Below are 57,671 nucleotides of genomic sequence, written 5' to 3' on the forward strand. Positions count from 1 at the left end.
GAAATTGGTGCATCATATCGTATTTGCATATAATCTGTATTCACTATTTGATTATCTGCAGCCAAATAATGAGTAAGATCTCTATCCGAAAAAGTCTCTAAAAGCTCTGGATCAAATACTGTTGGACCATCACCAATGTTAGCACCTGCCAAAGACATATCATCTATGAATTGATTCGCTGCTGCTGGATTAGCAAATTGATAATTAACTTGACTTGGTATGTAAAATCCTGTAAATGGATTTGGTTCACCTACTATAGTTATAGAATTAAGAATTGCGCTGGATGCACCTCCTGCACCTGTAACATCTGAAGTAATATCCGCGCCTGCGATTTGGGCTGTAGGACTGCCCGCTGGTATCGAATCAAAACAACCATCGTCACTACATTCCGCTGGTGCCGTAAATACATTGGTGTCTTGTAACGTACAAGAATTGTCTGCTGAAAATGTTGCAGTTAAATCCACTGGACCACCATCTGCTGAAAATAATACATCTACAAATGTATGCGGTGATGTTAAACCTACAACAGATACTGATGCGGTTCCATCACCTGTTAAATCTAATGTACCTGTAACTGGAGCTCCAACGAAAGTAACTGTAATATCTGCTGTAAAGGTATCATCTGTTAAATTGGTTGGTGTACTATTATCATCACAAGCATCTACATTTGAGACTGTTATTGCAGAAATATTACAAGCTGCACATCCAGATGTTACAGCTGGATTTGTTACTGTAGAATTAGTTCCTAACCCATAATTAACACCAGCCTCAGTTACTAAGCCATTTGCTGTATTTACTGAAGCTGGATCTGGATCACCAAATTGCCCATCATCACTACCTGCTGCTGCTGCACTAGAATAGGCTTCATTAGCATCGGGACATCCATCTCCATCACTATCTGTATTTTGGAAATCAGGGGAACTGCCACCTGACGGTGTGTTAACTGGTGTTACTGCTTCTGCATCATCATCTGCACCATTAGTATCTGTATCTGTAAAACCAGTATCATTACTATCTACAACACCATCATCATTAGTATCTAAAGCACCATTACCTGCTTCATCAACATCGTAAATACCATCGTTATCAGAGTCTAAATCGAAAATATCATTAACACCATCATCATCTGTATCTAATGGTACACAATAACTCAACTCGTAAAACTGCATAGTGACATTACCATTCCCTCCATCATCTTTTCCAACAGTAATGGAAATCTCGGTTATTGGTCCAACAATATCAACCGCAATACTATTACCTGGAGCATTTCCAGCTGTAGCAGTACTCACGGCACTTTGTCCATTTATAGTGAGATCTGCACCTAAGTTAATATCCGAAATAGTCACAGGAACATTTTGTACCCCATTTAATGCTTCAAAATCTGCTCTGTCTTCAAAATCCAACCCACCAAATTTAAAACTCACATTATATACAGGTTCTGAAAACGTATAGGTATATACTGCAACATCTCCAGCTGGGAAATCCGTATTTCTGGGTTGTGTTCTAACAAATGCTCCAGTAACACCTGTTGCGGTATCATCTTCTACACCTCCATTCCATGTAGCGCTACCTTGTAAATCGAAAGTCGCATCCACGTCCACTCCTCCATAAGCATAAATATTATTGACTATAACAGGATCACTAGAATTATCATTAAATGTTTGACCTAAAGTGACAAAACCTGGTGAACAATCTAATTCATTTATATCTAAAATACCATCATTATCATCGTCTTCATCACAGGCATCTGGATATGCATCTCCATCATTATTATCGTTATCATCTCCATTTGGACAAATATCACTTGCATTAGGCACTCCATCTCCATCGTCGTCAGGTATACTTATAATAAACACTTTTCCATCTCCATGGTCAGTAGTAGCAGCTGTAAGTTGAATACTTGTAATTATGGATCCTACTGGCGCTACATCACTTAACGAAAATAGAGCGATACCAATAGTACCACCATTATCTATAAGTCTATCGCTTAACCAATAGTCGGAGCCCGAACTTGGCGGGTTAACCGTTCCTGGCGTACCAGGATTACTGCCATTAGTTCCTGTACCACCATAACCCCATTGTGTACTATCTTGATTAACAAATGTTTCACCTAAAGATTGCGAAGCACCACCACCTGCTGGAATACCAAAAACTTCTATATGAAAACAATTATTTGCATTTCTCTCTGTTACCGCTATAATAGCATTTGCTGTAGATTTAATTCCTGGTGAATATGATAATGTTTGTCTTTGAGCACCTGTAGTTTGCTCAGCAGTATAATTATCACATATAGCTGCGCCATTTCCATTTGCCTCGAAATAATGATTTAAATTTAAATCTTGAAATGCTGCTAAAGCAGAAGCATCCCATGTTGCACTAGCACTTGTAGTCTCTATAGCACTACCGTTTTGCTGAATATTATTATTCGCATCTGCTCCACCCAACTGGGTTAGCTGATAAGCAGTTGGCACACCTAAGTTGAAATCATTATAAACTGTGCCATTTATAGTAATACTCTGTAATGTCGCTGGATCTGAGTTTACCGCTTGCGTATCACCCCATTGAAATGTAACGCCTGTCTGAATACTGGGTGCATTTGTTTGGGCAACAATACTTAAAAAAGAAAATAAGCCAAACACTAAAGATAAGTAAAGTGTTTTTGCATTTGAGAATCGAGTAGAGATTTTCATATTGTTATATAGTTGATGTATAATTCAATTTGTACTAATAAAATAATATTACAAAATATCGATAAAGTGACAAATATATTCGATAAAGTGTAAAAAACAAACTTGTTTGTAAGATTATTCGATATAAATATAGAATACCTTATAATTAAAATTTAATATGAAGACATCTTAGGTATGTCTAGCGGTCACATTCAAAATTATTATTTTATTCAGTGAAGAGATTAGCTATTAATCAACTTCAAATAGAATTTAGTAGGAAAATTAGTTTTAAAAATTTCTTAATGTAAAATTACAAAAAAGATTAATATGTTTTATGCACTAAAAGATTATAACTAATTTGGGCTCTCTTTTTTCGATTAAATGCATTAATAGAATTTTAAATGCATTAATAGAATTATATTTGCAGCCTTATTTAATAAAATCTCATGAGTTTTTTAAAAGAAATAGATAGGCGACGTACGTTTGGCATTATATCTCACCCTGACGCTGGTAAAACTACACTTACAGAAAAACTATTGTTATTTGGTGGCGCTATACAAGAAGCTGGTGCTGTAAAGAGTAATAAAATAAAGAAAGGTGCTACTAGTGATTTTATGGAAATTGAACGTCAGCGTGGTATTTCTGTTGCCACTTCTGTTTTAGCGTTTGAGTATAATGGAATTAAGATTAATATTTTAGATACTCCTGGTCACAAAGATTTTGCAGAAGATACGTTTAGAACCTTAACTGCGGTTGATAGTGTTATTGTAGTTATAGATGTTGCAAAAGGTGTTGAGGAACAAACTGAAAAACTGGTTGAAGTTTGTAGAATGCGGAATATACCAATGATAGTCTTTATTAATAAATTAGATCGTGAAGGTAAAGATGCTTTTGATCTTTTGGATGAAGTAGAGCAAAAACTTGGTCTTAAAGTTACACCTCTTAGTTTTCCTATAGGTATGGGCTATGATTTTAAGGGTATATACAATTTATGGGAAAAAAATATTAATCTATTTTCTGGTGACAGCAGAAAAGATATTGAGGAGACTATTGAGATTTCAGATTTATCATCACCAGAATTGGACAAACTTATTGGAGAAACTGCAGCCAACACATTGCGCGGCGACATAGAACTAGTAGATGGCATATATCCTAAATTCAATAAAGCTGATTATTTAAATGGTAATCAACAACCAGTATTTTTTGGTTCAGCACTTAATAATTTTGGAGTTAGAGAATTGCTAGACTGTTTTGTGGAAATTGCACCAAAACCAAGACCAAAACAAAGTGAAGAACGTTTAGTTAAACCTGATGAGAAACAATTTAGCGGTTTTGTTTTTAAAATTCATGCCAATATGGATCCTAATCATAGAAACAGATTAGCCTTCGTGAAAATTGTTTCTGGAGAATTTAAACGTAACACACCATATCTTCATGTAAGACATGATAAGAAACTAAAATTTTCTAGTCCAAATGCTTTTTTTGCTGAAAAGAAAGCCATTGTAGATATCTCATATCCTGGAGACATTGTAGGTCTGCAAGATACTGGTAGTTTTAAAATTGGAGATACACTAACAGAAGGTGAAATACTAAACTATAAAGGAGTCCCTAGTTTTTCTCCTGAGCACTTTAGATACATTAATAACGCTGACCCAATGAAAGCTAAGCAATTATATAAAGGTATCGATCAGCTAATGGACGAAGGTGTCGCACAATTATTTACTTTAGACCTGAATGGGAGAAAAGTAATAGGTACTGTTGGTGCTCTTCAGTATGAAGTGATTCAATACCGATTAGAACACGAATATGGCGCTAAGTGTACCTATGAAAACCTGAATGTGCACAAAGCCTGTTGGGTTGAAACCGAAGATGAAAAGAGTGAAGAATTTAAAGAGTTTTTAAGAGTGAAGCAACGATTTCTTGCTAGAGACAAACAAAATCAATTGGTTTTCTTAGCGGATTCTATGTTTTCATTACAAATGACACAGCAAAAATACCCGAGCATAACTTTCCATATGACGTCAGAATTTGAATAATCTTGGTATGCTGTTCATCGAATAAGTGTTAAAATTTATGTATTTCGTCGATGTATTTTGTTTTTTATCGTTATTTTAATTACTCTTGATTAACTATAATATACATTCAAACTAAGATTAACCCCAAACTAATCTACTTATTATGGATAATAACGCAAACGTTTTCAGTAACGAAAAACTTACTGTGACCTACGAACCTCACTGTTGTGCAAATGCAGGCATTTGCGCTAAACAACTTTCAGATGTATTTAGAAATTCTGTAATTCCTTGGATTGATTTAAATGGTGCAAAAACTAAAGCCATTATAAATCAAATTAATAAATGCCCATCTGGAGCATTAAAGTATTATTTGAATCAAAAAGATGTGGCTTGATAATAACTATTAAACCAACTAAAAACCCTTTGAATTTAAATTCAAAGGGTTTTTAGTTTTTAAGCCTGCCCAGTTGGGCCAAAGTTAAGAGGAATAGGTGGCTGCTCGTAATCTTTAATTTCACCATGTGCTTTTTCAAAACGGGTTACATTATCCCCTAATGCTTTTAGTAATCGTTTTGCATGTTGCGGAGTTAAAATAATTCTAGACTTGACTTTACTTTTTGGAGTTCCTGGCATAATACTAACAAAATCAACTACAAATTCTGATACAGAATGGTTAATGATTGCTAAGTTTGAATATATACCTTCTGCAACTTTCTCGTCTAATTCAATATTAATCTGTCCTTTTTTAGGGCTATTTTTTTCGTCTGCCATATTGTATGTTTTATAAATTAATTATAAAAGCCTTCAGGTAGTATAACTTGAAGGCTTTTATTTTATTTAATACGCTAACTATTTTGAGAATTAATTAAAATTCATCTCTTCTTTAGCTTTCATCATTTCATTAAACTCTTCTTTAGAACCTACTATAATGTGTTCGTATTCTCTAACACCTGTACCTGCTGGTATTCTATGGCCAACAATTACATTTTCTTTAAGTCCTTCGAGAGTATCTACTTTGCCATTTACAGCTGCTTCGTTAAGAACTTTTGTTGTCTCTTGGAACGATGCTGCAGATATAAACGACTTGGTTTGTAATGATGCCCTAGTAATACCTTGTAATATCGGAGTTGCAGTCGCAGGACTGGCATCTCTTGCAGTTACAAGATTCTTATCTTCTCTGCGTAAGCTAGAGTTTTCGTCTCTTAGCGTTCTTACCGTTACAATCTGACCTGATTTTAAATTCTCAGAATCACCAGCATCTTCAATCACTTTCATTCCGAAAATTTTATCATTTTCTTCAATAAAATCTGATTTGTGAATCAATTGGTTTTCTAAGAAGATTGTATCACCAGAATCAATGATTCTCACTTTACGCATCATCTGTCTTACAACAACTTCGAAGTGCTTATCATTAATCTTCACACCTTGCAAACGATATACTTCTTGTACCTCATTTACTAAGTATTGTTGCACTGCAGAAGGGCCTTTAATATTAAGAATATCGTTTGGTGTAATAGAACCATCAGATAAAGGCATACCAGCTTTTACGTAATCATTTTCTTGTACAAGAATTTGATTAGATAATTTTACTAAGTATTTCTTAACCTCACCCAATTTAGATTCGATTATAATTTCACGGTTACCACGTTTTATTTTACCGAAAGAAACCACACCATCAATCGCACTTACTACAGCAGGATTAGAAGGGTTACGTGCTTCAAATAGCTCAGTTACACGAGGAAGACCACCTGTAATATCACCAGCTTTAGCAGATTTACGCGGTATCTTAACTAAAATCTTACCTATATCAATTTTCTCACCATCATCAATCATTATATGTGCACCAACTGGTAAGTTGTAAGAACGGATTGTTTCGCCTTTCTTATCTTCAATTAATAAGGTAGGAATTAATTTCTTGTTTCTAGATTCAGAAATTACCTTTTCTTGGAAACCTGTTTGTTCATCAATTTCTACTTGATAAGTAACTCCTTGCTCGATGTTTTCATACTTTACTTTACCAGCAAATTCTGAAATAATTACACCGTTATAAGGATCCCATTGACAAACTACATCACCTTTCTTCAATTTGTCACCTGGTTTTACATATATAAATGAGCCATAAGGAATATTGTTAGTACTTAGAACAATTCCTGTCTTACCATCTACTAATTTTAATTCTGAAGTTCTAGAAATAACAACATCAACATCTTTTCCATCATTATCTTTAGATTTTACAGTCTTAAGATCTTCTATTTCTGCAACACCATCAAACTTTACGGTTAACTTATTCTCTTCAGAAATGTTACTAGCAATACCACCAACGTGGAATGTACGCAATGTTAACTGTGTACCTGGCTCACCAATTGACTGAGCGGCAACTACACCAACAGCTTCACCTCTTTGCACCATTTTACCAGTAGCAAGGTTACGACCGTAACACTTCACACAAATTCCTTTTTTGGCTTCACATGATAAAGGTGAACGCACTTCAATAGATTCGATTGGAGAATCACCAATTCTTTTAGCAATGGCATCATCAATATGACCACCAGCTTCTATCAATAATTCTTCAGTTAATGGATTATATACATCATTAAGAGATGTTCTACCAACAATTCTACCCTCTAAATTCTCAACAATTTCTTCATTCTTTTTAAGTGCAGAAACTTCAATACCTCTTAGAGTACCGCAGTCTTCTTCATAGACAATTACATCTTGTGATACATCTACCAAACGACGTGTAAGGTAACCTGCATCGGCAGTTTTAAGAGCCGTATCGGCAAGACCTTTACGTGCACCGTGAGTAGATATAAAGTATTCTAAAATTGAAAGCCCCTCTTTAAAGTTAGAAAGAATTGGGTTTTCAATAATTTCACCACCTGCAGCAGTAGATTTTTTAGGCTTAGCCATTAATCCACGCATACCTGTCAACTGACGAATCTGCTCTTTAGAACCCCTTGCACCAGAATCTAACATCATAAATACTGAGTTAAATCCTTGTTGATCCTCACGAATACGCTTCATAGACAGTTCAGTCAATTCGGCGTTTGTAGATGTCCATATGTCAATTACCTGATTGTAACGTTCGTTGTTGGTAATAAGTCCCATATTATAGTTACCCATAATACCGTCAACCTGCTTATTAGCAGCATCTATCATTCCTTGTTTTTCTTGTGGAATAATAATATCACCTAAACTAAATGATAAACCACCTTGAAATGCAAACTTATATCCTTGAGTTTTAATTTCATCAAGAAACTCTGCTGTTTCAGGAACGCTTGTCTTTTTAAGAATACCATGTATAATATTTCTTAAAGACTTTTTCGTCAATACCTCATTTATATAACCTGCAGCTGCTGGTACTTTTTCGTTGAAAAGTACACGACCAACAGTTGTTTCAATAATTTGTTGAGTAAGCTCACCTTCTTCATTGAAATCCATGGTTCTTACCTTGATACCTGCATTAAGATCTACTTTTTTCTCATTATAAGCTATAGTTACTTCCTCAGGAGAATAAAAAGTTAAGCCTTCACCTTTAACGGTATAATCAGCATCAGATTTTCTATGTTTAGTCATATAATATAAACCAAGTACCATATCCTGAGATGGAACAGTTACTGGAGCTCCATTAGCTGGATTTAATATATTATGTGATGCTAACATTAGAAGTTGCGCCTCTAAAATCGCTTCAGGTCCTAATGGTAAATGCACTGCCATCTGGTCACCATCGAAATCGGCGTTAAATGCAGTACACACTAATGGGTGTAATTGAATTGCTTTACCTTCGATAAGCTTAGGTTGGAATGCTTGTATACCAAGTCTGTGTAATGTAGGAGCACGATTTAAAAGGACTGGATGTCCTTTTAAAACATTTTCTAAAATATCCCAAACTACAGGCTCTTTTCTATCTATAATTTTCTTAGCAGATTTTACAGTTTTTACAATTCCTCTTTCAATCAGTTTCCTGATGATAAATGGTTTGTAAAGTTCAGCAGCCATATCTTTTGGCAACCCACATTCGAATAATTTTAATTCTGGTCCTACAACAATTACAGAACGTGCAGAATAATCAACACGCTTACCAAGTAAGTTCTGACGGAAACGTCCTTGCTTACCTTTAAGTGAATCTGATAATGACTTTAATGGTCTGTTAGAATCTGTTTTTACTGCAGATGACTTACGTGTGTTATCAAATAATGAATCTACCGATTCTTGTAACATACGCTTCTCATTACGTAAAATCACTTCTGGTGCTTTTATCTCAACTAATCTTTTAAGACGGTTGTTACGGATAATTACACGACGGTATAAATCATTTAAATCTGAAGTCGCAAAACGACCACCATCTAAAGGTACTAAAGGTCTTAGTTCTGGTGGGATTACAGGAACAGCCTTCATAATCATCCACTCTGGTCTGTTCTCTCTATTTAAGTTAGAATCTCTAAATGCCTCAACAACTTGTAAACGTTTTAAAGCTTCAGTTTTTCTTTGCTTCGATGTTTCGTTATTAGCTTTATGTCTTAAATCATAAGATAATTGATCTAAATCAATACGCGCTAATAAATCAATAAGACACTCAGCACCCATCTTAGCGATGAATTTATTAGGATCTGTATCATCTAAATATTGGTTTTCTTGTGGAATAGATTCTAAAATATTTAGATATTCTTCTTCAGTTAAGAAATCCATTTTCTGTACAGGTTCTCCTTCAGCATTCATAGCAATACCTGGTTGGATAACCACATAACGCTCATAATAGATAATCATATCTAATTTCTTAGATGGTAATCCAAGAAGGTAACCTATTTTGTTTGGTAACGAACGGAAGTACCAAATATGAGCTACAGGGACAACTAAATTGATGTGACCTACACGATCTCTACGTACTTTCTTTTCTGTTACTTCTACACCACAACGGTCACAAACGATTCCCTTGTAACGTATTCTTTTATATTTACCACAAGCACATTCAAAATCCTTTACAGGACCAAAAATACGCTCACAGAACAAACCATCACGTTCAGGTTTGTGAGTTCGATAATTAATAGTTTCTGGCTTTAACACTTCACCTCGTGATGCTCCTAAAACAGATTCTGGTGATGCTAAACCAATAGAAATTTTATTAAATTTCTGAATTGTATTCTTATCTTGTCTTCTTGCCATGTTCTTTATTGTCTTTAGTTTATATTAACAGCTCCATTCTAAAATGAAACTGCTAATACGCACCTAAATTTATTCTTCTAATCTAATATCTAATCCTAAACCTTTCAATTCGTGCATAAGTACGTTGAAAGATTCCGGTAGTCCTGGTTCTGGCATTGGCTCACCCTTAACGATTGCCTCGTAAGTTTTTGCTCTACCTATAACGTCATCTGATTTTACAGTTAAGATTTCACGTAAAGTGCTTGATGCACCATAAGCCTCAAGTGCCCATACTTCCATCTCACCAAAACGCTGACCACCAAATTGTGCTTTACCACCCAATGGTTGTTGTGTAATTAATGAGTAAGGTCCTATAGAACGAGCGTGCATCTTATCATCAATCATGTGTCCAAGTTTAATCATATAGATAACACCGACTGTTGCTGGTTGATCAAAACGATCACCTGTTCCACCATCATAAAGATATGTATGGCCAAATCTTGGAATGCCAGCTTCATCTGTATACTCATTAATTTGATCTAAAGTCGCACCATCAAAGATTGGTGTTGCATATGTTCTTCCTAAATCTTTACCGGCCCAACCTAAAACGGTTTCATAAATTTGACCAATATTCATACGAGAAGGTACACCAAGTGGATTTAATACAATATCAACTGGAGTTCCATCTTCTAAGAAAGGCATATCTTCCTGACGAACGATACGGGCAACAATACCTTTGTTACCATGACGACCTGCCATTTTATCACCAACTTTAAGTTTACGTTTCTTAGCGATATAAACTTTAGCCAATTTGATAATACCTGCTGGTAATTCATCACCTACAGATATTGTAAACTTCTCGCGTCTTAAAGACCCTTGAAGATCATTTTCCTTGATTTTATAGTTGTGGATTAAATCTGCAACGAGTTCATTGGTATGATCGTCAGTAGTCCATTTTCCTGAAGTTAAATGCGTGTAATCATCAACAGCGTTTAGCATTTTTAAGGTATACTTTTTACCTTTAGGAATAATTTCTTCACCTAAATCATTGTAAATTCCTTGAGCTGTTTTACCATTAACGATGTTGAATAACTTTTCAACAACAACATTCTTAAGATCATCGAATCTCTTATCATAAACATCTTCTAACTTTTCGATGTCTTCTTTGTCTTGGGCTCTTTTACGTTTATCTTTTACTGCTCTTGCAAACAATTTTTTATCGATAACAACACCATTTAATGATGGAGATGCTTTCAAGGATGCATCTTTAACATCACCTGCTTTATCACCAAAGATTGCACGAAGAAGTTTTTCTTCTGGAGTTGGATCTGATTCTCCTTTTGGCGTAATCTTACCTATTAAGATGTCTCCTGGCTTAATTTCCGCACCAATACGAATCATACCATGCTCATCTAAATCCTTAGTTGCTTCTTCAGATACGTTAGGGATATCATTCGTTAACTCTTCATTACCTAATTTTGTGTCTCTAACTTCTAAAGAGTACTCATCAATATGAATAGATGTAAATACATCTTCTCTAACTACCTTTTCAGAAATCACAATCGCATCCTCAAAGTTATACCCTTTCCAAGGCATGAAGGCTACTTTCATATTTCTACCCAGTGCTAATTCACCATTTTGAGTTGCATAACCTTCACAAAGTACCTGACCTTTAACAACTTTATCACCTTTCTCAACGATTGGTTTTAAGTTAATAGAAGTTCCTTGGTTTGTTTTTCTAAATTTAACTAAAGGATATTCTTTAGTATCACTATCAAAACTCACCATAGCTTCTTCATCGGTACGCTCGTACTTGATGATGATTTTTTCCGCATCAACATATTCTACTTTACCAGCTCCTTCAGCATTAATTAATACTCTAGAGTCTGACGCTACTTGACGTTCTAATCCTGTTCCAACAATTGGAGCTTCTGGGCGCAATAACGGCACAGCCTGACGCATCATGTTAGATCCCATTAATGCACGGTTAGCATCATCATGCTCCAAGAAAGGAATTAATGATGCAGAAATCGATGCAATTTGATTAGGAGCAACATCTGTATAGTTGACGCTTGAAGGCTCTATTACTGGGAAATCACCCTCCTGACGAGAAATAATTTTCTCTGGTAATATTCTACCTTTTTCATCTACTTCGATAGTAGCTTGTGCAATTAACATATCCTCTTCTTCTTCAGCACTAAGATATGTTGGCGCATTTTTAATATCTACAACTCCATTTTCAACCTTTCTGTAAGGAGTTTCGATGAATCCCATAGAATTCACTTTAGCAAATACAGATAAAGAAGAAATTAAACCAATGTTTGGTCCTTCTGGTGTTTCAATAGGACATAAACGTCCGTAATGTGTATAGTGAACATCACGTACTTCGAAACCTGCTCTTTCTCTAGATAAACCACCTGGTCCTAATGCTGAAAGACGACGCTTGTGCGTAATCTCTGCAAGAGGATTCGTTTGGTCCATAAATTGAGAAAGCTGGTTTGTACCAAAAAATGAATTAATAACAGACGATAAAGTCTTAGCATTAATTAAATCTATTGGAGTAAATACTTCGTTATCACGTACATTCATACGCTCACGAATTGTACGTGCCATACGAGCTAAACCAACACCAAACTGAGACGACAATTGCTCACCAACTGTACGTACACGACGGTTTGATAAGTGATCTATATCATCAATTTCAGCTTTAGAGTTAATTAACTCAATTAAATATTTTATAATCGTTATAATATCTTCTTTGGTAAGCACTTGCTTATCCATTCCGATATCTAACTGTAATTTTTTGTTCATTCTGTAACGACCTACTTCACCTAAAGAGTAACGTTGATCAGAGAAGAATAATTTATCAATAATACCTCGTGCTGTTTCCTCATCTGGCGGCTCAGCATTACGAAGTTGACGGTAGATATGTTCAACAGCTTCTTTTTCAGAGTTTGTTGGATCTTTCTGTAATGTATTATGAATAATTGCGTAATCTCCTTGTTGCGCACTTTCTTTATGTAAAAGAATCGTTTTTACTTCCGCTTCAAGAATTTCTTCAATGTTTTCTTTATCTATAATTGTGTCACGATCTAGTACAATTTCGTTACGCTCAATAGATACAACTTCACCTGTATCTTCATCAACGAAATCTTCGTGCCAAGTATTAAGTACACGAGCCGCAAGTTTACGACCGATAACTTTCTTTAATCCAGATTTAGAAACTTTTACTTCTTCTGCAAGATCAAAAATTTCTAAAATATCTTTATCACGTTCAAAACCGATAGCACGGAAAAGCGTAGTAACTGGTAACTTTTTCTTCCTATCAATGTATGCATACATTACACTGTTGATGTCCGTAGCAAATTCTATCCAAGATCCTTTAAAAGGAATTACTCTTGCAGAATATAATTTAGTTCCATTGGCATGGAACGACTGGCTAAAAAAGACACCAGGTGATCTGTGTAATTGCGAAACAACTACACGCTCTGCACCATTAATACAAAAAGTACCACTAGGAGTCATGTAAGGTATTGTTCCTAAATATACATCTTGAACGATTGTTTCGAAATCCTCATGTTCAGGATCTGTACAATATAATTTCAATCTTGCTTTTAAAGGCACACTGTACGTTAATCCTCTTTCGATACATTCTTCAATAGAGTATCTTGGTGGATCTATAAAGTAATCTAAAAATTCTAGTACGAATTGATTACGTGTGTCTGTAATTGGAAAGTTCTCCATGAAGGTATTGTACAACCCTTCATTACCTCTTTCTTCTGACTTTGTTTCTAATTGGAAAAAATCTTGGAAGGATTTTATTTGAATATCCAAAAAGTCTGGGTAATCTGTCCTATTTACAATAGAAGAGAAATTAATTCTTTCAGCCTTTTTTGCTAACATTGATGAACGAGATTTTAATAAATAAAAACTAAATAATGTATATAACGTTTATATACACAAAATGGTTTAGGTCTTATCCCGCAAAAAAATGCGGGATAAAACTAAACCGTATAATTTGAGTTGAGGTATACTTACTTAAGCTCTACCTCAGCTCCAGCTTCTTCTAACTGAGCTTTTAATGCTTCAGCTTCGTCTTTTGCTACACCTTCCTTAATTGGACTTGGCGCATCATCAACTAAACCTTTAGCATCTTTTAAACCTAAACCAGTTAATTCCTTAACTAATTTTACAACTGCTAATTTAGAACCGCCAGCTGCTGTTAAAATTACATCAAATTCTGATTTTTCTTCAGCGGCTTCGCCACCTCCAGCACCACCTGCAGCAACTGCAACAGCAGCAGCAGCCGGCTCAATACCGTACTCATCTTTTAATATAGTTGCTAAGTCATTAACCTCTTTTACGGTTAGGTTGACTAATTGTTCTGCGAAATCTTTTAAATCTGCCATTTTTCTATTGTTTAATAATGTGTGTTATAATTTATTTTTCTAATGTGTTATAATTCTAACCTTCTCTTTCCGATAAGGTTTTAACGATACCAGCAATGGTTCCTCCACTTGACTTAAGTGCTGAGATAACATTCTTAGCAGGAGATTGTAATATTGTAACTATCTCGCCAATAAGTTCTTCTCTAGACTTAATATCTACTAAGGTTTCTAGTAAATCGTCACCAATGTAAATTGACTCCTCAATGAAAGCTCCTTTTAATAAAGGTTTTTCAGATTTCTTACGGAATTCCTTAATTACTTTAGCTGGAGCGTTTCCTGTTTCAGAATACATTACTGATGTATTTCCTTTTAGAGTAGATGGTAACTCACCGAATTCTTTATCCGAAGCTTCCATTGCTTTCTCTAAAAGCGTATTCTTTACAACGGCTAACTTAATGTTAGACTTAAAGCATGCTCTTCTTAAATTTGAAGTTGTTGCTGCATCTAATCCAGAAATATCTGTTAAATAGATATTTGTATTATCTGCTAATTGAGCAGTCAACTCTTCAATTACTTGGGATTTTTCTTCTCTTGTCATAATATTCTAAGTTTAACTACTATCCTATTTTTGTATCAATTGCAATACTCGGACTCATGGTACTAGACATGTAAATACTCTTTACATATGTACCTTTTGATGATGTTGGCTTCAATTTCATTAAAGTAGTTAACAACTCATTAGCGTTACCAACAAGTTTTTCAGCACTAAATGATGCCTTACCTATTGGAGCGTGAACGATTCCTGTTTTATCTACTTTAAAGTCAATCTTACCAGCTTTAACTTCACTAACAGCTTTACCTATATCCATAGTTACTGTACCTGTCTTAGGGTTTGGCATAAGACCTCTTGGTCCTAATACTCTACCTAATGGTCCTAACTTACCCATAACGCTTGGCATAGTAACGATAACGTCAACATCTGTCCAACCGTCTTTAATCTTTTGTAAGTATTCGTCTAACCCTACATAGTCAGCACCAGCTTCTTTAGCCTCTGCCTCCTTATCTGGAGTTACTAATGCAAGAACCTTCATGTCTTTACCTGTACCATGTGGTAAAGAAACTACTCCACGTACCATTTGATTGGCTTTTCGTGGATCTACACCCAATCTTACTGCTAAATCTACTGAAGCATCAAATTTTGTAAATGTAATTTCCTTTAGTAAAGCTGAAGCTTCTTCTACTGAGTAAAGTTTGTTATTGTCAACCTTTCCTCTTGCTTCTTTTTGCTTCTTTGTTAATCTTGCCATTTCTAAAAATTTAGTTTGGAGCTTCTCCTCCTTTAACAGTGATACCCATCGATCTTGCTGTACCGGCAACCATTTTCATAGCTGATCCGATTTCAAAGGCATTTAAATCTACCATTTTGTCTTCAGCAATCGCTTTAACTTGATCCCAAGTTACTTTTGCTACTTTACGTCGGTTAGGTTCTCCTGATCCTTTCTTTACTTTGGCCGCTTCTAATAATTGTACTGCTGCTGGTGGAGTCTTGATAATAAAGTCAAATGATTTGTCTTTATATACAGAGATTACCACAGGTAAAACTTTACCTGGTCTATCTTGAGTCCTAGCATTAAACTGCTTACAGAACTCCATGATATTAACTCCAGCGGCACCTAAAGCGGGTCCTACCGGTGGCGATGGATTCGCAGCACCTCCCCGAACTTGTAGCTTAACTACTTTGTCTATTTCTTTTGCCATTTCTTAATGTTTGTGCGACTATCTATAATGGAAGCATAGATGTTACGCTATCTTTATTGTAACAATTATTAAACTTTTTCTACTTGCATATAACTCAATTCTAATGGCGTTTTTCTTCCGAAAATTTTAACCATTACTTCAAGCTTACGCTTTTCTTCATTTATCTTTTCTATAGTACCATCAAAACCATTGAATGGTCCATCGATAACTTTTACAGTTTCCCCCTTGGTGAATGGTATAGCTACATTTGCATCTGCTTCAATTGCTAATTCATCGACTTTACCTAACATTCTATTTACTTCAGACTGTCTTAATGGAACAGGGTCACCACCTTTTGTTTCTCCTAAAAATCCAATTACATTAGTAATAGATTTAATTATATGAGGAATCTCACCGCTTAAATTGGCTTGAATCATGATATAACCTGGAAAATAAACTTTCTCTTTATTTATTTTCTTTCCATTACGTATTTGAATTACTTTTTCTGTAGGCACTAAAACCTGATCTACAAAATCCTCTAAACCTAACCTTGAAATTTCATTTTCAATATAAGTCTTGATTTTATTTTCTTGTCCGCTTACCGCTCTAACAACATACCATTTTTTCTCTGACATAATTTTCTTCGTTGTTAGTTAATAAATCCAAAAAAGGCTTTAACCGCTCTACTAAAAACAGTATCTACTCCCCAAATAGCTAAAGAAAATATAATTGAAAATACAGCAACTATAACTGTTAGTCTTTGAGCTTCTGGCCACGGAGTCCATGACACATTATTCTTTAACTCTTCAAACGATTCTTTTATATATGTGACTATTCCTGCCATTTGATTTATTTTATTTCGGATTAAAAATTAATCCATCTATTTTAATTGCACGGGTTGAGAGACTCGAACTCACGACACCTGGTTTTGGAGACCAGTGCTCTACCAACTGAGCTAAACCCGTATTTGGTACTCACACTTACTTCCGATTTTTAGTATCGGGATGAGCTAACCCGTAAACAATAATCAAGGCGTCCCGAATTATCGAGACACCTTAACTATTAATTTAACTGTATTGTTTAGTCTAAAATTTCAGTTACCTGACCTGCACCAACTGTTCTACCACCTTCACGGATAGCGAAACGTAAACCTACGTTCATTGCAATTGGCTGAATTAAATCAACAGTAATTGTTAAGTTATCTCCAGGCATAACCATTTCAACACCATCAGGAAGCGCAATGTTTCCAGTTACGTCAGTTGTACGAACGTAAAACTGAGGACGGTAGTTATTATGGAATGGAGTATGACGTCCACCTTCTTCTTTTTTAAGGATGTAAACCTCAGCTTTAAATTTAGCATGTGGTGTTACAGAACCTGGCTTAGTAATTACCATACCTCTAGAGATTTGAGTTTTCTCAATACCTCTTAATAAGATACCTGCATTATCTCCAGCTTCTCCTCTATCTAATATTTGACGGAACATTTCGATACCAGTAATAGTAGATGTTAATTTCTCAGCACCCATACCAATAATCTCAACAGGATCACCTGTATTAGCTACACCAGTTTCAATACGTCCAGTTGCAACAGTACCACGACCAGTAATAGAGAATACATCTTCAATCGGCATTAAGAAAGGCTTGTCCATATCACGCACAGGCTCTTCAATCCACTCATCAACTTGATTCATTAATTCCATTACAGTATCAACCCACTTTTGCTCACCATTAAGTGCACCTAAAGCAGAACCAGCTACTACAGGACCATTATCACCATCATACTCATAGAATGATAATAAATCTCTGATTTCCATTTCAACTAATTCTAATAATTCTTCATCATCTACCATATCCACTTTGTTCATGAATACAACGATACGAGGAATACCTACCTGACGACCAAGTAAGATATGCTCACGTGTTTGTGGCATTGGACCATCTGTTGCAGCAACAACTAAAATAGCACCATCCATTTGAGCAGCACCAGTAACCATGTTCTTTACGTAATCCGCGTGACCTGGACAGTCTACGTGAGCGTAATGACGATTAGCTGTTGCATATTCTACGTGAGAAGTATTAATTGTTATACCTCTTTCTTTTTCCTCTGGTGCATTATCAATTTGATCAAATGATCTTGCTTCAGATAAACCTGCATCAGCTAATACTTTAGTAATAGCAGCAGTTAAAGTTGTTTTACCGTGATCTACGTGTCCAATAGTACCAATATTTAAGTGTGGTTTTGAACGATCGAAAGTTGCCTTTGCCATGTTTAATTTATTTTAATCTTAATTATTATTAGTGTTCAATTGTTAATTCTAATATCACTTAGAAAAAAGAGCCAATGACGAGATTTGAACTCGTGACCTCTTCCTTACCAAGGAAACGCTCTACCCCTGAGCTACACCGGCGTAAAGTGTTTACATCCTCATTATAAATAATGAGATTCCTGCCTTCGCAGGAAATTTAGAGCGAGAGACCGGGTTCGAACCGGCGACATTCAGCTTGGAAGGCTGACGCTCTACCAACTGAGCTACTCTCGCTTTTTATAATTAAGTCTCCTTAATTAAAGGTTTTCAATATTTCAATTTTTCATGTTTAAGTTGAATTACCTCGCTTTGCTCGGTGACCCTGGATTGGTGACCCAATCCATAAAAAATTAAAAACAGTTTTACAAAAGCTCGCTTTTGACAACTCTTATTAAAATTACTTTGTGGGGAGAGCAGGATTCGAACCTGCGAAGGTGAAAACCAACAGATTTACAGTCTGTCCTCGTTGGCCGCTTGAGTATCTCCCCAAATTATCAATATTTCAATTTTAAAATTCAAAATTTCAAGCTGAAAATTGAACTTTAAAAGAGCCGATGGAGGGACTCGAACCCACGACCTGCTGATTACAAATCAGCTGCTCTAGCCAGCTGAGCTACATCGGCTTTTTCTTACTTTTTTACCATCAAAAAACGACCATAAAAAAGCCCGCTATTTCTAACGGACTGCAAATGTAGTGTTTTATTTATTTATTCAAAACATTTTTGAAAAAATTTTATCTAACTTTTGCTCTTAGCTTTTCTTTTCGTTTTTTTAACTGCCTTTCTAATGAAGCAATAGCGGAATCAGTGCCTTCTTCAAATGATTTACATTGCTTTTTTACCACAAAACTATCTCCTGGCACACTCACCTTTGCTTCAAAAATTTTATTTTCTTTATCACTTGTATTTTCAACTTTTAAATACACATCGGATTGAATTATTTTATCATAGTACATATCTAATTTATCCATTCGCTTCTGAATGAAATCTATTAGCTTACCATCTGCTGTAAAATTTACGGATTGAGTGTTTACTTTCATATATTTACTTTTAAGTTAAACATGTGTGCTAAAACGTATGTGTCTAACACCGATTTATTATTGTTAAGTACTACTTAACCTAAGTTCCTTGGATGCGATTTGGCATACACTTTTTTTAATTCTGCAATACTATTGTGGGTGTAAACTTGCGTTGCAGCCAAACTAGTATGTCCAAGAAGTTCTTTTACTGCATTTAAATCCGCACCTTGGTTTAATAAGTGTGTTGCAAATGAATGCCTTAATACGTGTGGGCTACATTTTGCTTTTGAAGATGCTTTACTAAAATACTTATTTATTATTCTGTAAACAAGTTTTTCGTAAATTTTAAGACCCTTTTGGGTTAAAAATAACATATCCTTATCTACCACTGCAGGTAACTTGGATCTATACTCAAAGTACCCATGTAAGGCATTTATTAAAGACTCCATTAATGGGATATAACGTTCTTTATTACGTTTTCCTAAAACCTTCAATAGTTTCTTATTGAAATCTATGTCTGTTACTCTTATATTGACCAGTTCAATTCGTCTTATTCCAGTGGCATAAAAAAGCTCAATAATTAATTGATTTCTCGAAGTTTTAAAATCTACAACTTCAATAGCATCTTCTAACACTGCTCTTAGTTCTTGTTCTGAAAAAGGTAGCTGTACCTTCTTGCCTACTTTTAAGGCCTTGTGTTTTTTTAATGGATTAACTTTGATACTTTCAGTTTTTAAAAGGAATTTATAATAAGAATTAAGTGAAGATGTCTTTCTATTAATCGTTCTATTTGAAATACCCCTATTTACTAACTCAACAATCCATTGTCTAATTTCTGAATATCCAGCTTTTGAAATAATTTCAGAATTATGGTTTTCATATAAAAAATCTTGAAATACTTCAATATCCTTTATATAAGCTAAAACTGTATGCTTAGAATACTTCTTTTCTAATAATAGATAATCTGAAAATGCCTTTAGACTCATACATCTTAATTGAGGACTAATAAATATAACTATTTGTCAGCTATATTATTAAGTTTCGAATAAAAAAATCCTGTCATAAAACAGGATTTAAATATTATATATTCAATTGAACCATTAAGTAGCTGGTTTGTAATCCTTGTTATCAATAACCATTTTGGCAATGATTTCTTTAAGTATTTCTGAAGTGCCACCACCAATTGGTCCTAAACGACTATCTCTTGCCATACGTGCTAAAGGATATTCTTCCATATAACCATAACCGCCTAAAAATTGAAGACATTGATAAATAACATCATCCGCCATTTTTGTAGATTGTAGCTTAGACATGGTCGCTTCTTTTACTACATAATCACCCATATCTAAACGTTTTGCTACATAGTAATTGAATTGCTTACAAATTTCCATTTGAGTTTCACATTCTACATAAGTATGTCTTAAAGCTTGAAATTTATCTATTGTTCTTCCAAAAGCTGTTCTTTCCGACATGTATTGTTTAGCATATTCTAGTGCATATTCTGCCCTAGCGTGTGCATTGACTCCCATTATTAAACGTTCTAACGCAAAATGTTGCATTATGTAAGGGAAGCCTTGATTTTCTTCGCCCATTAAATTTGAAGCAGGAATCACAACATTATCAAAGGCAATTTCACCAGTATCTGAAGCTCTCCATCCTAATTTATCTAACTTTGTAGCAGAAATACCAGAAGTTTCTCTATCCATTAAAAATATGCTTATACCTTTGTTTCCAAGTTCTGGATTGGTTTTAGCAGCGACCACTAAATAATCACTATAAACACCGTTGGTTATAAAAGTTTTAGAGCCATTAATAACATATGTATCGCCTTTTTTAACAGCGGTAGTTCGCATACCAGCCACATCGCTTCCACCAAAAGGTTCAGTGATACATAGACAACCTATTTGATCTCCAGAAATACTATCCGCTAAATATTTTTCTTTAATGGCTTCATCACCTTCTTTATTAAGATGTGTCATCGCTAAATATGCATGAGCCCATATAGCAGCCGCAAATCCACCAGAATTTATACGCTGCAACTCTTCAAGTAAAATGACAGTGTAAAACAAATCTAAATCTAGTCCGCCATATTTTTCAGGATAAGCTAAACCAAAATAGCCCATGTCGCCAAATTTCTTCCAAATGAAACGCTCAATATGACCTGTTTCTTCCCATTTGTCAATATGAGGAGCGACTTCCTTTTTCAAAAAATCTCTAAGACTTTCCCTAAATAAATTATGCTCTTCCGTGAAATATAAATTAGACATATACCTTTATTTGTTAAAGGTGCAAATATAACTTAATTATCTCTATTTTCTTTACAGGAAAATCTTCAACTTTTGTTAATTCTTCTAAAGATTTAAAGCCATCTCTAAGTGTTCTTTCTTCAATAATATTGTTTGCAACTTCGTAATCTATATATTGAATAGTGACTAACTCATCTCTTGTTGCTATATTAAGATTAAACTTTTGTATTGCTCTTGGTGTTTTAACTGTAAAATCATTTTTAATGCGTTCAATAACTTCGGGAGAAAGACCATAAACCTCAGAGAGTTGGACATCAGAAATAAAACCATCTTTGAACTTATTTCGTTCTTTCAAAATACGCTCTGATAACTTTTCACCCACTCCATAGACTTTTTGTAACTGGTTGGCCGTTGCTTTATTTAAATCTATTTTTTGAGCAAATGTTTTTGGTGAATTGTTGTCCGAATAGGAATTATTATAAGAATTTGTTTTGGGCTTTGGATTAGTCACCCATTCCGGAAATTTAAAATAAGGTGAAATCTCAGCCAATAAAGAATCTGAAACTTTAGTAACTTGTTGAAAATCTTTAGCAGAGTTCACCCACTGGTTACCATCTCTAAATTGATGAAGTCGATCAATTTCTTCATTAGACATTCCTAAAGTGTAACCTTTGTAATCTGTAATGTAATTTGGGTTGAAAGGATAAATCTTAGGCTTTGAATTTTCAAGCTCTACAAGTCTAAGAGAGTCTAGCTCATTTCTAAAAGAATCTAATTCATCTTTATTTTCTGGATCTATATACTGCGAAAAATCAACAAATGAATATAAACATTGAGCGACGACTATAATTAATAGCAATAGAAAAATCCCATTTCTTTGTTTGTTAGAAAACTGGAAATGGGATTTCATAATCTATAAAATAAATGATATACTAGGCTTTATTAGATTTTATAGCATCCATGTACCTTTTTAATTCCTCTTTCACTTTTGGTGCCAATATTACTAGACCTATCATATTTGGTACCATCATAGCAAAAATCATAGCATCAGAGAAACCAATGACTGACCCTAGACTTGCAGCAGCACCAACAATTACGAATAAGCAGAAAATCACTTTGTATGTATATTCTGCTTTTTTTGTTCTTCCAAATAAATATGACCAACCTTGAAATCCATAATAAGACCAAGATATCATAGAGCTAAATGCAAATAAAACTACTGCGACTGTTAATACATATGGAAACCACGATATCGCTGATTCAAATGCTCCTGAAGTTAATAGAATCGCTTGAGCATCATTTAATCCTGCATTAGCAGCAGTCACATTTCCTGTAATGATTAGTACTAAAGCTGTCATTGTACATACCAAAACCGTATCAATAAACGGCTCTAAAAGCGCGACCATACCTTCACTTGCAGCATATTTAGTTTTTACAGCTGAGTGCGCTATAGACGCAGAACCAATACCAGCTTCGTTAGAAAATGCAGCTCTTCTAAATCCTTGAACTAAAACACCCACAGCACCACCTGCAACGCCCTCTGGACTAAAAGCTCCATTAAAAATTTGAGCAAATGCATCACCAATCATGTTGTAATTAACGAATATTACAAATAAAGATGCTGCCACATATATAACTACCATAAATGGCACAATCTTATCTGTTACTTTTGCAATTTTCTTTATACCACCAATTATTACAATACCTACAAGTATTGCCATTACTAAACCAAATGCCCAGCCATAACCATGCAAAAATGAATTTTCTCCACCTGTTATATTTTCTACTAATTGAAAAGCCTGATTTACTTGGAACATATTTCCACCACCAAAAGACCCACCAATTACAAATATGGCAAACAAAACAGCTAAAACCTTACCTAATCCTGTGAAGCCTTTTTCTTTTAAACCTTTTGTTAAATAATACATTGGACCACCATAAACGGTTCCATCCGCTTCGATATCTCTATACTTTACACCTAAAGTACACTCTACAAATTTTGACGCCATACCTAATAAACCAGCAACAATCATCCAAAATGTTGCTCCTGCACCACCAATAGAAACTGCTATAGCTACACCAGCAATATTACCCAAACCTACAGTAGCAGATAAGGCTGCCGTTAAAGCTTGGAAGTGTGACACTTCACCTTCATGTCCTTCTACAGCAATAGTTTCAATTGCATCCCCACCTGGTGTAGAATCACCTGCACCAACTAAAGATTCGTGATGATCAATTTCATCATATTTACCTCTAACGATATTTATGGATGTAAAGAAGCCTCTAATGTTTATTAATTTAAAGTAAATAGTAAAAAATATGGCTCCTAAAATTAGCGGAAATAACACCCAAAACACTTTAGTAAAAGGTGCTGACGCTTTAATATCTAATGAAGAATTATTTTTTATATCAGAATTTGCAATAGCTAAGGATCCGCCAGTGATCTTGGCAGGCAAGTCTTTTGATTTTAATTCAATATTTTCAGCAATCTGATCTCCTGATAAAGATATATTAGAAATATATAAAGAATCATTTTTTGAAAGATAGGCAATCCCTTTTTCTGATATATATGTACTATCACCATTATCTGCTGCAGAAAGTTTATTATTAACATTCAAGTTAATAGTCATATCATTCTCAACTTCACCGAACGGAATTTGATAGAAAATAGCACCTACAAACCAACCCGTAGCACTACCGAACGCTTGATCAATTTTTTGATCAATTCCAACCTCGTCGGTTTCTTGGGTATAGGCCGAAAATGATAATACTAAAGCAAAAAGTGATAGAAGATATTTCTTCATGAGTGTAGTTATTAGTTAGTTTTTTGGTTTAAAAGCGACAAGATGCTAAAAATATTTGAGTTTTTAAAGCCTATAAAGTTAAAATGAGTAACAAACCTAGGCTATATTGTATGTGGAATTTAGCTTTTCAATTTGCTCTGGTCTCCCTAGAACAATAATTTTTGAACCAGAAACCAACTTAGTATCTGCCTCAGGATTAACGAGATATTCTCCGTTTTCGTCTTTGAATCCGATTACAGTACAACCTGTTTTTTTTCTTAAATCGAGTTCTCTTATAGTCTTCACCTCTTTAGTGTCATATAGTTGCTCAACCTTAACTTCTTCAACATTAATGTTTCGTTCCCCTACAATACCCAAATTATCAATAAACTCTACTAAATCTGGGATTACAACTAAAGACGCCATATGATCTCCTCCAATCCGGTCTGGCAGAATAACATTGTTTGCTCCTGCTAATTTTAACTTATTATAAGAAGTCTCTTGAGAAGCTCTACTTATGATATGCATTTTTTTATTTATCTGTCTTGCTGACAAAACCACAAACAAATTATCTGCATCATTTGGCAAGGCAGATATAAGTGTACTTGCCTTTTTAATACCTGCTTCAATGAGGGTTTCATCTTCATTAGCATTTCCAAATACAAATGGAATATCATCTTCATGAAACTTCTCAATAATCTCTTTGTTCCGCTCTATTATTACGAAGGGCTTATCGTAGGCTAATAATTTTTTAGCAGCTTGTTTTCCATTACGTCCAAAACCACAAATAATAATGTGGTTAGACATCGCATCTATTTTCTTCTGCATCTTTCTTTGTTTTATATCTTCAATATTACTTTTACTTAGTATGTATTCGGTTATTATAGATATCGCATAACCTACTATAATCACACTGGTTAAAATTAAAAAAATAGTAAATATTTTAGAGGTAGTATCTAATGGGTTAACCTCAGCAAAACCTACCGTGGTAACAGTAATAACAGTCATGTACAAAGCATCAACCCAACTATAGCCAGAAATAAGTCTATAGCCTACAACTCCAATACACAGTAATATAGCAAGCATCATTAAAGCTGTGTATATCTTAGATCTATAAAGTCTTAAAAAAGGATTATTCATTTTATGTTATAAGTCGAAAACAGAAGAGCGCTTGGTGTAAATTATATCCTTTATTCTCATCCAAAATGCTAAGAACAAATATAGTGCAAAACCGAAACCTACAGTTACAAATGTGAGATACATAAATGATGTTCTTACAATTTTGGCTCTAATACCAAAACGATCTGCAATACGTTGACATACATAGTATCCACGTTTCTGAAAAAACAGTAGTGTTTTATAGAATGGATTCATACAAACAAAGATGATGAAATTTTACTACAAAAAAAACCTTCTTAAAATTTAAGAAGGTTTTAATATTAAATATATTCTCTATTAATACATATATAATAAAGCAGTAATATCATTATTATTTAAAGTTTGAGCTGGTCCACAAGCCTGCATTAATGAAGATGGATCAGACCCAGTTGGTGTTCCATTTATGTAAACAGCCCCAACACCTGCGGATCCTTCATTTACATTTTGACCACAACTTGAACGCGTCTGATAATCAGTATGACGGAAGCCTATACAGTGACCTATTTCATGAGCCATAGTTCCAGCTACTTCTGCTTGAGAAGGGCTTAACAAATCAAACCATACCGTATTAATCCCAAAGCTTTTTGCTGGATCTCCTTTTCTTGTTGGGAAACCTGCTGCCACACCCAAAGTAATAAAACCTCCAGACGGTTGTTCTGAAAATGCTGTTACTTGTATTTTAGCCTTCTTTTTTCCTCTCAATCCAAATGCAACTCTCTGGAAAGTTATCAAAGAACCCACATCATTATACATATCTATAGCATCATCTAGAGCGTTAGATCCTAAAATGCCCAAATCTGGAGATACTGCAATTGTAATTACTCTCGGTAATTTTTTAACTAGGTTATTAGTATGATATTGCTTAGGTTGTCCTTGCTCTGAAATAAATAATTCATTAATCTGTTGTTCTGTAAAAAACATGTCCTCTACTCTAATTCCCTCTTCACCAAACATTAAAGCCATTTTTACTTCTGAAATATCAAAATCTAAATCAGCTAGTTTAGACAAAAGTTCTGGAGAAACAGATTTTTCATCATTTTCTACTCCTTTTTCTTCAGATTGACATGAATTAAGTACTGTCAATGCGCACAGAGTTAATAATACATACTTGAAATTTTTGATCATTTTAAAATTGTTTATTGGTTAATAAATTGTTAAAATTTTAAGAAAAATACAATTAATATTTATAAATTTTAACAAAAAATAAAATTATTCGATTAAAAACTTGACATTAGCTAAATTTATGTTTTTACTATAATTTTACTTCAGAAAAAAACTACTTATTACTCCTCGCCTTTCAAATAAGATGTAGTCAATAATTGATTTCCTACAGTACATTGTAAGCATTTATTTTTATCACAATATTCTTGCTTTAATTGCAACAGTGCCTGAGAACTTAATGCATTTTTCTCAATTGGCTTTAAGCTTAAGAACTTCTTAACCACGTTATTATTTTCAACCTTTAATTGCTTTAAAAGTTTAAATAACTTGGAGTCTATTAATTCGCCATGCGTTTTAGCATAACTAAACTTTAAAGGAATAATAGTATTAATAATGAGCAAGTCAATAAATGATTTTGTTATTATTTTTTTTGAATCTTTTGAAGTCTTATTAAATGTATAATGTGACATCCAAAAATCAGTAACTCCTTTTTTAAACAGCTTATAAAATTCTTCACTAGTATTTATTGATACTATTTTAGAAAAGAGTTGATACTCTCTAGTATATAGATTAGCAAACTGAGATAAACGAATAGTCGGAAAGTTTGGTGGTCGCAACCTAAAAAACTGTATTGGTAATAAACCTTGATTATTGAGTTTAAACTTCTGTTTTAAAAATTGATAACGCTGTTTTAAATCTAAAAAATATGCATCTTGAATATCCCCTTCTAATAAATTTGCTTGGCCCAACAATACGGCTTCCATTTCCAAAACGTCATTCTGAAGTTTTCTTATCATCGAATAGTCTACTGAATTTGCTAAACTCAAAAATGCTTCTCCATTGACTTTAAGTCCAAAATTCTTTAATAACATTTGAAACAAAACTGCTTCCCAATCATTATTTGATGCTTTTAATAGCTTTTGAATATCCTCAGATTTCCGTTCTAAACGTTCAATATAGAGACGTTCTAGCCAATTATTCAATAAAAAATCATCAATCTCAGAGAAACTACTTTCGCAATTAATCCACGATTTAGATTTCATCAGTTTTTGATAATTATCTATTAAGTTTTTATTTACGTAGTGTTTTAATTCTAATGTTGGAATCGCAGTATTATCTTTTCTAAAAATTTCGGTATCGTGCTCCCAAACCACATGCAGAATTACATTATCATAAGCTGTATCAGTCTCATGATTATGCACATACCAATCCGAAGATTTTATGTGAATCTCCACATTACCTGCCCAAAGCTGCTCAGCGATTGCTAGTTGCGCATTAAAAAAATCAGGGCCAGCGTTATGGTTATGTTGACCTAATTGTTTTATTGTTACGAATTCGTTATTTGTTGTTTTTAATTGAGAAGCATTAAATGCTTTATGTTTCCAGATATAATGAAGGAAGTCTTCTTGCATACATCTAAAATAAAAAAACCTATTTTAATTTAAGCTTTAATAAGTTTTTTAGTTACAGATTCCCCATTAGAAGTTGAAACTTCTAAAAGGTAAACTCCGGCTTTTAAGGATGAAGAAAAATCTTCAAAATCACTTATCGAAGACGATTTGTAAACTTGTTTTCCTAAAATATCAAAAAGTAATACACTTTGAATAGTCTTATTTGTTTTAATAATAACTTTATCTGTGAAAGGATTAGGATAAATATTTACTTGAGTTAATTGCTCTTCTTCTGTTGACAATACCACCCCCATGTATAAACGTTCTGTGAACGAAACAGTTGTTGAGAGTGCATCTAATTCTTGTTGCAATAAAACCGCATCACAATCACAAAACAAGTCAAATCGTTCGAAAGAAGAACCCTCATTAACAAGCTGATAATCACTTACATTAAAATCTGAAAATATTTGATTTAAACTAGCGTCATTAGTCGTTACAATACCACTTGCCACACCATTAGGTATTCCTATAGAGTTATCGACTAAATTCAAACTTAGACCATGATTAAACAAAAAATCGTTCTCATTTGTACTACTTGCAATTCTGATTACGCTGTCATAATCATTTAAATCTTGAGTAAGAAGATTAATATCGCATCCATTACAGGCACCTAAGAGAGTAGCATTATATAAATCTTCAAAATCAGTTGAGTAAATAGGTGAATTCTGATAATAAATAACATTATGAGTTTGAAAAATAGCATTTAAACCTTCATCATTAGACTCAAAACCACAACCTTGACAGCCTGCAAATACCTCATAGCCAATATTAGAATTCTCTAACACTAACTGAAAGTAATGTAACTGAGCATATCCAAAAAAACTAAGACCAAAAGCTAATAATAAAAAATATATTCTCCTCATAATAAATAACTTAGTACTATTAAGATAATAAAAAATATCAAACCTATACCCGAGATTCTAAATCTTCTATGATAATATATTTATTTAAAAGAATTTTTATTCTATATAACCCATCTCACGCATCCATTCGTCATTAAACATTTTACCTACGTAGCGACTGCCATGATCGTGATACAACACCACAACTACATCTTCTGGCTTAAAATGTTCTTTCAATTGTAAGACACCTTTAATTGCAGCACCAGCAGAATTCCCTAAAAACATACCTTCTTCTTTGGCTAACTTTTGAGTGTAAACTGCAGCATCCTTATCCGTAACTTTAGTAAACCCATCAATAATATTAAAGTTAACATTGGCGGGTAAAATATCTTCTCCGATACCTTCAGTAACATAAGGGTAAATTTCCTTTTCATCAAAAATACCAGTTTCGTGATATTTCTTAAATACCGAACCATAGGTATCTACACCCCAAACTTTAATATTAGGATTTTTCATTTTTAAATAGCTTCCAACTCCAGAAATGGTACCACCTGTACCAACTCCAACCACGAAATGCGTAACTTTACCATCGGTTTGCTCCCAAATTTCAGGTCCTGTACTTTTAAAATGAGCTTTGCAGTTACTTGGATTATCATACTGATTAACATACCAAGAATTTGATGTTTCTTCACCCAAACGTTTAGACACAGAATAATAACTACGAGGATCTGTTGGTTCCACATCCGTAGGACAAACCACAACCTCAGCACCAACAGCTCTTAGGATATCCATTTTTTCTTTGGACTGTTTATCGCTTATTACGAAAATACATTTGTAGCCTTTTACGATGGCAGCCAATGCCAACCCCATTCCTGTATTTCCTGAAGTACCTTCAATAATGGTTCCACCTGGTTTTAGTCGTCCATCAGCTTCTGCATCTTCGATCATCTGCAAAGCCATTCGGTCTTTCACAGAATTTCCTGGGTTAAATGTTTCGTATTTAGCAAGTACTAAACATGGTAAATCTTCCACTAGTTTGTTCATTTTTACTAATGGTGTATTTCCTATTGTACCTAGTATATTTTCTGCGTAGTCCATAGTTTTATTTTGCGGTGCAAAAATAAGTGAAAAGTTAAAAGTATACAGTTAAAAGTTAGTTATGTTTTTTGACAGCTAAATATCAATCAAATCGAATTGCTTTAACTGGTGAAATTTTGGAAATAATAATTGATGGAATTAATAACATAAGTAAGCAAGCTATAAATGTGCCAACATTTAATAATAAAACATAATCCCAACTGATATAGACAGGAGCTTCACTAACATAATAGGTGTCCGGATTTAGCGGAAATAGTTTGAAATACTTCTGTGTAAATAACAAACCTAAACCTATAATGTTTCCCCAAAGTAAACCTAGTCCAATTAAATAAGATGCGTTATACAAGAACACTTTTCTGATTATCCAGTTAGAACTTCCTAAGGCTTTAAGAATTCCAATCATGCTTGTACGTTCTAGTATTAAAACCAATAATGCTGTAATCATATTGATACCAGCGACTAATATCATTATAGCAATAATGCCATAGGTGTTATTATCAAAAATTTTAATCCACTCAAAAATCGTATAGTATTTTTTAGTAATTGGTGTAGCATTTAATTCAGAATCAGTGTTTTTATAGACTTGTTGACTTATCATTTTAAGCTCAGAGAAATCTTCTACAAAAACTTCAAAATTACCGATTTGGTCAACTTCCCATTTATTTAACCTTCTTATGTGTCTTATATCTGCAATACAGAATTTTTCGTCTAATTCTTGAAAACCTGAATTATAAATTCCTACGACTTCATAATTTATAATTCGAGGCAATTTTTCTAAGTTATCACCAAACAAGGTTTGAAATTTATCTCCTACTTTAAATCCTAAACGATTGGCTAAGTATTTAGAAATTAAGATGTCTTCGTTTCGTTTTTGGGTAAAATCTGGTAAACGCCCATCTACTAAAAACTCTTTAAAATAGTCCCAGTTGTAATCTGCACCTACTCCTTTTATAATAACACCTTCAAAATCTGTTTCAGTTCTTATCACAGCAAATTTCTTGGCGACAGCTTGTACATGTTTGATGCCTTCAACATTTTTAAACTCAGGATAAAAATCTTGATTAATACGGATAGGCACTTGTGATTCGTCTGAAGCATTGGTATCGAAATTGGTAATTTCTATGTGACCATTAAACGCTACAACCTTGTCCCGAATTTTTTGTTGTAAACCAAAACCAGTAGCAATCGCAATAAGCATTACAATAATACCAATAGCGATTGCAGCAATTCCAATTTTAATTATTGGTGCCGAAACACTACTTTTATACGTTTTATTGCCAATTATACGTTTAGCTATAAACAACTCAAAATTCAAACCGATATATGTGTTTTAAGGTTTTCAAAAATACAGTTTTATTATTAGTCTTGGTATGCATTTCTTGTGGAAATAAAGTGAAGCAAGAGGATGTTGATTCGAAACTAAATGAACAAGTGCATAACGAAATTCTGAACCCACCTGAAATTTTGGAACAAGATGAAAAGTCAATTATAGTTGGTGCAAATAGAACGGAAGTTTATTTGCCTTTATTGCAACGTAAACGTGTTGGTATTGTAGCTAATCAAACTTCAGTAATATTTAGAAAAGAAAAGCCAAATACAGAAAGCCAAAACTTTACTCATCTTATTGATTCCTTAATTTCTCTAAACATAAATATCAAAAAAGTATTTGCACCTGAGCATGGTTTTAGAGGCACAGCAGATGCTGGTGAATTGGTGAAGGATGGTAAAGACACAAAAACAGGTTTACACATTTACTCTCTACATGGTAAACTTAAAAAACCAACAAAAGCAAAGCTTAGAAATATAGATATCATGATTTTTGATATTCAGGATGTTGGTGTTCGGTTTTACACATATATCTCAACCTTACACTACGTTATGGAAGCTTGTGCAGAGCAAAATATTCCACTAATAATATTAGATCGTCCAAATCCTAATGGTAATTATATTGATGGCCCTGTTTTAGAAAAAAAGCATAGTAGTTTTTTAGGTATGCATCCTATTCCTTTGGTTCACGGTATGACTTTAGGTGAATACGCAAAAATGATTAATGGTGAAGCTTGGCTTAATAATGGTGTAACTTGCAATGTTACTATCGTAGAACTTAAAAATTACTCACACGAATCATTTTACAGTTTGCCAATAAGACCTTCACCTAATTTACCAAACGACCATTCGATAACATTGTATCCTAGTTTAGGTTTGTTTGAAGGTACGGAAATCAATGCTGGTAGAGGTACTGAGTTTCAGTTTCAACGCTACGGAGCACCTTTTCTAGACAAAAGTCATTATCAATTTAGCTACACACCTATTGCTAATTTTGGTGCAAAATATCCAAAGCACCAAAATAAAATCTGCTACGGTGTTGACTTATCTGAAGTGAAACCAGAAAGAGGTTTTACTCTAAACTATATTATGGATGCCTACAACCATGCCATAGATAAATCTAAAGTTTTCAATAAATCTAACTTTACTGCTCATGCCGGTACTGAAAAATTACAAAAACAAATAGAAGCTGGTTTAACAGAAACTGAAATTAAAGCGAGCTGGCAAGATGGTTTAGAAGCTTATAACAAAACACGAAGCAAGTATTTGATATATAAATAGATTATTAATTGCTAGGATGTACAATCCTTGTTGGCTCTATAGCCACAATACCCTTTTCAATTGTTTCTTCAGATTCCTTTTTAGGAATTTCCTTTAAAATTTTAACTACAAACACAATTCGCATAGGGGATTGTACGGCGACAAAAACATGTTTTCCTTTCGATAATTTATTTAATGGCAATTTATAGGATGTGGTGTCTATATGAAAATCTAATTCTCTACCATAATCTTTGTTTATTGAATACAGGTAGTTGATTTTCTTATCACTTTTAAGAATCAGTGTATCTCTAGTTGTATTCAACTGATGGATTAAGCCTTTAGCTTGAATATTTCTATTTTTTTCGAGTTTTGCATAATGATCTTGTGCATGAAGTGTGAAGCTTAATAAAAATAGGAGGATGACTACGAGACAAATACGGATTAAATTTTTCAATGCATATAGAAACTTAAGTTAAACTTTATCGCTTTAACTCAACATTAATTAATCAATCCGAAGTAAACATAATTGGTTTTAGTTTAAATTTTGCAGAACATCCACCAACTACAAAAATATTAGTGCAACGGCTATTTTTGTTAACAAGTCTGTTAACAACTCTATTTTTTAAGAATTTCAATTAGTCTATTAGGATAGTCGGTAATAATACCATCAACTTGCCATACAATCATTTGTTTCATGTCTTCTCTTTTATTGACCGTCCATGGGATGACTTTAAATTTCTCAGCTCTCAAGTTTCTAACCATTATAGAATCTAGCAATTTATAATAAGGACTAATTATTTCTGGTAGTTTTGTATCTAAAGAAGATATCTTTGCCCAAATTTCTTCATCTTCATCAACCAATAACGCTATTGGCATATCTGGAGACTGATTCCTTATTTGTCGAAGAATGTTTAAATCAAAAGATTGTAAATTCACCCGATTAAACATCTTGTGCTTTTCTATTTCATCTATTACCAACTTCACATAAGCCTCTGGTTGAGGAGTATAAATACCATAATAGTCTCGTTCAGATTTTATTTCGATATTAAATTTTACATTTGATTTTTTAGATTCTACCAATTCAAAAACTTCAGATAATAAGGGTTTATGGGTTTTAAGTTTTTCCTGATTTGGATATGTTGGATGAAATTTAGAGCCACAATCGAAGGCTTTAATCTCTTCATAAGTCATTTTATAAAGATTAAAACTCATTCCTATGGTATCTGGGATTTCTTCCACATTAGGACTATAACATATCGTAGGATTCATGTAAGGTTCATGAGACACAATAACCTTATCATCTTTAGTAATTGCTATATCTAATTCTAAGGTATGTACTCCTAAATCAATAGCTTTTTCAAATGCTGGTAAGGAATTTTCTGGCAGTAAGCCACGACAACCTCTATGACCTTGTATATCTATTTGCCTTTTGGAATTACAGTTCATATTTAGAAGGAATAAAACAAAAAATACACTACTTCTCAATATCCGCTGAAAGCGTAGGTTTTTCATATTTCTGAAAAGGTTGTTTCAACAAGTCTTTGATGTTACTATTTTTCGCTTCATCTGGAAAAACATCTACTCCATAAACCAATTTTTCTCTATCTAAATACATATAAGTTCCAAATATACGATCCCAAATACTGAAGATATTTCCGTAGTTAGAATCGGTATATGGTAATCTATAGTGATGATGTGTCTTGTGCATATCTGGTGACACAATCACGTAACTCAACACTTTATCTAAGCTTTTTGGTATTTTAATATTAGCGTGTGTAAATTGGGTAAATACTAAAGACATTGATTGATACAAAAACACCAAAGCAATAGGTGTACCAACAACAAAAACGCCAAGTAATGTAAAAGAAAATCTAATAAGACTTTCTAGTGGATGATGTCTATTAGCTGTAGTAGTATCGACCTTATGATCTGTATGGTGAACTAAATGTACCATCCAAAGCGGTTTTACTTTATGCTCTACATAATGTGCCAAATAAGCACCAAAAAAGTCTAGTAGTAAAACTCCAAATAAAGCATATAGCCAGAGTGGCATTTGCGGTAACCAATTAATAATTCCGAAATCATTAGTCTGTACCCAATCTGCAGTACCTAAAAGTAAAAATGCCAAAGCAAAATTGATAATTATGGTTGTTAACGTAAAAAAAAGATTAGGTAAGGCATGTTTCCACTTTTTATATTTAAATTTAAATAATGGCAAACCACCTTCCAACAACCAGAAAAAAGCCAAACCACCAACCAAGATGATACTTCTATGTGAAGAAGGGATAGTTTCAAAATAGTTAATAATTGTTTCCAATTCGCTTAAGAATTTAAGTTTATAAGCATGTCTGCTTTTTTCAAATTTACTAAAGAAACTTTAGGTTTCCATACTTCTATATTTTTTTCATCCTCTAGAATGGCATATGCAGTGTAATATAATAAAGCCACAAATCCTTTATTGTTGTTTTCTACAAGCTCCGCATCCATTTTTTTTAATTGCCTTAATACCTTTTTAGGGCGTTTTAAAATTAAATATTCTTGGATTTTTAATAGTTCGCATCGTTGTTTTAACATTAGCTTATCGCTAAGATTCTCAGATTCTAAAAAAGCTAAAGCTTCATTTAAGTATATATTAGACAAATTTATAATTTCCGACCTTATTTTTTCATTTGTATATAATGAAAAATCCAAGTATTTGGAAGCCAAATAATATGCTGAATAGAAATTTTTATCCTTTTTATAACCGGCTAATTCTAATTCCAAAAATTCTGTGTTCAACGCATATTTTTTAATGAGCTTGGTAATGTTTGGAAACTCTTCAAAATAGCCAGATACATTCAATATATTACCAGCAACGTCCATAATTTTTATAGAATCATCATTAAATTTATCTATATAACTCTGACTTCTTTTTCCCTTTATTTCTAGATACAGATCAGCATATTGATTTTCTTTGACTATAACTGGTATAAAGTGTTCCCATATTAGAGGACTTACTGTTTCATCTTCAAAAAGATTGTCGATTAAAATTGTTCTACCCTTATCATCTTTTACCAAAACTGGATATTGATATTTAGTTGTTTCCTCCCAAACCATTAATACCATTTTATTTTGAACTGATGCTAATTTTTGCGCTATGTCTAAATTAGTCATCCATGCTTGCGAAAAAGATAGATTGACAGCAAATAAGACAAATACAAGTTTAATTAATAGGTTTTTCATTACATTTTTTTAATCTGTTATGTATCAATAATTATTCCGAAACTATTTTATAAATTAATTCTTCTTTTCATTTCTTCAACAATATTGTAGGCTGCAGGACAAATAGCAACATTTTTTATGGTTAAATTAGATATTTGCTGAAACTTTTTACGATCTGTATGCGGAAATTCTCTGCATGCCTTTGGTCTTACATCATATATAGAACAATAATTATCTGCACCTAAAAATGTGCATGGTACAGATTGTAAAACATAATCATTCTCCTCATCTAATCGCAAGTAAGTTTCAATAAATTGCTGCTCTCTCATCTTGAAAGACCTTGCAATACGTTGAATATCTTTAGCTGTAAATAATGGTCCTGTTGTTTTGCAACAATTAGCACACTCTAAACAATCAGTACGCTGAAATTCTTCTTCGTGCAACTCTTGCATTAAATAATCTAACTGCTTTGGCGGTTTCTTTTTTAACTTCGTAAAAAAGGTTTTATTTTCCTTATGCTTATCTTTGGCAAGCTTTGGAAGATTATTGATTTGGTCTTGCATAATGTAAAAATAATGATTTTAATGAGATGCTGAAAAGGGTTTAGCATGACAAAAAAAGGTTTCTGTTTTCACAGAAAAAGTATATGAAAGATATCTTCGGAAAAGCATTACTAGATTATCAAAATGGAAACTATTCTCAAGACCTCATCACATGGACAAATATTTCAGAAGAAGATGAATTACCTCTTCCTTATTTATTTAGAGACTACTCTGAAATGCCAAAGCTTGAACAAAAAGCGCTACAATTAGCAAGAGGTAAAGTTTTAGACGTTGGTTGTGGAGCAGGAAATCATTCACTTTGGCTACAAGAAAACAATTTCAATGTAAAAGCTATTGATAATTCTAAAGGCGCCATTGAAGTTTGCAAAAAACGTGGTGTTTCAAATACTGAATTAAAATCTCTACTAGATGAAACTGAAGTCTTTGATACTATTCTACTTCTAATGAATGGTACAGGAATTTTTCAGGAATTGTCTCGGGTTTCTATCTATTTGAAGCATTTAAAATCTCTTTTAAATCCTAATGGGCAAATCCTAATTGACTCTTCTGATATTTCGTATATGTATGAAGATGACGATGGAGTTATGTGGGTAGACATTAACAGTCGCTATCTTGGTGAACTCGATTATTATCTTAGTTACAAAGGTGAAAAAGAAACACCAATGAAATGGTTATATCTCGACTTTAAAACTTTAAAAACAGTTTGTTTAACTGTTGGATTACAATGCGAGAAGGTTATGGATGGTGAGCATTTTGATTACTTGGCTAAAATTTTTAAGCTATAACTTTTCAATTATTGAATCTCACCTCCAACTACAGTCTTTAAAACTCTAATATTAGGAATCTCATTAGCTTCAACTGTCATAATATCATTATCTAGGACAATAAAGTCCGCAAACTTCCCAACTTCTATACTTCCTTTTTCGTTTTCTTCAAAATTAGAATAGGCTGCCCAAATCGTCATTCCTTTTAAGGTTTCTTCTCTAGTCAATCCATTTTCTATTTGAAAACCACCTTCAGGATAAGCGTCTAAATCTTGTCTAGCTACAGCAGCGTAAAACGTTAAAAATGGACTGACACGCTCCACAGGAAAATCGGTTCCTAAAGCCACTTTTCCATAAGCCTCTAACAATTGCTTATAGGCATAAGCGCCTTTTATTCGTTCTTCACCTACTCTATCCTCTGCCCAATACATATCACTTGTGGCATGTGTTGGCTGTATAGACGGCATTACATTTTTGTATAAATCAAAATCTTCTGGTGATACAATTTGTGCATGTTCTACTCGCCAACGTCTATCACTTTTTCCCTTTAAAACCTTATTATAAGTTTGTAGAACTGCATGATTTGCCGAATCTCCAATGGCATGCGTATTCATTTGATAATCTGAATTTGCAATGCGCTCAGCAGACTTATTAAGTGTTTCTAAATCCGTCACCAATAAGCCTAAATGACCTGGTTTGTCAGAATAAGGTTCTCTAAGCATTGCACCTCTAGAACCTAATGCTCCATCAGCATAAAACTTAAAAGAACGCACATTTAGTCGATCTGTTTTAATGATACCCTTGTCTAAAAAATAATCTAGATTTTTTTCAGAATGTGATACCATAGCATAAACTCGCATTTTTAAGTCACCCGATTTTTGAAGACTATCTATAATTTCTATTGATTCTTGACCTAATCCTGCGTCGTCAACTGTTGTTAATCCTAAATCAAAACAAGATTTTTGTGCTTCTAACAACGCATTAACAACATCTGCCCTTGATGGTTCTGGCCAATGTTTCATTACTAAATACTCAGCATTATCAACTAACACACCTGTAAGTTCTCCATTTTCTATGACCACTTCACCTCCTTCAATTTTGCTATTTACAGTTACCTTTCCTAAATCTAAAGCTGCTTGATTACATAGTATAGCATGACCATCAATTCGTGTTAAAGCAATAGGCGTTTTTGGGAATAATTTATCTAAGAGCTTTTTGTTTGGAAACTTTTTTTCTTCCCAATCATTCTGATCCCAACCTCTTCCTAAAATGTATTCATTTTGCCTTTCATTCTGAAAGTCTAATACACGTTTCACTACTTCCTCAAAACTTTTTGTTCCAAATAAATCAACGGCTTGTTTATTAAATCCCAAACCCAAAAAGTGGCAATGCGCATCAATGAATCCTGGTACAATAGTTTTACCTTCAACATTAATGGTGTCTGCTGATTTGTATTTGTTTTCAATATCCTTTTGACTTCCAACGCTGACAATTTTCCCTTCTTTTATGGCAAATGCTTCAGCTTTACTAAAACTATCATCAACTGTGTAAATGTTGGCATTAGTAACAATTAAGTCTACTTCTTCTTTATCCTTTTGACAAGAGAAGATAATTAGTAGTGTTAGAATTAAGAACAGTTTATTCATTTGGTTTTATATTTTCAATTGGAGGTCTAGACTGTGCTCGACCAGATAGAATTATTAGTTATTGTAAAAATAAGAAAAGCGTTCCGAATTGGAACGCTTTTAAATATCTAGAATCAAAGTCTTGTCTAAAAATCAAACTGATAAGTAGCACCAGCCAAAAACTGAATACCTTGTACAGGGAAATTAATCCACCTGTTATAATCTTGATTAGCTATATTGTTCACTTTACCAAAAACAGAAAGTTGGTCATTGATTTTATAGCCAACATGTGCATTAGCATCAAAATAACTATCTAAAATTACTGAAACTGGCTCCGAATTTACTAGAGTTCCTGCGACAGATCTTTGGTCTTTACGCTCTCCAACAAAATACATACTTGCTCCAGCAAACCATTGTTCAGAAATTTGATAATCTAAAAATATAGATCCTGTAACATCTGGTAAATTCCAAGGTTCTGCTTGCTTATCTACGTTATAGTTAAAGTATTCTCCCTTAATACCTAAGGTGAAATTTCTGTTAACATCAATATTTAATTCACCTGCAACAGAAAAAGTTGTTACGTCGTCGTAAACGATTCCAAAAGAATTTCCGTATTGATATTCTTCTTCTGGTGCTTGTACTATATCATTGCCTTTATATAAAGCTTTACCCTTTTCTGAATAATAATTTCCTTTAATGTTATAGCTTACATTATTAGACAATTTACCTTTTAAACCTACAAAACCTCTTAATTGTTGGTCTGTTGGAGTAATCAATAGTGTTGGAGATACAAATGGGTTTTCGTTAGCAAAATCATAATAAGAATTCTGAATTAAATCACCTTTAATACCACCATAGGCAATTAATATTTCGTCCACTAAACGATACGATGCCTCTATATTAGGATAAATGAAGAATTTATTATCACTGAACTCAGTATCATTAAGGAATACTAGTTTTACACCCAAATCTATAGTTAAATCATCTTCAGTCATTTGATAAGATGGTGCTAAACCAAAGGTTACGTTACCATACTTTAATTCATTTTCTGTGTCATAATTTCTATCAAAACTTCCACCTATGTAGTCAATTGAAAATTCGGTATTAATGGTTTCATCTTGTATTGGCACATCAAAACTTGCCTTAGCAACAAAACGATTTTCACCTGAATCTTGATTATCTCCAAAGCGTCTGAAACGTACACTTCCGTCTTTAATGATAGCATCATCAAACTTCAATTTACCTCCTACATAAAAGCTATTAAAGGAATGACCTGGATCAATCATACCAATTAGTTCTTCAGTATAAAAACCATCAGTAAGCCCATACCAATTGTAAGATTGTAACTCAAAACCACCATCTACTTTCCATGAGAAATCTCTTAGCTTTTGCGAATAGTGAACATTTAAATTTGTTTTAGAAAAATCATCATCTAAAAGTAAACTGTCAATTCCACCAGCAGAGGAATGATGACTAAAATACCCACCTACATTTTCACCACTACTTAACTCATGGTTAAGGTATATTTCACCTAATATCGTTGTATAAGTTCCCACACCTAATGAGGCGTAATTATCGTACAGTTTTACAAATTTTGCCTTATCTACTTTTGCCGCTTTTCCTTTTGCTGGCGTAAATGTAGATGCAACAGGAATAGAAAAGATATTGTATTTCACTTCTTTTTTCTTCACTGTATTAGAATCTGTCAACTTTGGAGTATCCTTTATTTTAAATGCATCAGAAATCGTTGGTGTGTATGGTTTTACTACATTAACAACCTGATCATCTATAGTATCTTTAGTGCGCTCTTGAGCATTAACGAATAAGAAACTGCTTGATATGGTGATTATAAAAATTAAAAACTTGATTTTCATATGTAATATTTTGATTAAAATATTTGACGAAACTTTAGATTACTGCTTCTGCAGGAAATTTAGTTATCGTCTGTTTCGATTGATGAATTTGTTTTTGCTTCCTCTGATTTTATTTTATTCAGTTCTGTTCTTGCTTCTTGTACTACATCGTCAAAATCTGGAAAGTTAGAAATCACACTTTCTAAAATGTAAGTGGCTTGAAATGCATCGCCCAAAGCATAAAAGTTCTTTGCCATAACCACTAAACCTTTAGCACTATAGTATTTATAGCTACTGTAATCCTTTGCTAATTTCTGTATTGTAGTGTTTGACGCTTCGTATTTTCCGTCTTTATTTTTAAAGTAACCATTATAAAATAGTGCCTCAGCAGCTACACTTCCTGTTGCAATTCGCTCTAAATCTGCATAAGCGCTTTTAGCTTTAGCTTCATTTCCTGTTTTAATGGCCGATCTTGCTATAATAATCTTAGCATCACTTTTTACTTTTTTATCTAAATTAGAATTGGTCAATACTTTCTCAGCATAAGACTCTGCTTTAGTGTAATCTTCAGTTTGGTAATAGGCATTCATTAAATTAGATTGCGCATAGATAATATTCTGTGGATAGTCTGCTTCTACTTCTAATCCTTTTAAAACTGGAATAGCCTTAGACCAATTAGAATTATTTAAATAAATCTCACATAGCTTTACAGTTGCCTGTTCTGTGTATTCACTTTTAGACGCGTCAACAACATATTTATAATGTGGTTTTGAATTATCAAACAGATCTTTTTTGTAGTACATCTGCGCTAAATAAAAATGCGATTTTAAAGCGTGTATTCCTCTTGGAAATTGATTGAGATACTTATTAAATTGACGAATTGCACTATCTGTGTCGTTATCTAAATAAGGCTTTTCCGCAGCTAGATACATTGTATTGTCTAATTCTACATCAGTAACCTCAACATAATCCAATGTTCTTACCCAAGCTGCATATTCATCAACTTTACCTAAATCAATATAAATCAATCTTGCTGTAGAAACGGCTTGCACAGCTTCTCCAGAACCAGGAAAATCTGATGCTACTTTTTTGAACTTGTTAAGTGCTCTTTCATTATCATCATTATTGTAATAGACTAAACCTTGTCGCAATAATGCTTTAGATGTGAATGCACTTCGCTTATATTCAGAATTTAAACGGTCATACATTTGCATTGCTTTATCAGTATCACCAGACTTTACATAAGAATTTGCCAACTCATACATGGCATCATCTCTTAAAGCTGATTTAGGATAACCGTCTATAAATATTTTTAATTCTGAAGTTTTAGTAGAGTTTTTACCTAAATAACCGTTGCTCATTGCTGTTTGAAATACAGCATAATCAGTTTCGATTTCGTTTATTTGAATAGCCTTTTTGTAAGCACTAATTGCGTTTTGATATTTACTAGACACAAAATAACCATCTCCTAATCTTAAGTAAGCATCATTACGACGCAACCTATCACTAGAATTCTTATCGATAAATTTCTGAAAATAATTTGAAGCGCTGTTGTAATCTTTTAACTTAAAATAAGTGTATGCCAAGTTATAATCTAGATTATCGTTTTCTGGTAAGTCTGAAGATTCCACTAATCCATTGAATTGTTTAAACCCAATTAAAGCATCATTATAATTAGTTAAGTTGTATTCTGTTTCTGCTTTCCAAAACGTTGCTTTGGCCACAAAAACAGGATCTCTTGGCTCTTTTAATGAGCTATTAAATAAATCTAATGCTTCACTGTATTTTGTTTCATTATATAATTCAATACCTCTAAAAAAAGCTACTTTTTGGTAAGCTACTTTATTCTCAAAACTGTTTTTATCTTTTAAAAGTTCTAATGCTTCTTTATAGTTTTTTGATGTGATGTAAGAATCAATTAATAAAGTTTCAATTTCTTCTCTGTAGGCCGTTTCTGGATAGTTATCTAAATAGCCAGCTAGTACTTGAGGAACTGATTGGTATGGATTACCTATTTCATAACTAATCTTTGCATAGTTTAACCAAGCATCTTCTTGAATTTTTGCATCATAATCCATTTGAGATGCATTTCTAAAAGCATTTAATGCCTCTTGCTTCTTATCTAAATTGATATAACTTACGCCTAGATGGTAATATGCATTCTGAGCCACAGAATTATTCCCATCTATGATTTTGTTAAATTCAGAAATCGCAGCCTCAAAATCATTTTGCTTGTAATGTGCATAACCTAATTGATAATAATCCGTATTATTCCATTTGCCGCGTTTACCTTGATATGCTTTTAAATAAGGAATAGCTTCGGCATACTTTTGAAGATTAAAATAACTTTCACCAATAATTTTTGATAACTCAGACTCTTCTACTCCTCTGCTTTTAGGTAATTGCTCTTCCGCAAGTTCAATTGCTTTTTCAAACTTGCCTAATTTAAAATTTAAGTCAGCTTGATAATAAGATAGCTTCTCTTTATATTTTTCGTTATCGCTTACCTGGTCAAAGTACTCATTGGCAGTATCATAATCGTCACCTTCATAGGCCATATAACCAATATAATACTTGGCTTGCGAACCATACTCCTTAGAATTTACAACACGATTTAGGTACTTTGTTGCCTGCTTTTCGCTTTTAGTTGAATACAAACTATAACCATAATTAAAGTTAAAACGGTCTCTCTCTGAACGCGCAATACTGCGCTCTTCTACTTTCTCATACCATTTGCGTGCATAAGCGTATTTGGAGTTTTCAAAATAGTAATCAGCTACATCTAAAAATGCTGTATTTCGCTTTGTACTTGTTGGGTATTCTTCAACAAATTCTGCAATTAAATCGTCAGCATTATTCTGATTTAAGCGCACAGCACAGTTAGCAATATAATAGGCACAATCTGACTTTATGGTGACATCATCAGTATTATATTTTATATCGTCAAACAACGACTGAGCCGCTTTATATTGTTTGTTATTGTATAAGGTTAATGCTTTCTGATAATCTTGTAAATCACTTGTATATACAGCAGATTTTTGCGCCATACCAAATGATGAAACTACAAGAAAAACGATGAGTACTTGTCTTTTTATATATAACATTAGCTTTCGTTTTTTGATTACTTTAATGATGATTCAAATATAATTCAATACCAAATCTATAACGTTAGAAATTGTGTATAATTATAAACGGACTTATTAAATGTTAAAATAGCCAATCGAAAAATCTTCCGAAGAAATTTTTTCTTCTTTTCTTATTTTCAAATTCTATTCTATAGACTCCAAAATTATCAACAGATTTTGTTGCTATAGTATTGTGTAAGGGCAATTCAAATTGTTGCAATCCCATTGGAAACTTTATTTTCAAATCACTAGATACCTTTCCAGAATTAACAACTACTTTTCTATTTTCAATGTCATAAATTTTAAAAATCGCGCCTTCTTCAATATCAAATTCGCCAAAATCCACAGTAACATCGTTTCCACTTTTTTCGAGAAGTGCAATGTTGAAATGATTTGGATTTGTTATGAGTTTTTGAACCTTTAAAACTGGATTTATTTCGAAATCCTTGTATACTTTTGATTGGCTGTTTCTATCAACATTGAACGTTTTTTGCCAAACATTTAGATTATACTTTTTACCTTTAATAATTCTAAATGTCGCAGCTTTTCGTGTATGATATAAATTATTTTCTAAATTTAAAAGACCAGATTTCAAAGCTGGTAAAGACGATTTGCTCAAATTAACGTATCCTCCATAGACTAGGTTGTTTTTAAATTCTAAAGATTTTACATGCATAATATTAAGTGGATTATTTCTACCTAAAATAATATTATCGGAAATTTCAATATTCTCAACCAAAGCTTTACGGTTATAACCTATTGCCAATCCAGTACCAAAGCCATAATTTTTTAAATCTTTAAAATCTATGTTATGGTAAAATACGTTCCTTTTTACCTTAATATTCTTTGCAATGTTGGTTCCCTCAGAGTCGTCTGTAGCAATGATTACATTATCTCTTGGTATACCAGATGGATTACCGTTATTAAAAAAAATATTATCAACAATATTAATATTCTTTACAAACTCAAATTTATGACCAGATGACGCAGACCAAACCTCTATGCCCTTATAATAGTTATTGAAAATAATATTGTTCCGAATTAATCTTATGTCATCACTCTTATTCTGCACATACATACCTACACCATGCCCACGAGTAGCTTGATAGCCATTGTTATAAATAATACAATCTTCTATAACAGTTCCTCCTGTTGCCTTCCATGAACCAAAAGCAGTACCAGGAATATTGTGAATTATAAGGTTTTGAAACTTGCAATTAGTACCCTTAACATGATGAATTCCTGTACCTAATTTAAAATTTTCATCAGATTTTAAACGTGAAAAATCTCCTAAATAGGTAATTTCAAAATTCTTGTAAATAACATTATTTCCATTGACCTCTAGTGTATAGTATTCATTACCATCGGTATTTCCGTTTAGAATTACCCTATCATTTTTATAAGCGGAAACCGTAATGTATTTATTTGATATAGTAGAATGAAGTAAACTTTTAAAATGACCTGTATATATCCCATTGTGAATCCAAATAATATCACCACCATTTACTTTATCAGAAGATTGTGATAATGCTGTTTGTAAATCCCATGGATTTTGAGGGCTTCCGTCACCTTTAGAAGTTCCCTTTGTTGTTTCACCATCTAAAGGAAAAACATGAAACTCTTGTTGAGCAATGGAAATTGCTGTAGTTAAAAAGAATAATAAGCCAATTAAATATCGCATAAATGTAACATTTCAATTTCTATGCCAATATAAAGTTAGAAATTTAAGCTATACATAGTTTTACTGTAGATAATTAGTTTTTAAATCCTATTTTTACAGCACTTAGAATGCAATGCTTTCAATGAAACGAATAGTAACCTTAGATGATTTTATCGAGACTTACACAAAACTAAAACAGAGAGGTTTAGGTTTTATTTCTTCTAAGTTAAATTTCAATACTACAAAACGCGTAAAAACAGCTTTCAATCACAAAAACATTCAGGCTTCAAATTGGTGGATTATTCCAAAAGTAAATGAACGATGGCGCAAGCTTATTACTGGAGATGAAAACTTAAGTATTGAAGAACATACTGTAAATCAGTTTTTAAAAGATAAACAAAATCTCAAAATGCTTTCCTTAGGTAGTGGTGAATGTTCATCGGAACTTTTATTTGCTGAGCATTCTAATTTTAAAGCTATTATCTGTAGTGATATTGCTGAAAAACGTTTAAATAAAGCTGAAAAAATAGCTAAAGAGAAAGGATTGGATAATATCAGATTTCAGATTCAAGATGCTAATAAGCTTTCGGAAATTGAAGACCAATTTGATATTATATACTTTAAAGCCTCATTACATCATTTTAGAAATATTGAGTATTTACTAGAAAATAAAATTAAGCCACTTCTGAAAAATGACGGATTCCTTATTATTGACGAGTTTGTTGGTCCTACACGACTACAATTTCCAAAACATCAAATAAAAGCCATTAATAAAGCACTTCAACTCATACCAAAACCATTCAGGAAACGTTATAAACTCAACTTATACAAAAACAAAGTTTATGGACCAGGATTAGCGAGAATGATATTAGCCGATCCTTCTGAATGTGTGGATTCATCTAGTATAATACCTGCAATCCACAGACATTATTCAACAGTATATGAAGTTGGTTATGGCGGCAATATTCTCACACTAACATTAAAGGATATTGCTCATCATTTTATTGATCTGAACGATGAAAAAGAAGAGATTCTTAATCAATTATTTGATTTTGAAGATAAATATTTGAAAAACCAGCCAAGTGACCATATATTTGGGATATACAAACCTAATGCTACTTAAATTTTCTATTTAATATATGTCGGATACAATTTTACAACTAAAAAATGCCATGATATATCAAGGTGAAAACCTTGTTCTTTCTAATGTAAATGTTGAAATGCAAAAAGGTGATTTTGTATATCTCATTGGTAAGACAGGAAGTGGCAAAAGTAGCTTTATGAAAACACTTTATGGCGATTTAGAATTGAATGAAGGGGAAGGTTCTGTTGTTGATTTTAATCTTAGAACTATGAAGGAAAAGGATATTCCTTTCTTACGACGAAAGTTGGGTATTGTATTTCAAGATTTTAAATTGTTACCTGATCGCACCATCAATGGCAATCTAGAGTTTGTCTTAAAAGCAACAGGTTGGAAAGAAAAAGATAGAATTAAAGATCAAATCGATATGGTTTTAGATAAAGTTGCCATGAAAACCAAAGGTTTTAAATATCCACATGAGCTTTCTGGTGGTGAGCAACAAAGAATTGCCATTGCTCGTGCTTTATTAAACGACCCAGAACTTATTTTAGCAGATGAACCTACCGGAAACCTCGATCCGCAGACTAGTATTGAGGTGATGGAAGTACTCCAAGACATCAATAAAAATGGCAATACTATTTTAATGGCAACACACGATTATGCTTTGTTATTAAAATATCCAAGTAAAACCTTGAAGTGTGATGAGAACAAGGTTTTTGAAGTGGTGCAACGTAAAAACTAATAGTTATTAGACAATTAATGTGATATCTATTTTAATACCAACATACAATTATAATATCACTGGACTTTTCAAAGTTTTGAAAACTGAGTTAGAAATCATTAACACAGACTACGAAGTTATTTGTTATGAAGACGGTTCTTCTAAACATTTAGAAGACAATAGCAAGATAATTAATACTATTGCCCACTCTAGGCATATCATTTCTAAAGACAATAAAGGTAGACTTACAACAAGGCAGACACTTGCAGAAATGGCAAAATATGATTGGTTGTTATTCCTTGACTCTGACGTTATACCAAATAAACCCAACTTTTTACATAACTATATAAACTATTTAAATAGTAATTACCAAGCTATTTATGGTGGCTGTTCATATAATTTTAAAAAACCAGAGAAACAATTTACATTAAGGTGGAAGTATGGTAAAAATTATGAAGATGTAGATGCAGAAATAAGAAATAAAACACCATTCAAAATTATAGTTTCTGCAAATTTTTTGATTAAAAAGGATATTTTTTTAGACATTAACTCTAGTGTTGAGAATGACGGTTATGGTTACGATAATTTTGTTGCTGCTTTTATGAAATCTAGAGGTATTAAAGTATTTCATATCAATAATAATGTAATTCATAAAGGATTAGACAAGAACGCAATATTTTTAGATAAAACTGAGAAAGCAGTAGATACTATTTTTGAATTCAATCAAAAAAACTATGATACTGCTACAGAAAACTCCCTTTTAGAATTATACAGAAAAATGAATTCATTTAGACTATCTAAAGTTATTTCATTTGTTTTTAGACTCTCAAAAACTTCTATTAAGAAGCAACTTCTAGGTAGTAATCCTAACCTAGCTTTATTTCAATTTTATAAATTAGGCTACCTTTGCTCTTTAACTTCTAGCAGAAAATGAAGCCTTATTTTTCAGTAGTTATTTCGGTTTACAACAAATCTCATTTTGTTGCACAAACGTTGGATAGCATCTTAAATCAAGATTTCACAGATTTTGAAGTTATTATAGTAGATGATGGTAGTACCGATAATAGTTTAGAAGTTCTAAATAGTTTTACTGACGATAAAATTTCAATATATCCAACTAAAAATCAAGGTGTATCAGCAGCTCGGAATTTTGGGATGCATAAAGCAAAAGCCAATTTTATTGCATTGTCTGATGGTGATGATATTTGGCTTACAAATCATTTATCGGAATTAAAAAGACTTATTGAGTCCTTTCCTAATTGCGGAATATATGCTTCATCATACCAAAAAATGTTTTTTAATGATTATACGACTCAACCTAAATTTTTAGAAGTAGATCATCCATTTTTTGGTATTGTTAAAGATTATTTTAAAACCAGTATCATAGATGATATTCTATGGACATCAGCTGTTGCAATTCCGAAAGAATTGATTGATCAAAACTATATTTTCGACGAAGATTTGGGTTGTGGTGAGGATACTGATCTTTGGATAAACATTGCTAAAAATTTTGAAGTTGCTTTTTCTTCAAAAATTACAGCTCACAAAATGATGCATGCTAAAGACAATCATCTTTCTTTAACGAAGAATATTCCCGAATTAATAACAATGCTGAATAAACATAAAGAAGATGAAAAAAGAAATTCTTCTTTAAAAGTATATTTAGATCAAAATAGATATATGACAGCTTTAGAGAGTAAAATATTAGGTGATTTTAAAAGCTATAATCTACTAAAAAAAGATATCAATTTTAGTAATATAAATAGTAAACTAAAAATTCTACTAAAGCTACCAAGACCTGTACTTATCACTTTAAAAAAAGTAAAATTCTGGCTATTAAAGAAGCGACTTTACAAATCACCTTACAGATAGTGAAAATTCTTCGTAGTCTCTAATGTATTCATCCTCACTGTATTCTGTAGAAGCTAAAACCAAGCAAACTGATCCTGAAGAAAAATTATCTATCTCTCTCCAAATATGTGTTGGTATATACAAGCCTTGATTGGGTTTGTTGAGCATTATTCTCTTTTTAGTTTTACCATCATCAACAATGACTTCAAAACTTCCGCTTAATGCTATAATTATTGATTGCTGCTCTTTGTGTGCATGCCCACCTCTAAAACTATCGCTTGGCACATCATACAAATAATATACGCGCTTAATATCAAAAGGAATTGTCTCTTTTTCTATCACAGCTAAGATCCCTCTTTCATCGTGGACTTTTGGGATCTCAATTATTTTGACATTTTCAATCGTATTCATAACGGTTTCATTATCATTTTAACAACGACTGCCATTGCTCAGCAATCTTAGCTTTAGAAAATTGAGCAACGCTCATTTTTGCATTAGACTTACAATGCAAGTATAAATCTTTTTCCTCATAAAGCCTATTCATAGCTTTTGCTAATACTTCTGGCTTATGGTTTTCTACTAATAATCCGTTGTGTTCATTTACTATAACCTCATTAGGACCAGACTCACAATTTACCGAAATCACAGGTACTTCTAATGATAAAGCTTCAGGAATTACCATCGGAAAACCTTCATATCGACTACTTAACAGCATAAATAAACTCTGCTTTACAAATGGGTATGGATTTTTTTCAAATCCTTGAAATACGATTGAATCCCTAAGCTCTAATTCTTTTACATATTGTTTTAAAACAATTTCATCTGGGCCATTACCTAGTATCAATAACTTAACTTCTTTTTCTGGGAGATTTGACAGCTTATAAGCACTGAACAGTAATTTTAAATTTTTATGTTCATCATCCAGCCTGCCATAGAAGATAATATATTTTCCAATATTTAATTCAACATCTTCATTTGCTTTAGATTCAATAGAATCAAAATCAAATCCGTTATAAATAGTTACTATATTTTTTAGCTGAAATAACTCTCTAAATTTTTCTTCTGCTGCTTTTGAAACCGCAACCATAGTTTTATTTTTATAAAGATTTTTATTTAGCCAGTTATAAGCAGTAAATGCTTTTTCAGTCTTGTGATTATGAATTACGTAAGTTACTGGCATTTTATAAATAAATTTTGAAACTATAAATTCTTGATACGCATGGATTCTCGTTCTGCCATCTATAACGTAATCAATTTTATTAGTCTCTAGGAACTTTTTAAAGATTCGAAGTCTATTTATTCTTCCAAAAAAGGTATCATTCTGTTTCTTTATTACACCAAGATTAAGCAAAGTCCCTTTGTAGTCATAATCTAAATAATCTAAAACTGTAATAATATAAACCTCATAACCCAAATCACTTAGCATAATAGATAATAATGCCGAAGATCTTTCTGCTCCACCTCTTCCTAAGGATGAAGCAACAATACAAATCTTTTTTTTATTAGCATTTGGCATTAACTAGTATCTTTGAGACAAATGTAACGATATAAAATAAATGAAAATTCTATTGGTTGGTGAATATAGTAGACTTCATAATTCTTTAAAAGAAGGATTAGTAACACTCGACCATGATGTGACTATTGTTGCAACAAACGACACTTTTAAAAATTATCGGGTTGATTTACCTATTCAGAAGAAATATCAAAAAGGATTTCTAAAAAAAGTTAAAAACCTAATTTATAGGTTAACAAAAATTGATTTAGAATCTCTTCAAATTAAAAAACAGATTATTTATTTAAAACCTAAAATCAGTGATTTTGATGTAGTCCAATTTATTAACGAAGCTTCTTTTGGATGCACAGCTGACATTGAAAAGGATATTTTTAATTTGATTTCTGACTGGAACAAAAAAATCTTCCTATTGTCTTGTGGTACGGATCATATAAGCGTAAAGTATGCTTATGATAAAAAGTTGAGATACTCAATTCTGACTCCTTATTTAAATGGAAAAGATAAATATCTAAGTAGTTATGGCTTAAAGTTTTTGCAACCAGATTTTATTAAACTTCATCATCATATTTATAAATCTGTAGTTGGAGTGATTGCTTCAGATCTAGATTATCATTTACCGTTATTAAATCATCCTAAATATTTAGGACTCATTCCTAATCCAATAAATACTGAGCAATTAGAAGTTCAAAAATTAAATATTGAAGATAAAATTGTCATATTTCATGGTATTAATTCGCATAACTATTACAAAAAAGGTAATGATATTTTTGAAGCCGCTTTAGATATTATAAATAAAACCTATTCTGAAAAAATAAAGATTATCACTGTACGAAGTTTACCATATGAGAAATACATAAAAAGCTATAACGAAGCTCATATTATGTTAGACCAAATTTATGCTTACGACCAAGGTTTTAATGCTTTAGAAGCTATGGCTAAAGGAAAAGTAGTTTTTACAGGAGCCGAAAAGGAATGGTTAGAATATTATAATTTGGAAGAAGATACCATTGCTATAAACGCTTTACCTGATGCTGAAGCTATATCTAAAAAACTGGAGTGGCTAATTCTTAATCCTGAAAAAATTATTGAAATATCTTCCAACGCCAGAAAGTTTGTTGAAACACATCATCATTATATATCTAGTGCTGAACAATATTTAGAAACCTGGCAGGAACATATTTAAAATTATCCTATATCCGTTGTAGTCGTCTTATTATAGTAAATCATAATTACAAAAACTACAATAATAAAATAGATAATATATCTCACAAAATGGGCAATAACAATACCTTCAGTTCCATAGTGCTGAATAAAAACTTTTGAAAGCACAAAAAACAGACCTAAAGAAATCAACTCAGTGATTATGAAACTTTTCACCAATCGCTTTGCTAAAAATTGATGTGCTAATACTAAAGCTCCTAGTCTAATAAAGTCACCCAATAATTGCCATTTGAATAACGGCTCCATTCCTGTAAATTCTGGATAAATAAATTCAATGATATAGTTTCTCAAAAAATACACTAACACCATTCCTAAGGCAAAAATGGGTAGAATGGTTTTATAAATATTGAAGACTTCGTGCTTAAATTCAGCTTTATTGTGAATACTTGCAAATTTTGGCAACACATACAAAGTGAATAAACCTGTAGCAAACACCATATAGTTTTTAGAAATAAAAGTCATGGCTGTCCAGTAACCTGCTTCATTAATATTAATTTCTTCTGTAACTAAAGTTCTGATGTCTAACTCAACATAATTCAATAAAAAAGTTGAAATAAACGACATTAGCGTAAATGCTAACAATTGGTTTTTGTAAACAATACTTAATTTGAGTGACTTTAATGGTACATACGCTTTTAAAATTTTACCAAATACAAAAGCCAAAACAATTAACTGAATAATAGGTGCAATAGCTATGGCGATAAGTACACCTTTTAATTCTGAAGTATAAAGCCCAATGACAAGCGCTAGGGTTGACAAAATATAACTTATCAATTCAATTTTAGCATAGCGCTTATAATCAGACAAACCACTAACAACAGCATTTACAACACGACCAATAGCAATAAAAGGAACAATAACTGCCAACAATTGAAAAACATAAACAAACTCTTGTGAGCTAAAAAGATAATCGGATAAGAAAGAAGCGCCAAAAAATAAAACAGCACCAGAAATGAGCGATCCAACAATAATAAAAATGGTAACGGTTGAAAATACTTTAGAAAGTTCTGGTTGGTCCTTTTTAAATTCCGATACATATTTTACAACCCCATTAAAGGTGCCAAGCGTAGTTGTACTGGTAAGCATTGCTATAACGTTTCTCACTTGTCCAATACTTGCAATACCAGCCGCACCAAGAGTAGTTGCGAGCAACCATTGCATAAATGCTGAAATAACTAGTCTCATAGTAATAACCACAGCATTAAGCGATGTAATCTTAAGCACTATATTATCACTAATAAACCTTGTGAGTTTCACGTTTTAATTTTTAATAATCATTCATTCCATCTTCAGTCAATACACCAAATAAAGAACTACTGAAGAGTAATAATATTATTCCGAAGTACATAAAGTAGCTTAAACAATGACCCATTACTGCCCCTTTAAGACCAAACTCGTCAATAAGATAAATACTCGATACATACATTATTACAAATAAGAATATTTCTAAAATAATGAAATGTGCAAACATCCTTTTTGCTAAAAACTGATAAGCAATCACCATAGAAAGCACACGTGCAATATCTCCTAAAATCTGATAACCAAACAAATCTTCAACTGGTCTAAAATCTTCTGTAAATAATAAATTAACCAGTAGCGATCTGCTCAAATAGATAATAACAAGCAATATTAAAAATACTGGCATAATAGTTTTATAAAAACTAAAAACTTCTTTTCTAAATTCTCTTTTTCCATTAATTTCAGAAAAACGAGGCAAAATATAAAGTGCCATTAAAGAATTAAAAAACATAAGATAATAATCTGAAACCCTAGTTATGGCTGTCCAATAACCTGCAGATTTTATACCTATTTCTGAAATGAGATAGTTTCTGATAATAATCATTACAATAGGTATGGCAATGGCACTGACTAAGGCCATAATCATATATGGACTCAATTTATTTAAGATTGAGAAATTGACTTGTGTAATTCTTAACGAGGACATCAAGTTTTTTCTAAAAGCAATTCCAACTATTGTAATTAACAAGTTGAGCGCTGGTGTTATTGCAACTGCAATTAAAGCCCCATCAATATTTTGCTGATATATTAAAAGTAAAGTCACTAAAAGACCTACAATTTGTCCAAGAATATTAATGATTAGCAGAATTTTATGCTTGGAAAACCCATTCATAATGGAAAACACGAACATATTTAAAGCATAAAAAGGCAAAACTATCGCCAATGTTTCAATAACAAAGGTGTAATTGTAATTAGCGGAAAAAATTGAATTATTAATAAGCTCAGCATTGTAATAGCAGATAAAAGCCAATAATACAGAAGAGAAAAAGCCGAAATAAAAAACTGTAGACAAGGTTTTGGTAAGCTCAACTGCATCATGTTTACATTGAGAAATAAATTTAACCACACCCTTATAAAGACCAGAAATTGCAATAGACTGAATGGCACTTAAAAAATTCCTTAAGTTACCTATTAGTGCCATACCATAGGGTCCAATATAAATGGCTATAAACTTGGTAATTAGTATACCAGATAAAATCTTAATACTAATACTAGCCGTATTTAGACTACCAGCTTTTACAAGTACCTCGCTATTTATATAATTAAAAAATTTTTTCAATTAGTAGGTGTTTAAAAGGTCTATTACGGTTTGTACGTCTCTATCGGTCATTACAGGACTAATAGGCAAACTTATAATTCTTTTATGAATTTTTTCTGTAAGAGGTAGAACTAAATTAGAAAACACGTTTAGCGCTTGCTGCTGGTGAGGTGGAATTGGGTAATGGATTAACCATTCGATATGATGTTTATTCAAGAACTTCTTAAAATCATCTCTATCATCTACCTCAATTACAAAAGCATAAAATACATGGTTTTTAGAGCCATCATAAAATGGTAACTTTAATTTTGAATTATTGACACCTTTTAAATAGGCTTTAGCAATAGTGCGTCTTCTCTCATTGTCAATATCTAAAGCTTTTAACTTTATACTTAGAAATGCAGCTTGCATATCATCTAAGCGACTATTAAAACCAATGATTCTATTAGTGTACTTTTCTTCACTTCCGTAGTTATTTAATAGTCTTAAGGTTTTTGCTAATTCTAAATCATTTGTAGTCACTGCTCCACCATCACCTAATGCACCTAAATTTTTGCTTGGATAAAAACTAAATGCCGCTGCATGTGATAAATTTCCAGCTTTTAAGGAATTGAAACTTGATTCTGCCCCATGTGCTTGGGCCGCATCTTCCATTAAAAGTAAATTACACTCATCAGCAAGTTGTTTTAAACTTTCAACATCAGCTAACTGACCATAAAGATGAACCATTATAATTGCTTTTATATCAGTATCTAATTGGTCTTTAACTAAATCTGCGGACAGGTTATAAGTTTCTGGATTGGGTTCTACCAAAACAGGAATTAATTTTGCATGCAAAACCGATAACACTGTAGCAATAAATGTATTTGCTGGCACAATAACTTTATCACCTTTTTTAAGTTTCCCTAAATGAATATACCCTTTTAATATAAGCGCTAACGCATCTAAACCATTCCCTGTACCAACACAATATTTAGTTCCGCAGTATTCCGCATATCCACTTTCAAATTTGGCCACATTATTTCCTAAAATAAAGCGCGAATCATCTAAAGATTTACTAAATGAATTTTGAAAATCTTCACGAAAACGATTATTGATTTTATGTAAATCTAAAAACTTTATCATACTAATACATCGTCTAGTAATTTATGGTTCTCTGTCACTATTTTATAAAATCCTTGTGTAATAGATCTAGCTCCAAAGCCTTCTTTCCAAAATTGTAAACCTTCATTGATATTTTCACCTGAATTGATATTAGAGGTTCCAAAGTCAAAATACGCTTTGTTTGTAAATATATTTTCAATAAGGTGGTAATGTAAAAAATCTAAACTTCCCAATTCATTTTTATTTTGGTTACCAGAGATATACTGGCAATGTGCCACATTTTCGGTTTCAAATATTGTAGTACCACCTACAATTACGCCATCTTTAAACACATTAAACTGTCTTATATTGTTTTTAAAACGAGATTTTAATAATGTTATTTCTTCCAAACTATGTACAGGTTTTACATTATGTTTAGCTTCTAAATTTGGAATTAAAATTGTATTCCAAAAGATATCAAAACTATTTGATTCTTCAACACTCAAGTTAGACTTAGCGGCCCTTTTAACACCTTCTTTTCTGCTATTTGAATACGATTTAAACTTAGTATTTACAACAGAATGCATATCGGTTCTTAATAATTCTGCTTTGACTTTAAATAACAAATAAGCCATTGGATTATTTGTTTGATTATGCAGATAGATGTTTGGGAGTTCTTTCATAACCAAATTCTTTAGGCCATTATCATTTAAAAATTTTAAAATAGCCTTAAAGCTATTAATAGCTTCAGTTGATTTTAATTCCTTACTAAAAAGCATTCCACCGTAAGTCAAACCTTGATGCGAATAAACAGTACCCTCTAATATGTTAGCAGGCAATACAACTATAAGCTTGTCATTCTTATAGATCATCAATGAAAAATCCTGAAATCTATCACTATGATAGTCCATAAAGTCTCTATGAAACAAAAAAGTGTCTTGATTGCTTTTTTGGACAAAGTCGTTCCAAACTTTATAATCGTCTTTACTATATTTTTTTACTCGAATAATAATTGCAGTCTTTAGTTTATCAATTTAAGCTTAATTAAGTATATCTCCTTGATCATTAATTAATTTTTCTACACTTTTAAAGCCAAAAGAATTTAATCTTAGATTGTAGCTCGAATCATCTTCCAAGTGCTTTAGATATTTTTTATCCTTACTTAATGCAGAAAATAAAACACGAAACAAGTTGACATTAGTTTTTAAGTCCTTATCGTAATCTTGTTCTAAATTACCATTCCATTTAATCGCAGCAATGTTAGAAAAAGTAGAGTTTATTAATTCAGTTTCAGTGTTAGAATACAAATCATTAAAACTTTTTAGACCTACCCAACCACCATGGTCTGCCAATATAATAATAATACTATTTTCGTCTTTATCAGTAATATAACTTATGGTACTTTTTAACCAAGTATTTACGTCTTCAATGCGTTCATTATACCTATTTCGTTCTTTAATAATAACATCATCTATCTTAGGAAACCCAACGTGATGTGGAAGTAATTTTTCAATAAAAAAGAATTTCGGGTTTTCATTTTGATGTTTCATAGCAAGTTTCAAATCAACAAATACATCCCTTACCTCCTCATCTCCTTTGCTATAAAACGGAAAATCATCTAAAGCTATATTAAAATAATCAAATGCTTGCTGTTTTCTGTTTTGTTGAAAGTATTCATCTTGAGCAATAAAATAGGTGGTATAGTTATTATTCTTAAAGATAGAAGCTACAGGATTAGAAGTTGAGATAACCTCTCTTGCATTAGCCATTTCAATTTCAGGAAAAAGCATATTGGCGAATTTATGTTGCTTCATTGCAAACAAAGACGCGTTTGAAGTTAAACTTGCAGGATAATTACTTCTAAAATTATCATAGACTTTAAATTCATTTTGTTCTAACCATAGATATAAATCGCTTTTAAAATCATATGGTGATTTTTCTAAAGTACTCTGCGAAACATAACCATCTGGCTGGATAAGGTAAATATTTGGTGACGATTTAAACTTTACATCCATAATGTCATCATCTTGCCTTGTCCAATATTCTGGTTTTACATCTTCATACAGATGAACAATCACTCTGAAGAAGGATAAACTAGAAAAAAAGAAAAGAAATATGATTACCTTTTTGTAGTTCTTCTTTGGTCTTTTCCAAAAGAATAAGCCCAAGACTACTAATCCTGTGATAAGAACAATTCGCTTTAATGGAGATACGAAAAAGGTATGCGACAAGAATACAAATACAGCGCATAA

47 protein-coding genes, 5 tRNA genes and 1 pseudogene (1 of these 53 running past the window's edge) are annotated in these 57,671 nt (G+C 32.6%); 9 read left to right on the forward strand and 44 right to left on the reverse strand.

Going from position 1 to position 57,671, the window contains the following annotated elements:
• Nucleotides 1–2,690 (reverse strand): annotated as a pseudogene (locus Q0822_RS00005) (hypothetical protein); the annotation flags it as partial.
• A 425-nt stretch (nucleotides 2,691–3,115) separates the two neighbouring features.
• Between Q0822_RS00005 and Q0822_RS00010 the strand changes: the two are divergent.
• Together Q0822_RS00010 and Q0822_RS00015 are read left to right on the forward strand one after the other, a co-directional pair.
• Complete coding sequence (locus Q0822_RS00010; protein WP_299118593.1) at nucleotides 3,116–4,705, forward strand: peptide chain release factor 3; 1,590 nt, start codon at nucleotides 3,116–3,118, stop codon at nucleotides 4,703–4,705.
• Between the two features lie 142 nt (nucleotides 4,706–4,847).
• Nucleotides 4,848–5,078 (forward strand): (4Fe-4S)-binding protein, encoded by a 231-nt coding sequence (locus Q0822_RS00015; protein WP_299118594.1) that lies wholly within the window; start codon nucleotides 4,848–4,850, stop codon nucleotides 5,076–5,078.
• A gap of 59 nt (nucleotides 5,079–5,137) precedes the next feature.
• Here Q0822_RS00015 and Q0822_RS00020 read toward each other — a convergent pair whose 3' ends face one another.
• The 27 genes from Q0822_RS00020 to Q0822_RS00150 all read right to left on the reverse strand — a co-directional run bounded on the left by Q0822_RS00020 (nucleotide 5,138) and on the right by Q0822_RS00150 (nucleotide 31,330).
• On the reverse strand, nucleotides 5,138–5,455 hold the full coding sequence (locus Q0822_RS00020) for a DUF3467 domain-containing protein (protein WP_299118595.1): 318 nt from the start codon (nucleotides 5,453–5,455) through the stop codon (nucleotides 5,138–5,140).
• A gap of 90 nt (nucleotides 5,456–5,545) precedes the next feature.
• On the reverse strand, nucleotides 5,546–9,847 hold the full coding sequence (rpoC, locus tag Q0822_RS00025) for a DNA-directed RNA polymerase subunit beta' (RefSeq protein ID WP_299118597.1): 4,302 nt from the start codon (nucleotides 9,845–9,847) through the stop codon (nucleotides 5,546–5,548).
• Nucleotides 9,848–9,916: 69 nt separating this feature from the next.
• Complete coding sequence (rpoB, locus tag Q0822_RS00030) at nucleotides 9,917–13,729, reverse strand: DNA-directed RNA polymerase subunit beta (RefSeq protein WP_299118598.1); 3,813 nt, start codon at nucleotides 13,727–13,729, stop codon at nucleotides 9,917–9,919.
• A 131-nt stretch (nucleotides 13,730–13,860) separates the two neighbouring features.
• Nucleotides 13,861–14,235 carry a 50S ribosomal protein L7/L12 gene (rplL, locus tag Q0822_RS00035; protein ID WP_299118600.1) on the reverse strand — a complete coding sequence of 125 codons (375 nt, stop codon included), beginning with the start codon at nucleotides 14,233–14,235 and terminating at the stop codon, nucleotides 13,861–13,863.
• 55 nt (nucleotides 14,236–14,290) lie between these two features.
• Nucleotides 14,291–14,812, reverse strand: a complete 522-nt coding sequence (gene rplJ, locus Q0822_RS00040) for a 50S ribosomal protein L10 (RefSeq protein WP_299118602.1) — start codon at nucleotides 14,810–14,812, stop codon at nucleotides 14,291–14,293.
• Between the two features lie 19 nt (nucleotides 14,813–14,831).
• Nucleotides 14,832–15,521, reverse strand: coding sequence for a 50S ribosomal protein L1 (rplA, locus tag Q0822_RS00045; RefSeq protein ID WP_299118604.1), 690 nt, complete (start codon nucleotides 15,519–15,521; stop codon nucleotides 14,832–14,834).
• 10 nt (nucleotides 15,522–15,531) lie between these two features.
• Nucleotides 15,532–15,972, reverse strand: coding sequence for a 50S ribosomal protein L11 (gene rplK, locus Q0822_RS00050; RefSeq protein ID WP_299118606.1), 441 nt, complete (start codon nucleotides 15,970–15,972; stop codon nucleotides 15,532–15,534).
• A 68-nt stretch (nucleotides 15,973–16,040) separates the two neighbouring features.
• Nucleotides 16,041–16,586, reverse strand: a complete 546-nt coding sequence (gene nusG / locus Q0822_RS00055; RefSeq protein WP_008270922.1) for a transcription termination/antitermination protein NusG — start codon at nucleotides 16,584–16,586, stop codon at nucleotides 16,041–16,043.
• A gap of 14 nt (nucleotides 16,587–16,600) precedes the next feature.
• Nucleotides 16,601–16,795: a preprotein translocase subunit SecE gene (secE, locus tag Q0822_RS00060; protein WP_299118610.1), complete on the reverse strand. Its 195-nt coding sequence runs from the start codon at nucleotides 16,793–16,795 to the stop codon at nucleotides 16,601–16,603.
• 48 nt (nucleotides 16,796–16,843) lie between these two features.
• Nucleotides 16,844–16,916: transfer RNA gene (locus tag Q0822_RS00065), tRNA-Trp, on the reverse strand.
• A 115-nt stretch (nucleotides 16,917–17,031) separates the two neighbouring features.
• Nucleotides 17,032–18,219: an elongation factor Tu gene (gene tuf / locus Q0822_RS00070; protein ID WP_299118612.1), complete on the reverse strand. Its 1,188-nt coding sequence runs from the start codon at nucleotides 18,217–18,219 to the stop codon at nucleotides 17,032–17,034.
• Nucleotides 18,220–18,288: 69 nt separating this feature from the next.
• Nucleotides 18,289–18,360, reverse strand: a tRNA-Thr gene (locus Q0822_RS00075).
• A 59-nt stretch (nucleotides 18,361–18,419) separates the two neighbouring features.
• Nucleotides 18,420–18,492 (reverse strand) — tRNA-Gly (locus Q0822_RS00080).
• A gap of 171 nt (nucleotides 18,493–18,663) precedes the next feature.
• Nucleotides 18,664–18,746 (reverse strand) — tRNA-Tyr (locus Q0822_RS00085).
• Nucleotides 18,747–18,807: 61 nt separating this feature from the next.
• Nucleotides 18,808–18,881: transfer RNA gene (locus tag Q0822_RS00090), tRNA-Thr, on the reverse strand.
• Nucleotides 18,882–18,991: 110 nt separating this feature from the next.
• Complete coding sequence (gene raiA, locus Q0822_RS00095; RefSeq protein WP_299118614.1) at nucleotides 18,992–19,297, reverse strand: ribosome-associated translation inhibitor RaiA; 306 nt, start codon at nucleotides 19,295–19,297, stop codon at nucleotides 18,992–18,994.
• 74 nt (nucleotides 19,298–19,371) lie between these two features.
• Nucleotides 19,372–20,262, reverse strand: a complete 891-nt coding sequence (locus Q0822_RS00100) for a tyrosine-type recombinase/integrase (RefSeq protein ID WP_299118615.1) — start codon at nucleotides 20,260–20,262, stop codon at nucleotides 19,372–19,374.
• A gap of 114 nt (nucleotides 20,263–20,376) precedes the next feature.
• Nucleotides 20,377–21,543 carry an acyl-CoA dehydrogenase family protein gene (locus Q0822_RS00105; protein WP_299118617.1) on the reverse strand — a complete coding sequence of 389 codons (1,167 nt, stop codon included), beginning with the start codon at nucleotides 21,541–21,543 and terminating at the stop codon, nucleotides 20,377–20,379.
• A gap of 13 nt (nucleotides 21,544–21,556) precedes the next feature.
• The gene (locus Q0822_RS00110; RefSeq protein ID WP_299118620.1) at nucleotides 21,557–22,432 is read right to left on the reverse strand and encodes a helix-hairpin-helix domain-containing protein; all 876 of its coding nucleotides are present in this window, start codon (nucleotides 22,430–22,432) and stop codon (nucleotides 21,557–21,559) included.
• 22 nt (nucleotides 22,433–22,454) lie between these two features.
• A complete protein-coding gene (locus tag Q0822_RS00115; protein ID WP_299118623.1) occupies nucleotides 22,455–24,326 on the reverse strand; it encodes an alanine/glycine:cation symporter family protein in 1,872 nt (623 codons plus the stop codon).
• 96 nt (nucleotides 24,327–24,422) lie between these two features.
• Nucleotides 24,423–25,445, reverse strand: a complete 1,023-nt coding sequence (locus Q0822_RS00120; RefSeq protein WP_299118626.1) for a potassium channel protein — start codon at nucleotides 25,443–25,445, stop codon at nucleotides 24,423–24,425.
• A 6-nt stretch (nucleotides 25,446–25,451) separates the two neighbouring features.
• Nucleotides 25,452–25,679, reverse strand: coding sequence for a PspC domain-containing protein (locus Q0822_RS00125; protein WP_299118627.1), 228 nt, complete (start codon nucleotides 25,677–25,679; stop codon nucleotides 25,452–25,454).
• Between the two features lie 81 nt (nucleotides 25,680–25,760).
• Entirely contained in the window at nucleotides 25,761–26,588 is an 828-nt protein-coding gene (locus Q0822_RS00130) for a M57 family metalloprotease (RefSeq protein ID WP_299118629.1), read from the reverse strand.
• 158 nt (nucleotides 26,589–26,746) lie between these two features.
• Nucleotides 26,747–28,036 carry a DUF2851 family protein gene (locus Q0822_RS00135; RefSeq protein WP_299118631.1) on the reverse strand — a complete coding sequence of 430 codons (1,290 nt, stop codon included), beginning with the start codon at nucleotides 28,034–28,036 and terminating at the stop codon, nucleotides 26,747–26,749.
• A 29-nt stretch (nucleotides 28,037–28,065) separates the two neighbouring features.
• Nucleotides 28,066–28,938 carry a T9SS type A sorting domain-containing protein gene (locus Q0822_RS00140; RefSeq protein WP_299118633.1) on the reverse strand — a complete coding sequence of 291 codons (873 nt, stop codon included), beginning with the start codon at nucleotides 28,936–28,938 and terminating at the stop codon, nucleotides 28,066–28,068.
• Nucleotides 28,939–29,034: 96 nt separating this feature from the next.
• Nucleotides 29,035–30,015 (reverse strand): cysteine synthase family protein, encoded by a 981-nt coding sequence (locus Q0822_RS00145; protein ID WP_299118636.1) that lies wholly within the window; start codon nucleotides 30,013–30,015, stop codon nucleotides 29,035–29,037.
• 82 nt (nucleotides 30,016–30,097) lie between these two features.
• A complete protein-coding gene (locus tag Q0822_RS00150; RefSeq protein ID WP_299118637.1) occupies nucleotides 30,098–31,330 on the reverse strand; it encodes an FtsX-like permease family protein in 1,233 nt (410 codons plus the stop codon).
• Between the two features lie 8 nt (nucleotides 31,331–31,338).
• Here Q0822_RS00150 and Q0822_RS00155 point away from each other — a divergent pair, with 8 nt between their 5' ends.
• Nucleotides 31,339–32,622, forward strand: coding sequence for a DUF1343 domain-containing protein (locus tag Q0822_RS00155; RefSeq protein ID WP_299118640.1), 1,284 nt, complete (start codon nucleotides 31,339–31,341; stop codon nucleotides 32,620–32,622).
• A gap of 4 nt (nucleotides 32,623–32,626) precedes the next feature.
• Here the strand turns inward: Q0822_RS00155 and Q0822_RS00160 are convergent, their stop codons facing one another.
• The 5 genes from Q0822_RS00160 to Q0822_RS00180 all read right to left on the reverse strand — a co-directional run bounded on the left by Q0822_RS00160 (nucleotide 32,627) and on the right by Q0822_RS00180 (nucleotide 36,365).
• Nucleotides 32,627–33,055, reverse strand: coding sequence for a hypothetical protein (locus tag Q0822_RS00160; RefSeq protein WP_299118643.1), 429 nt, complete (start codon nucleotides 33,053–33,055; stop codon nucleotides 32,627–32,629).
• A gap of 161 nt (nucleotides 33,056–33,216) precedes the next feature.
• Nucleotides 33,217–34,047, reverse strand: a complete 831-nt coding sequence (locus Q0822_RS00165) for a glycerophosphodiester phosphodiesterase (RefSeq protein WP_299118644.1) — start codon at nucleotides 34,045–34,047, stop codon at nucleotides 33,217–33,219.
• 28 nt (nucleotides 34,048–34,075) lie between these two features.
• On the reverse strand, nucleotides 34,076–34,918 hold the full coding sequence (locus Q0822_RS00170) for a sterol desaturase family protein (RefSeq protein WP_299118647.1): 843 nt from the start codon (nucleotides 34,916–34,918) through the stop codon (nucleotides 34,076–34,078).
• A gap of 5 nt (nucleotides 34,919–34,923) precedes the next feature.
• Nucleotides 34,924–35,823: a hypothetical protein gene (locus Q0822_RS00175; RefSeq protein WP_299118648.1), complete on the reverse strand. Its 900-nt coding sequence runs from the start codon at nucleotides 35,821–35,823 to the stop codon at nucleotides 34,924–34,926.
• A 47-nt stretch (nucleotides 35,824–35,870) separates the two neighbouring features.
• Nucleotides 35,871–36,365 carry a YkgJ family cysteine cluster protein gene (locus tag Q0822_RS00180; RefSeq protein ID WP_299118649.1) on the reverse strand — a complete coding sequence of 165 codons (495 nt, stop codon included), beginning with the start codon at nucleotides 36,363–36,365 and terminating at the stop codon, nucleotides 35,871–35,873.
• Between the two features lie 83 nt (nucleotides 36,366–36,448).
• On the opposite strand from Q0822_RS00180, the gene Q0822_RS00185 reads away from it, so the two are divergent.
• Nucleotides 36,449–37,150 (forward strand): methyltransferase domain-containing protein, encoded by a 702-nt coding sequence (locus tag Q0822_RS00185; protein WP_299118650.1) that lies wholly within the window; start codon nucleotides 36,449–36,451, stop codon nucleotides 37,148–37,150.
• Between the two features lie 8 nt (nucleotides 37,151–37,158).
• Here Q0822_RS00185 and Q0822_RS00190 read toward each other — a convergent pair whose 3' ends face one another.
• The 4 genes from Q0822_RS00190 to Q0822_RS00205 form a co-directional block, all read right to left on the reverse strand.
• Nucleotides 37,159–38,775, reverse strand: a complete 1,617-nt coding sequence (locus tag Q0822_RS00190) for an amidohydrolase (protein WP_299118652.1) — start codon at nucleotides 38,773–38,775, stop codon at nucleotides 37,159–37,161.
• A 125-nt stretch (nucleotides 38,776–38,900) separates the two neighbouring features.
• Nucleotides 38,901–40,628, reverse strand: coding sequence for a TonB-dependent receptor (locus Q0822_RS00195; RefSeq protein WP_299118654.1), 1,728 nt, complete (start codon nucleotides 40,626–40,628; stop codon nucleotides 38,901–38,903).
• Between the two features lie 59 nt (nucleotides 40,629–40,687).
• Nucleotides 40,688–43,711, reverse strand: coding sequence for a tetratricopeptide repeat protein (locus Q0822_RS00200; RefSeq protein WP_299118657.1), 3,024 nt, complete (start codon nucleotides 43,709–43,711; stop codon nucleotides 40,688–40,690).
• A gap of 103 nt (nucleotides 43,712–43,814) precedes the next feature.
• The gene (locus Q0822_RS00205) at nucleotides 43,815–45,413 is read right to left on the reverse strand and encodes a hypothetical protein (protein WP_299118662.1); all 1,599 of its coding nucleotides are present in this window, start codon (nucleotides 45,411–45,413) and stop codon (nucleotides 43,815–43,817) included.
• Nucleotides 45,414–45,534: 121 nt separating this feature from the next.
• On the opposite strand from Q0822_RS00205, the gene Q0822_RS00210 reads away from it, so the two are divergent.
• Genes Q0822_RS00210 through Q0822_RS00225 form a run of 4 tightly spaced genes read left to right on the forward strand, consistent with a single transcriptional unit; the run spans nucleotide 45,535 to nucleotide 49,066 of the window.
• The gene (locus Q0822_RS00210) at nucleotides 45,535–46,515 is read left to right on the forward strand and encodes a methyltransferase domain-containing protein (RefSeq protein ID WP_299118665.1); all 981 of its coding nucleotides are present in this window, start codon (nucleotides 45,535–45,537) and stop codon (nucleotides 46,513–46,515) included.
• Nucleotides 46,516–46,531: 16 nt separating this feature from the next.
• Nucleotides 46,532–47,215, forward strand: coding sequence for an ATP-binding cassette domain-containing protein (locus Q0822_RS00215; RefSeq protein ID WP_299118667.1), 684 nt, complete (start codon nucleotides 46,532–46,534; stop codon nucleotides 47,213–47,215).
• 19 nt (nucleotides 47,216–47,234) lie between these two features.
• Complete coding sequence (locus tag Q0822_RS00220; protein ID WP_299118669.1) at nucleotides 47,235–48,128, forward strand: glycosyltransferase family 2 protein; 894 nt, start codon at nucleotides 47,235–47,237, stop codon at nucleotides 48,126–48,128.
• Nucleotides 48,125–49,066: a glycosyltransferase family 2 protein gene (locus tag Q0822_RS00225; protein WP_299118672.1), complete on the forward strand. Its 942-nt coding sequence runs from the start codon at nucleotides 48,125–48,127 to the stop codon at nucleotides 49,064–49,066. The genes Q0822_RS00220 and Q0822_RS00225 overlap by 4 nt, the downstream gene beginning before the upstream one ends.
• Here the strand turns inward: Q0822_RS00225 and Q0822_RS00230 are convergent.
• Complete coding sequence (locus Q0822_RS00230) at nucleotides 49,052–49,456, reverse strand: FdtA/QdtA family cupin domain-containing protein (RefSeq protein ID WP_299118674.1); 405 nt, start codon at nucleotides 49,454–49,456, stop codon at nucleotides 49,052–49,054. The genes Q0822_RS00225 and Q0822_RS00230 overlap by 15 nt on opposite strands.
• A gap of 13 nt (nucleotides 49,457–49,469) precedes the next feature.
• Nucleotides 49,470–50,561: a glycosyltransferase gene (locus Q0822_RS00235; protein WP_299118677.1), complete on the reverse strand. Its 1,092-nt coding sequence runs from the start codon at nucleotides 50,559–50,561 to the stop codon at nucleotides 49,470–49,472.
• 40 nt (nucleotides 50,562–50,601) lie between these two features.
• On the opposite strand from Q0822_RS00235, the gene Q0822_RS00240 reads away from it, so the two are divergent.
• On the forward strand, nucleotides 50,602–51,741 hold the full coding sequence (locus Q0822_RS00240; protein ID WP_299118680.1) for a glycosyltransferase: 1,140 nt from the start codon (nucleotides 50,602–50,604) through the stop codon (nucleotides 51,739–51,741).
• A 2-nt stretch (nucleotides 51,742–51,743) separates the two neighbouring features.
• Here Q0822_RS00240 and Q0822_RS00245 read toward each other — a convergent pair whose 3' ends face one another.
• From Q0822_RS00245 to Q0822_RS00265, 5 genes are all read right to left on the reverse strand, one after another.
• Entirely contained in the window at nucleotides 51,744–53,036 is a 1,293-nt protein-coding gene (locus Q0822_RS00245; protein ID WP_299118683.1) for an O-antigen translocase, read from the reverse strand.
• 10 nt (nucleotides 53,037–53,046) lie between these two features.
• Nucleotides 53,047–54,357 (reverse strand): O-antigen translocase, encoded by a 1,311-nt coding sequence (locus tag Q0822_RS00250; protein WP_299118685.1) that lies wholly within the window; start codon nucleotides 54,355–54,357, stop codon nucleotides 53,047–53,049.
• On the reverse strand, nucleotides 54,358–55,461 hold the full coding sequence (locus Q0822_RS00255) for a DegT/DnrJ/EryC1/StrS family aminotransferase (RefSeq protein WP_299118688.1): 1,104 nt from the start codon (nucleotides 55,459–55,461) through the stop codon (nucleotides 54,358–54,360).
• Nucleotides 55,458–56,348: a GNAT family N-acetyltransferase gene (locus Q0822_RS00260; RefSeq protein WP_299118697.1), complete on the reverse strand. Its 891-nt coding sequence runs from the start codon at nucleotides 56,346–56,348 to the stop codon at nucleotides 55,458–55,460. The genes Q0822_RS00255 and Q0822_RS00260 overlap by 4 nt, the downstream gene beginning before the upstream one ends.
• 111 nt (nucleotides 56,349–56,459) lie before the next feature.
• Nucleotides 56,460–57,671, reverse strand: partial view of a sulfatase-like hydrolase/transferase gene (locus Q0822_RS00265; protein WP_299118700.1) — the 3' portion only. 267 nt of this gene lie beyond the right edge of the window; only the last 1,212 of its 1,479 coding nucleotides appear in the window; the start codon falls outside the window, past its right edge; its stop codon occupies nucleotides 56,460–56,462.

Source organism: uncultured Winogradskyella sp. (genome assembly GCF_947496485.1).
GTDB lineage: Bacteria > Bacteroidota > Bacteroidia > Flavobacteriales > Flavobacteriaceae > Winogradskyella.

What these genes read in the sequence shown, in the direction of transcription:
- Q0822_RS00010 (WP_299118593.1), top strand. Translation starts at nt 3,116, where the DNA reads ATGAGTTTTTTAAAAGAAATAGATAGGCGACGTACGTTTGGCATTATA.
- Q0822_RS00015 (WP_299118594.1), top strand. Translation starts at nt 4,848, where the DNA reads ATGGATAATAACGCAAACGTTTTCAGTAACGAAAAACTTACTGTGACC.
- Q0822_RS00020 (WP_299118595.1), bottom strand. Translation starts at nt 5,455, where the DNA reads ATGGCAGACGAAAAAAATAGCCCTAAAAAAGGACAGATTAATATTGAA.
- rpoC (WP_299118597.1), bottom strand. Translation starts at nt 9,847, where the DNA reads ATGGCAAGAAGACAAGATAAGAATACAATTCAGAAATTTAATAAAATT.
- rpoB (WP_299118598.1), bottom strand. Translation starts at nt 13,729, where the DNA reads ATGTTAGCAAAAAAGGCTGAAAGAATTAATTTCTCTTCTATTGTAAAT.
- rplL (WP_299118600.1), bottom strand. Translation starts at nt 14,235, where the DNA reads ATGGCAGATTTAAAAGATTTCGCAGAACAATTAGTCAACCTAACCGTA.
- rplJ (WP_299118602.1), bottom strand. Translation starts at nt 14,812, where the DNA reads ATGACAAGAGAAGAAAAATCCCAAGTAATTGAAGAGTTGACTGCTCAA.
- rplA (WP_299118604.1), bottom strand. Translation starts at nt 15,521, where the DNA reads ATGGCAAGATTAACAAAGAAGCAAAAAGAAGCAAGAGGAAAGGTTGAC.
- rplK (WP_299118606.1), bottom strand. Translation starts at nt 15,972, where the DNA reads ATGGCAAAAGAAATAGACAAAGTAGTTAAGCTACAAGTTCGGGGAGGT.
- nusG (WP_008270922.1), bottom strand. Translation starts at nt 16,586, where the DNA reads ATGTCAGAGAAAAAATGGTATGTTGTTAGAGCGGTAAGCGGACAAGAA.
- secE (WP_299118610.1), bottom strand. Translation starts at nt 16,795, where the DNA reads ATGGCAGGAATAGTCACATATATAAAAGAATCGTTTGAAGAGTTAAAG.
- tuf (WP_299118612.1), bottom strand. Translation starts at nt 18,219, where the DNA reads ATGGCAAAGGCAACTTTCGATCGTTCAAAACCACACTTAAATATTGGT.
- raiA (WP_299118614.1), bottom strand. Translation starts at nt 19,297, where the DNA reads ATGAAAGTAAACACTCAATCCGTAAATTTTACAGCAGATGGTAAGCTA.
- Q0822_RS00100 (WP_299118615.1), bottom strand. Translation starts at nt 20,262, where the DNA reads ATGAGTCTAAAGGCATTTTCAGATTATCTATTATTAGAAAAGAAGTAT.
- Q0822_RS00105 (WP_299118617.1), bottom strand. Translation starts at nt 21,543, where the DNA reads ATGTCTAATTTATATTTCACGGAAGAGCATAATTTATTTAGGGAAAGT.
- Q0822_RS00110 (WP_299118620.1), bottom strand. Translation starts at nt 22,432, where the DNA reads ATGAAATCCCATTTCCAGTTTTCTAACAAACAAAGAAATGGGATTTTT.
- Q0822_RS00115 (WP_299118623.1), bottom strand. Translation starts at nt 24,326, where the DNA reads ATGAAGAAATATCTTCTATCACTTTTTGCTTTAGTATTATCATTTTCG.
- Q0822_RS00120 (WP_299118626.1), bottom strand. Translation starts at nt 25,445, where the DNA reads ATGAATAATCCTTTTTTAAGACTTTATAGATCTAAGATATACACAGCT.
- Q0822_RS00125 (WP_299118627.1), bottom strand. Translation starts at nt 25,679, where the DNA reads ATGAATCCATTCTATAAAACACTACTGTTTTTTCAGAAACGTGGATAC.
- Q0822_RS00130 (WP_299118629.1), bottom strand. Translation starts at nt 26,588, where the DNA reads ATGATCAAAAATTTCAAGTATGTATTATTAACTCTGTGCGCATTGACA.
- Q0822_RS00135 (WP_299118631.1), bottom strand. Translation starts at nt 28,036, where the DNA reads ATGCAAGAAGACTTCCTTCATTATATCTGGAAACATAAAGCATTTAAT.
- Q0822_RS00140 (WP_299118633.1), bottom strand. Translation starts at nt 28,938, where the DNA reads ATGAGGAGAATATATTTTTTATTATTAGCTTTTGGTCTTAGTTTTTTT.
- Q0822_RS00145 (WP_299118636.1), bottom strand. Translation starts at nt 30,015, where the DNA reads ATGGACTACGCAGAAAATATACTAGGTACAATAGGAAATACACCATTA.
- Q0822_RS00155 (WP_299118640.1), top strand. Translation starts at nt 31,339, where the DNA reads ATGTGTTTTAAGGTTTTCAAAAATACAGTTTTATTATTAGTCTTGGTA.
- Q0822_RS00165 (WP_299118644.1), bottom strand. Translation starts at nt 34,047, where the DNA reads ATGAACTGTAATTCCAAAAGGCAAATAGATATACAAGGTCATAGAGGT.
- Q0822_RS00175 (WP_299118648.1), bottom strand. Translation starts at nt 35,823, where the DNA reads ATGAAAAACCTATTAATTAAACTTGTATTTGTCTTATTTGCTGTCAAT.
- Q0822_RS00180 (WP_299118649.1), bottom strand. Translation starts at nt 36,365, where the DNA reads ATGCAAGACCAAATCAATAATCTTCCAAAGCTTGCCAAAGATAAGCAT.
- Q0822_RS00185 (WP_299118650.1), top strand. Translation starts at nt 36,449, where the DNA reads ATGAAAGATATCTTCGGAAAAGCATTACTAGATTATCAAAATGGAAAC.
- Q0822_RS00190 (WP_299118652.1), bottom strand. Translation starts at nt 38,775, where the DNA reads ATGAATAAACTGTTCTTAATTCTAACACTACTAATTATCTTCTCTTGT.
- Q0822_RS00195 (WP_299118654.1), bottom strand. Translation starts at nt 40,628, where the DNA reads ATGAAAATCAAGTTTTTAATTTTTATAATCACCATATCAAGCAGTTTC.
- Q0822_RS00200 (WP_299118657.1), bottom strand. Translation starts at nt 43,711, where the DNA reads ATGTTATATATAAAAAGACAAGTACTCATCGTTTTTCTTGTAGTTTCA.
- Q0822_RS00205 (WP_299118662.1), bottom strand. Translation starts at nt 45,413, where the DNA reads ATGCGATATTTAATTGGCTTATTATTCTTTTTAACTACAGCAATTTCC.
- Q0822_RS00210 (WP_299118665.1), top strand. Translation starts at nt 45,535, where the DNA reads ATGAAACGAATAGTAACCTTAGATGATTTTATCGAGACTTACACAAAA.
- Q0822_RS00215 (WP_299118667.1), top strand. Translation starts at nt 46,532, where the DNA reads ATGTCGGATACAATTTTACAACTAAAAAATGCCATGATATATCAAGGT.
- Q0822_RS00225 (WP_299118672.1), top strand. Translation starts at nt 48,125, where the DNA reads ATGAAGCCTTATTTTTCAGTAGTTATTTCGGTTTACAACAAATCTCAT.
- Q0822_RS00230 (WP_299118674.1), bottom strand. Translation starts at nt 49,456, where the DNA reads ATGAATACGATTGAAAATGTCAAAATAATTGAGATCCCAAAAGTCCAC.
- Q0822_RS00235 (WP_299118677.1), bottom strand. Translation starts at nt 50,561, where the DNA reads ATGCCAAATGCTAATAAAAAAAAGATTTGTATTGTTGCTTCATCCTTA.
- Q0822_RS00240 (WP_299118680.1), top strand. Translation starts at nt 50,602, where the DNA reads ATGAAAATTCTATTGGTTGGTGAATATAGTAGACTTCATAATTCTTTA.
- Q0822_RS00255 (WP_299118688.1), bottom strand. Translation starts at nt 55,461, where the DNA reads ATGATAAAGTTTTTAGATTTACATAAAATCAATAATCGTTTTCGTGAA.